Origin of the sequence: Roseomonas elaeocarpi, from assembly GCF_042433915.1 — a bacterium.
Classification (GTDB): domain Bacteria; phylum Pseudomonadota; class Alphaproteobacteria; order Acetobacterales; family Acetobacteraceae; genus Roseomonas; species Roseomonas elaeocarpi.
Genome location: NZ_JBHLUN010000004.1, coordinates 56,042 through 105,245, shown reverse-complemented (window position 1 = coordinate 105,245; position 49,204 = coordinate 56,042). Strand labels below are relative to the sequence as shown.

Genomic DNA, 49,204 nt, shown 5'->3' with positions numbered 1-49,204 from the left:
AACATGGACAGCCGGCCAGTACGCAACGACAAACACAGCTCGCGCTCGCGCGACACGCCCGCCCAGACCCAACCGGACAGAACAGGGCGAGCCATCCCACACCCGCCCGCACCAACTCTAAGGCTGCGCCAACGCCACAACAGCCCGCATAAGGCATCGCGCTAAGAGCGGCATAAAGCCAAAACGGCTCAGCCCTTGCTCATGACCTCCAGGATCTTGTTCTGCAGGTTCTCTTGCGTGAAGGGCTTGTGCATGATTACGAAGCTCCCAGGCAGTCCGCCGAGCTTCGCGAAACCGGTCATCAGCAGCACCGGCAAGCCTGGCCAGCGCCGACGCACCTCTTCGGCCAGCTCACTGCCCGACATGCTCGGCATCGCGAGATCAACGATGATCAGGTCCAGGCCGGGCCGCTCGCCGATCTGATGGAGCGCGCTGCTGCCATCCTCAACCGCGACGACGCGGTGGCCGAGTTCCCTCAGGAAAGCGACGGTCACCTCACGCACCGCCGCATCGTCGTCCACGACAAGGATGTCGAGGCTGCCGATGGGATTGTCGCCCGCACCCTGTTCCTCGTTTTCCTTCCTGCTGAGCGCCGACGCCCGCGAGGACGGAAGGAACAGCTCCACCGTGGTGCCGACGCCCTCGGTGCTCTGCATGCGCACGGCGCCGCCTGCCTGCCGCATGAAGCCGTAGACCATGGACAGGCCCAGCCCTGTCCCCTTGCCGACATCCTTGGTGGTGAAGAAGGGTTCGAAGGCATGACCGAGCACGTCCGGCGACATGCCTTGTCCTTCATCCTGCACCGTGACCACGACGTAGCGTCCCGCTGACAGGTCGCTCGCCTCTCCCTCGCCCACCAGCAGGCCGCGCGTTTCCACCAGGATCCTGCCGCCGCCCGGCATCGCGTCACGCGCGTTGATGCACAGGTTCAGCAGGGCAAGCTCGAGCTGACCCGGATCGATCCGCGCGAAACCGGCCTCGGCGGCCAGCCGCGTCGTCACGCTCACCAGCCCACCCAGGCTGCGCAGCAGCAGGTCTTCCATTCCCACGATCAGCGCGTTGACGTCGACATCCTGCATGTCGAGGTCCCGCTGCCGGGTGAAGGAAAGAAGGCGCTGGGTCAGCGTCGCACCGCGCTCGGCCGCGCGCGTCGCGTTGTGGATCTGACGCCGGAGACGGCCATCTTCTTCTGGCAGGCGGCGTGAGGCGAGCTGCAGGTTTCCGATCACTGCGGTCAGCAGATTGTTGAAGTCATGTGCGATGCCACCCGCCATGGTGCCGAGCGCCTGCATCTTCTCCGCCTGCCGCACACGGCCCTCGAGCTCCCGCTGCTCGGTGACGTCGTGCTCCACCGTGGCCAGGAACTCCACCTTGCCGTTCTGCAGGATCGGGACGCGCCGGATGGACAGGAAGCGCGCTCCGCCTTCGCCCTCTTCGCTCGCAACCTCCTCCGTCGGGCGGGCGTCCCGGAACACGGCCCGGTCGGCGTCGCGGCGGGTCGTTGCGTCCAGCCCGGCCAGGTCCTCCTCGCGCTTGCCCAGGCTGCTGCGCGGGTCGCTGCCGAGGCTGGCGGCCTTGGCGGCGTTGAGGCGGATGAAGCGCCCCTGCGCGTCCTTGAAGGAGATGCGGTCGGGGGAATGGTCCAGCAGCCCGTGCAGGAGGCTGCGCTCCTTCTCCAGCGCGCGCGCGAGGCGCCAGCGCTCATGCGCGCCGCTCACCATGCCGCGCAGTGCCACGGGGTCCCAGGGCTTGGGCGAGTAGCCCGCGATGCGTCCCTTGTTCAGCGCCGAGACCACGGCGTCCAGGTCCGCGTAGCCGGTCAGCAACAGGGCTTCCGCCCGCGAATGGGCGCGTGCCGCCGCGAGCATCTGGTCGCCGTTCATGCCCGGCATCCGCTGATCCGAAAGGATCACCGCCACGTCCGGATGCCGGTGCAGCAGCGACAGCGCCTCGCTGGGCGAGGTCGTGGACAGGACCTCGTAATCGTCCTCGAACAGGTCATACAGGGCCGTGACGATTTCCGCCTCGTCGTCGACCAGCAGTATCGTGCCGCGCTCCTCGCCGGCCGTCATTCCTTCACTCATCGCCGTTCATCCTGTGGCGGATCGCGTACCAGAATGGGATCGGATGGGCCAGTGACCGGGATCGTGGTGGTGAAGCGCGCCCCGCCCGCGGGACCGTTGTCCACCGTGATGGTGCCCTTATGCGCCTGAACGACGTTGTAGGCTATGGCGAGGCCGAGGCCGGTGCCGGAACCGGTCGGCTTGGTGGTGAAGAAGGGCTCGAAGATGCGCTCGCGCAGCTCTTCCGACACGCCAGGGCCGGTGTCGCTGACCTCGATGACGTAGTCTCCGCCGTCCTGCCGCGTCCTGATCGTGATGCTGCCGATGCCCTCGATCGCGTCGGCCGCGTTGCTCACGATGTTCATCACCACCTGGTTCAGCAATGCCGGCGAGCAGAAGAGGGTGCGGGGTGCCTCGAGCTCCAGCACCACGGAGATACGGCCCGACAGCTTGTGGGTCAGCAGCGTCACCACGGTGCCGATCGCTTCCGGCACGTCGACCTGCTGGAAGCCGCTGTCTTCCAGGCGCGAGAACTTGCGCAGGTTGAGCACCAGCTCGCGGATCCGCTCCAGCCCCAGGGTCATCGACTCTGCGCGCCGTCGCCCTTTTTCCAGCAGCGCCAAGCCGGCGGCGTTGCTTTCCAGCATCGGGCCGAGCTGCAGCAGGACGCGGTTCACCGTTCCCTGGTGCGCCAGGATAAAGGCCAGAGGATTGTTGATCTCGTGCGCGATCCCCGCCACCAGCTCGCCCAGCGAGGCCATCTTGGCGGCCTGCACCAGCTTCGCCTGGGTGTCGCGCAGCTTCTGGTTGGCGGCTTCCAACTCCGTGCTGGCGCGCGCCAGGGCTTCCGCGATGGCAGCGCGGCTCTCGGCCGCCGCGGCCTCGGCCTGGGCGCGCACCACGGCGAGTTCCCGCGCCCGTAGCTCCCCGCCGATGCGCCGGTTCTCGTCCTGCAGCAGCTTGCGGCGTACCACCGCGCGTACGCGCAGCCGCAGCGCATCCGCGCCCGAGGTGGCCGGCAGGAGGTCGTCCGCCCCGGCCTCGAAGGCGGAGGCCAGCAGCGTGCCGCCGCTCATCGCCTCACCGCTCAGCCCGATGATCTGGAACGGCGAAGCGGCGGCGAGGTCGCCGCGCCGGGCGTCGAGCTCCCGGCACAGCGCCATGCCGTCGAAGTCGAGCCCCGTCATGTTCAGCACCACGCAGTCCCAGCCCGGCCCGTCTGAGCCTTCGCGTAGCCTGTCCAGCGCCGCCTCGGGCGAGGCCACAGCCTCCACGGTGTAGCCGTCCTGGCGCAGCAGCTGGGTCAGCCAAAGGCGGCGGGTCGCGCCGGCCTCCACCAGCAGGATCGCCGCCCGCCGGAACGAGGTGCCCATGACGTCGCCGCCGAGATCCGCCTTGACGCCGCTGCGCAGCAGGGCCCGGACCCGCAACTGGATGACATCCCGCCCAGCCGACTTGGACACGTAGGCATCGGCGCCGCTTTCCAGCCCCTGGCGTTCGAGGTCCTGTTCCTGCGCGTCGGTCAGCATCAGGACCGGCAGGGCCCGGGTCCGGACGTTCATCCGCAGGCGGCGCGACAGCTCGTCGCCGTTCATGCCGGGCAGGTGGTAGTCGGCGATCACCAGGTCCGGCAGGGTGCCGTTCAGGTGCTCCAGCGCTTCCTCGGCGGTGCCGGCGCGCTGCACCGAGAAGCCTTCCGCTTCCAGCAGCCGGCGCAGCTGCAGGGCCTGGGTCTCGGAATCCTCCACCAGCAGGATGCTGGCCGGACAGGGGAGGTGCGCCTCGCTCATGGCCGCAGCTCCCGCACGGCGCCGGCCGGCACGAGGCGCAGGAGGCGCGAGGCCACCATCTCCAGCGGCAGGCTGACGGAGACGCCACCCATCCGCACCGCCGCCGCCGGCATGCCGTAGACCACCGCCGTGCTCTCGTGCTCCGCCACCGTGAAGCCGCCGGCGCGGCGAAGCTCCGTCAGCCCCTGGGCGCCATCCTCCCCCATGCCGGTCAGCAGCACGCCCGCGGCGGCGGGGCCCGCGACGCGGGCCAGCGATTGGAACAGGAGGTTGGCGGAGGGCCGCTGCCCGCCCACCGGCGCCTCGTCCAGCAGCCGCAGCGTTCCGGCGGGCGAGAGCACCAGGTGGCGGTCTCCCGGTGCCACGTAGACGTGGCCGGGCAGGGGGCGCTCACCCTCCGGAGCGATGCGCACCGTCATGGGCACGATCCCGTCGAGCCAGCTGGCGAAGCCTTCCATGAACGGTGCGCCCATGTGCTGCACCAGCAGCACCGGCACGGGGAAGTCGGCGGGCAGGCTGCCCAGGATGCGCGCCAGCGCGGGCGGTCCGCCGGTCGAGGCGGCCATGCCCAGGATGGAAGGGTGGCGCTGGGGCATCGCCGCCGACTCGGTCACCGGGCGCGCCGCCGGCTCCGCCTGCCCGATCGGGCGGCGCCGGATCACGGGCACCTGGCTCATGATAAAGAGCTGCGTGCAGATCGTCTCGGCCACCGCGGCGTAGTTGCGGCTGGAAAAGCCGATGGGCTTTTCCACCACCGACAGGGCGCCAACGCGCAGCGCGTTCATGGAGATGCGCAGCGAGCTGTCCGCCACCGCGTCCGACACCACCACGATCGGGGTCGGCTGTTCCGCCATGATCCGCCGCGTGGCCTCGAGCCCGTCCATGCCCGGCAGGCGGATGTCCATGGAAATGACGTCGGGGCGGATGCGGCGCAGATCCCGCAGGGCTTCCTCGGCCGAGGCCACGGCGCCGGCCAGTGCGAGGCGCGGGTCCTGCGCGACGATATGGGCCAGCAACTGCCGCACCACCGTCGAATCCTCGACGATCAGGACGCGCACCGGGTCACGCGTGCGGCCGCCCACGGGGCCACCCATGGGGCCACCCAGGGGCGCCTGCGAGCCGCGGCCGCTCATAGCAACTGCCCGATGGTGGCCAGCAGCTCCCGCTGGTCGAAGCGCTGCTTGGTCAGGTAGGCGCCGGCGCCGAGCTCCAGCCCGCGCCGCACGTCCTCGGGATCGGCGCGCGAAGTCATCAGGATCACCGGCAGGCTGGCCAGCAACGCGTCCGCCTTGATGGCCTGCAGCAGGGCGAAGCCGTCCATGCGCGGCATCTCCACGTCCGCCAGCACGAGGTCCACCACCGCCTCGCCGCCCCGCAGGAGGTTGAGCGCTTCCAGCCCGTCCACGGCCAGCGCGACGCGGTAGCCCTGCGCTTCCAGGATGCTGCGCTCCAGCGTCCGGGTGGTGATGCTGTCGTCCACCACCAGCACCGTGGTCTGCCGCGACACCGCCCGGGGCGAGGCCTCGGCGGGGCTTGCGGCGAGCCCGAGCTCCGCCGCCGCGCCATGCGCTTCCAGCCGCGTCCAGCGCTCCACCAGGCCCTCGGGCCGCAGCAGCGGTGCCGCCGTCATGTCGTCGAGCATCACCACGCCTGCAAACAATTCCGGATCCACCCCTGGCGCGTCGAGCGGTCCGACCAACAGGGTTCTCACATCGCGCAGGCTATCAACCGCCAGCAGGCACCGGCGGTTGCCGCGCCTCAGCAGCACCGCCTGGATGACACCCACCCCCACGAGGTCCGCGGGGGGCAGCCCCAGGAGCGCCGTGAGCGCGACGAGCGGCACCACGACCTCCTGCCCATCCAGGGTGAGCCGCGCGACGCGGTGGGGACCGGAAACCTCGACCGCCGCGACCGACAGGTGGAGCAGCCGCTCCGCGCCGTAGCTCGGCAGCGCAAAGGTGCTGCCGCCCGCCTGGAACAGCAGCACCGGCTGCCGCGCGGCGGAAAAGGGCACCGCGATCACCACCTCCGTGCCGCCCCGCACCCCAGCCTGTACCCCGCGCCGGGGGCGCAGCTGGACGTTGCCGCGCAGGGCGCGCACCGCCTCGGCCACCACCGACAGGCCCATGCCGCGGCCGGACAGGCGGTCCACCTCGCCCGCGGTGGAGAAGCCGGGCTCGAACACCAGTTCCAGCAGCCGGTCCTCGGGCGGGGGCGGCGCGTCATTGGCGCGATGGGGCAGAAGGCCCTGCCGCACCGCGGTTTCCTCGATGCGGAGGAGGTCCGGGCCGGCGCCGTCGTCCCAGACTCGCAGCACCAGCTGCCCGCCGCGCGAGGCGACGTGCAACCCGACCTCGCCGCGCTCGGGCTTGCCGGCCGCGCGCCGCGCCTCGGGGCTTTCGCGCCCGTGGCCCACGGCGTTGCGCAGCAGGTGCAGCAGCGGGTCCTTCAGGCTTTGCAGCACGGCGCGGTCGGCCTGCTGGTCCAGCCCTTCGAGCCGCACCGCGACCTCCCGTCCTTCCGAGCGCGCGAGGTCGCGCACCGTCCGGGCCAGCGAGCCGAGCACCGCTTCCGCCGGCACCAGCGACAGTTGCTCGACCGCCGTGCGGAGGCGGCGGGCGGACTGGTGCAGCGCCCAGCCGATGCCGCTGCCATCACGCGTGAGCGCGGCGAAGTGCCGCGACAGGGCGGCGAACCGCGCGTCGAAGCGCCCCGCCGGCGTGGCGGCGGAGGCGGCGCGATCCGCGGCCGCGGCAGGGTCGCGCAGCTGCGGCTGGACCTCGCCCCATTGCCGCCGCAGCGCCCGCAGCTCCTGGCCGAAGCGCAGGATCGCGGCGTTCATCGCTTCCTGCCGCTGCAGCATCGCCGAAAGCTCGTGCATGGCGCCCGACAAGGCATCCACCTGCGCCGCGCCGATGCGGAGGTACTCGCCCGGCCCGGCGTGGCCAAGGGCGGGCGCCTCGGTCGCCGGACCCGCGGCCGGTGCTTCGGCGGGTGGCTGCGCGGTGTCGGTAGCCGTGGCCGGTGCGGCAGGGGCTGGCGGCCTGCCCGATGAGGAGCTGCCCGATGAGGAGCTGCCCGATGAGGAGCTGCCCGATGAGGAGCTGCCCTGTGTGGCATCACCCCGTGTGGGAAAGCCCTGTGGGGAACTGGCCGGCGGGGGACTGCCGGGTGGAGGACTGCCAGCCGGCGGATCGCCCGCCCGGCCGGCGCCGCCGTCCAGCAGCCCGTCGAGCGCCTCGGTCAGCCCCACCGGAAGCGCCGCCCCGGCCCCGCCTTCGGAAAGCGCCGACACGTGGCCTTCGATGGCGTCCAGCGCTGCCGAGACCACCGCCGCGGCCCCGCCCCCCAGCACCGCACTGCCGTCGAGCAGCCGCGCGAAGAAGGCCTCGAGCCGGTGCGCCACCTCCTCCACCACCGGCAGGTCCACGGCGCGCGCCGCGCCCTTGAGGCTGTGCACGCGGCGGAAGCCGTCGCGCAGGTCGAGCGGCTGGCCGGCCTCGGCCGCGTCCAGCAGCCGGCGGATGACCTCCAGGTGTTCCCGGTACTCGACCGCGAAGGCGGCCAGCAGCTCCGCGCGGAAATCCTCCACCCGCCCGCTCCGTCAGCGGCCGGGCGAGGGGATGGCGCGGGCCGCGCGTCGGCCGGCCAGGGGACGCAGCGCGGCCATCAAAGGCGGTAGCGCTCGGCCAGGGTGAGCAGCTGCTGCGACAGGTGGCTCAGGTTGGCCGCCGCGCTGTCGAGCTGGCGCGTTCCCGCAGCGGTCTGCTGGCTGGCCTGCCGGATGTTCCCCAGCGCCCCCATCACCTGCTCGATGCCCAGCTGCTGCTGGTTGGTGGAGGCCACGATCTGCTGGAAGGTGTGCACGCTTTCCTGGATCGACCCGGTGATCTCACGGATCGTGTCCTGCGTGGTGTCGGTGCGCCGCTTGCCGGCGGCCACGCGCTTCACCGCCTCCTCGGTCAGCATCACCGAGGAATTGATGCCGCGCTGGATGTCGCCCAGGATCGAGCGGACCTGCGCCGTCGCCTCCTTGGCCTGATCCGCCAGGCTCTTCATCTCGGAGGCCACCACCGCGAAGGAACGGCCCTGCTCACCCGCCGCCGCGGCCTCGATCGCGGCGTTCAGCGCCAGCAGGTGCGAGCGCTCGGAGATGTCGTTGACGGTGGTGATGATCTCGCTGATCGCCTGCGTCTTCTCGCTCAGCGCCACGATGTTGCCGGCCACCGCCTCGGCCTGCTCGCGGATCGCATCCATCGCCACGATCGTCTGGTCCACCGCGCGCAGGCCCGCCGCGCTGGTCTGCGCCGCCGCCTGGGCGGAGGCGATCACCTCCTGCGCCCGCTTGCCGATCTGCGTGCCCGAATGAGTGATCTCGTCCGCCGTGGCGGCGGTTTCCTGCACCGCCGCCAGCTGTTCCTCGACGCCCGCCGCCTGTTCCTGGGTGGAGGCGCGGATCTCGGCCGCCGCGGCGTTGAGGTTCTCGGTGGCCTCGCGGCTCTGCCGCGAGAGTTCCCGCAACCCATCGACCATGCTGTTCAGGGTCACGCCCAGCCGGCCGATCTCGTCCGTGCCGGTCTTGGCGGGCGCGCCGGACAGGTCACCATGGCCGACACGCTCCACGAAGGACATGAAGGCGCCGAGCGGCGCCACGATGGAGCGCCGGGTGGCGGCCGCCAGCAGGAGGCCGAGCACGACCGCCACCGCCAGCACCGCCATGACCGAAACGCGGCTGTCCTCGTAAACGGTGCCGACGCCGCGCTGCCCGGTGTCCAGGGCCTCGTCGAGGGCCGTGTCGCCCCGCTCCAGCGCGGCGTCGAGTGCGGCGGAGGTTGCGGTGATCGGCTGCGAGGCGGCGAGGACGCGGTCGAGGTCGTTGTCGCGGATGGCGCGGAACTGCACCCCGGTCTGCGTGCGCAGCTGCACCAGCAGGTCGCTCGCCTGCGCCAGGGCCTGGGTCAGCTGCACCCAGGACTGCGAGCGCGCTTCCGAGACGGACTGCGTGCTGAAGCGCTGCGCCTGGTTGCGCGCGGTGGCCAGCGCGGCCTCGGTGCGCGCGGCCGCCTCGGACCAGGCCTGGGTCGGGTCCTCGCCGCCGGGCTGGCGGTTGAGCGAGCGGAGCAGGAACTGGTTGACCGCGCTGGAGCGCGCGTCACGCAGGCCCATGCGCTGCTCGCGGATGTTGTCGAGCTGCCGCATCATCGCGACGTCGCGGGTCACGATCGTCTGCGTCGTGTCGCGCACCGTGGCGAGCTGGCTGAGGCCGTAGCCGCCCAGCCCCGCCATCAGGACGATCAGGACGGCGAAGCCGAGAAGGATGCGATTGGCGATCGACACGCGGATCAGGCTCCAGGCAGCGAAGAGGCGTGGGGGAAATCAAGCAGGCGCGCGTCATCCAGCACCGACACGAGCGCCGGGGGAAGCCCGGCCGCGTCCGGCACCGTGCCGCGGAAGCGCAGCGGCGCTTCGAGGGGGGCGGCATCCGCCAGCGGCACGACCCGCTCCACCCGCAGGGCGCGCGTGACGCGCAGCGCCAGGCGCCGCTCCTGGCTGCCCTCGACGCGGCGGAGCATCAGCAGGTGCCCGCCGGCCTCGGCGGTGAGCCCGGCGGGCGGCTGCCGCAGCAGCGCCACGCCGAGGTCCACCACGCAGAAGAAATGGCCCATTCGCCCGATCAGACCGAGGACAGCGGGCGGCGTTCCGGGCAGCGGCGTGATCGTGGCGGGGGGCAGCACCTCGGCCACGCGGTTCAGGGCAAGCCCGAACAGCTCGCCGCCCACGTCGCACAGCAGGACCGGCAGGCCCGCGGGCTCCGCCGCCACGCCGTCGCGGCGCCGGGCGAGCTTCGCCGCGCGCTCGTCGAGCAGGCGCTCGCGGCGCAGTGCCTCGGCCGCAGGGTCGGCCGCGGGAAGGAAACGAAGCGGCATCTCAGCGCCTCCGCATGCCGGCGGCCGCGGCCGTGCCGGACTGGCCGCCGGATTGGCCAAGGTGGAGCTGCGCGGTGGCGTAGAGCCCCGCCGCCGTCATGCCGTCCGCTTCCGCGAGCGCACCTTGCGCCGGCAGCGCCCGCGCGATCCGCGCCGCGCCGGCGATCCTGCGCCGCCCGGCCTCAGTCCTGCCGCAGGTCAGCAGCAGCAGCCCCAGCTGGTAGTGCGCCATGACGAAGCCCGGATCGAGGTAGAGGGCCCGCCGGAACGCGGTCTCGGCATGGGTCTCCTCGCCTTGTCCCCAGGCGGTCATGGCGTCGTAGTAGTGCAGCGCTGCACAGTCGGGGTGCCTCGCCAGCCCCTCCCGACAGGCGGTCCGCGCCGCGTCCAGCGTGCCGTCGTCGGCCAGCGCCCGCACCGCGCGCACCATCTCCTCCGCGCTTTCCGGCATGGTCGCGGACGCGTCCGCCGGCGCCAGCTCCGGCGAAGCCGCATCGCGCTGCTCGTCGTGCCCTTCTGCAACAGGCGCCGCGACGACGACAGGTTGGCGGGGCGACAGCGGCAGCGCCGGCAGGGGCGGCGTCGCTGCGGGCGGAAACTCCGGCGCGTCGGGGGGCGCGACCGTTGAGGCAGCGCCGCCCGGCCGGTAGGCCACGGTGCCGGGCAGTGCCTCGACCTTCAGGAAGGCGGCGAAGGCCAGGTTCGGCTCCGCGTGGCCGAGCAGCATCCATCCTTCCGACGAGAGCCTTTCGCCCAGCGCGCGCACGATCCGGGTGACCACTTCGTGCTGGAAGTAGATCAGCACGTTGCGGCACAGGATCAGGTCGAACTCGCTGAACTGCAGCGGCATCGAGGGGCCGAGCAGGTCGAGGAGGTTGGCGCGCTCGAAGCGCACCATGCCGCGGAACTGCGGGCGCAGCTGCCAGGACCGGCGGTCCGCCGAGGCGATGAAGTCGCGCTCCCGCTCCTCGAGCGACATCGTGCGCAGCGCCCAGTCGCCGAAGCGGGCCTCGCGCGCGGTGCGGAGGAACTCCTCGTTGATGTCGGTGCCCAGGATGGAGCAGCGCCACTCCGCGAGCCTGTCCCCGAGGAGCTGGTGCAGCAGGATCGCCACGGAATAAGGCTCCGCCCCCGTGGCGCAGCCGGCGCTCCAGATCCGCAGGCGGCGGGTCGCGGCGTTGCGGGCCAGGATGTCGGGCAGGATGGTGTCGCGCAGGGCGGCGAACTGCTCAGCGTAGCGGAAGAAGAAGGTTTCGCCGATGGTGATGGTGGCTTCCAGCGCCCGCCATTCCGCCGGCCCGTCCCGCTCATCCTCGAGCCGGCGGAGGTAGCTCTCGCTGTTCGCGGCGCCGGTGGCGCGCATCCGCCGCAGCACGCGCTCCCACAGCAGCGAGTCCTTGTCCTCGTAGTAGTGGTGCCCGGTGCGGGCGATGATCCGGCGCTTGAGCGCCGCGAACCCGGCGTCGGGCGGCGGCAGGCGCGCGGCGGCGGAGACCGCGGGCAGTCCGGCGGCGCGTTCAGCCATGCCGATCCGCCGTCCAGGCGCCCAGCCGGCGCTGCGCGTCCTGCTCCAGGGCCAGCAGCGTCCTCCGCTCGCGCGCCAGCAGCAGGCGCTCGGCGGACAGGAGATGCGTCAGCGTGGCGCCGTCCTCGACCACCGCCACCACGCAGCCGTTCAGGCTGTCGCCTTCGGGCACGGGGCGCAGCGCCGTGGCCGGCACAGCACGGACATCCAGCACGCGGTCCACCAGCAGGGCCAGCCCGTTGGGGGCGCCGGCGGCGGGCACGGTCAGCAGGATGTGCCGGTACAGCTCCGCCGCTTCATTCCTGGGGCTTCCGGCCGGAAGCTCACCGCGTCGCGCATTCCCGTCCGGCCCGTCGGCGCCAGGAGCCGCGTCATCCGGTTCCAGGAGCGGCCCCAGCCGCAGCACCGCCTGCGCCGCGCCGCCCAGGTCGAAGAAGCCCGCCACGAAGCGCGGCATGCCCGGGGGTTGCGAAAGCCGGGGCAGCGGCAGGAGTTCCCGCACCTCCGCCCGCCGCAGCGCGCAGCGCCGAGGGCCCAGCCGGAAGAACACCAGGATTTCGCCGGTGTCGGGCGCTGCGGGGGAGGGGAGCGGCAAGGGGATCGTCCAGGGGCGGCGGGGGCAGCGCCCGCTCCGAGGCGCTTCTCAAGGAAGCGGACATCCTAGCAAGGATGCTGTCGGGCAGCCAGGAGACCTCCTGGCTGATCCGCGCCCAGGGCCGCGTCCAGAGCCCTGCCCGGCCACGCCGGTGCCGCGCCTCCCGACGCCCGCCACGGTGCGTCGCGGGCGCGACCGGCCGGCCAACGGTTCACCGGACGGGGGCACCGATGCCGGCGCGGGCCGTTCCGTCGGCGGGTGAGGGTGGGACGGTCCGGCGGCCGGGGCGCGGGTGCCGCTACTCGCGCCACGGTTTGCGGGCCCAGAGGGCGCGCAGCCGCGCATCCTCGCTCAGGAACAGGGCTTCCTGGTCCGCCGCCGTCATTGCCCGGCGCGGCAGGTTGATCCGGTCCGCCTCGGCGATCCAGGCCGGGTCGGCGTTCGCGGCGGCGACGGCCTGCCGCAGCCGGTCCAGCATCTCCGCCGGGATGGCCCGCGGCGCCACCAGCCCGCGCGTCGATCCGGCGACGAGGTCGACGCGCTGCTCCCGCAGCGTGGGCACGGTGTCGGTGGCCTGCCAGCGCTCGGGCCCGCCCTGCGCCAGCGCCCGCAGCGTGCCGTCGCGCAGCAGCGACAGCCCTTCGCTCATGTTGAAGGAGCCGACGTCGATGTTGCGCGACAGGAGGCCGGTAACGATCGGCGGCGTGCCGTTGAAGGGGATGTGCGAGAACGCCGTTGCCGTCGCTTCCTGCAGCGACAGCAGCAGCAGGTGGTCGTCGGTGCCCACGCCCGCCGTTCCCACGGTCAATTGCCCCGGCCGGGCCTTCGCCACCGCCACGAGGTCGGCCATGGAGCGAAGGGGGCTGTCGTTGCGCACCCACAAGCCGCAGGGGTCCTCGATCACGTTGCCCAGAAAGGCGAAGTCCGCCACGCGGTAGCGGACCTGCCGCTCGATCGGCAGGGTGATGGAGTTCGGGGCCTGGGCCGCGCCGATCGTGAAGCCGTCCGGCGCCGCGGTGGCCGTGCCCTCGAAGGCCTGCTGGCCGCCGGCGGGGGCGCGGTTCTGGATCACGAACACGGCGCCGGGCAGGTGGCGCTGCACGGCGGGCAGGAAGGTGCGCGCCAGGATGTCCATGCCGCCGCCGGCCGGGCCCGGCACGAAGACCTGGATCGGGTGATCCGCCGGCCAGGCCGCGTGCGCGATGCCGGGCGCCACGGCCCCCGCCGCGACCGCCGCGAGAAGGTGCCTACGCTTCATCCCGTTTCTCCCTGCTTCGTTGTTCCGGGGCGGTTCTCCGCCCCGGTTCATCCCATCGGCGCCGTGCCCGGCGTGCCGCTAGCGGAAGCTGAAGGCGACGTCCCCCAGCCCGGCGATCCCGGCCTCCGCCTGCTTCGCGGCGCCGCAGGGCCAGGGCCCCAGCCGCGCGCCGGTGATCACCACCTCACCCTGCCGGAGCCCGCCGGTCCGTTCCGCCGCGTGGTTCGCGAGCCAGCTCAGTGCGGAGAGCATCGCCTCGACGCTGCCCTGCCCCTCGGCCGTCGCGGCCTCCGCCCCGTCCAGCCGCAGGGAGGCCCCGGCCGCTTCGGGCGCGAAGCCCTGCCAGTCGGCCATGCCCTCGCCCAGCACCACCGCGCCGCAGCTCTGCGCATCGGCGATCGCGGTGAGCCGGGACACCGCCTGGCGTCGGACGAAGCGGGAGCTGACGATCTCGATCGCCGGGTGCAGCGCGGCGACCGCCCGCCGCAGGTCCTCCGGTCCGTAGCCCTCCGGCCGCGGCGGCAGGTCGTGCGCGAGCGTCACGGCGACCTCGACCTCGATCTCCGCATCCGGCACCTCCGCCATGTCGAGCCGTGCGGGCGAGCGGTGGATCTGCGCCGCGCCGATGCGCGCGCAGTTGAACGGCGCTCCGTCACGACCCGGGCCGACCTTCCAGCCGCCAGCGGGACCGAGCCGCCGCAGCACGGCGTCTTGGATCGCGTAGGCCTGGGCAAGGTCCGACGGGCGCAGTTCCTCCGGCAGGTCGGCCAGCCTGTTGCCGCCACGCCGCGCCTCGAACAGCAGCACCGCGGCCCGTTCCGCATTCTCGGGCATGATCTCTTTTTCCTTCGTGTCGCCTGTGCCGCCGCGTTCCTTCCCGCGACGCTAGGGCGAGGGGGAAAGCACGCACCACTACAGAGTTCCGATCATCCCATAACGAAACCCTGTGGGTGCCGACCAGGGGGCGGAGGGGCCCGCGTCCGGCCCTCGCCCTCCACCATGGCAGCGCCGCTTCGCCGCCCTGCAGCCTTGCCAAACGGCGCCGCAGCGTTTCCCCTGCCGCCCGGATCACCCACCTCGGAACAAGGACGCGCGGCGCATGACCTATCGCAGCATCGAGGACGCCGCCGCGGCGCTCCAGCGGGGCGAAACCACCGCGCTGGCCCTGACCGACGCCGCCCTGGCGCGCATCGACGACCCGGCCGGCGAGGGCGCCCGCGCCTTCGTGGCCGTGCAGCACGAGGCCGCCCGCGCCGCCGCCCGGTCGATGGACGCGCTGCGCCAGGCCGGCCGCGCGCCGTCGCGCTGGGCCGGCATCCCGATCAGCATCAAGGACCTGTACGACCAGGCCGGCGTCACCTCGCGCGCGGGCTCCGTGGCGCTCGACGGCGCGCCCGCCGCCACCGCGACCGCCACCTCCGTGGCGCGGCTGGAGCGTCAGGGCTTCGTGGTGCTGGGCCGCACCAACATGGTGGAGTTCGCCTTCTCGGGCCTGGGCGTGAACCCGCATTACGGCACGCCGCGCTCGCCCTGGGGGCGCGACGGCGGCGATCCGGCGGCGGGCCACCTGCCGGGCGGATCGTCGTCCGGCGCGGCGGTGGCGGTGGCGGACGGGATGGGCTTCGCAGGCCTCGGCTCCGACACCGGTGGCTCCTGCCGCGTGCCGGCGGCGATGTGCGGCATCGTGGGCTGGAAGCCGACCGCCGAGCGCGTGACGCTGGCGGGCACCGTGCCGCTGAGCCACACGCTCGACAGCCTGGGTCCGCTCGCCCGCACCGTGCGCTGCTGCGCCATCGTCGACGCCGCCATGGCCGGCGCGGAAGTGGTTGAAGCGCCCGACGCCCTGCCGCTGGGGGGCGCCCGCTTCGCCGTGCCGCGCGAAAGCTTCCTGTTCGACGGCATGGAGCCCGCCGTGCTCGCCGCCTTCGAGCGCGCGGTGGCCCGCCTGCGTGAGGCCGGCGCCACGGTGGAGGAGATCGACTTCCCGGAGTTGGCCGAGATCCCGGGCGCCAACGCCCGCGGCGGCTTCGCGGCGGCCGAGGCCTGGGCCTGGCACCAGCCGCTGCTGGAGCGCGCCGGCGACCGTTACGACCCCCGGATCCGCGCCCGCATCGAGGGCGGCGGGCGGATGAGCGCGGCGGACTACCTCAACCTCCAGGGCGCGCGCGCCGCGATCGCCGCGCGGGCGGAGCGCCGCACCGCGGGCTTCGACGCCTTCCTGGCGCCGACCTGCCCGCTGACCCCGCCCACGATCGCCTCGGTGGAGGCGGTGGAGGACTACAACCGCATCAACCTCCTGCTGCTGCGCAACACCGCCACCGGCAACTTCCTCGACCGCTGCTCCGTCAGCCTGCCCTGCCACGCCCCTGGGGAGGCACCGGTCGGGCTGATGCTGACCGGTGCCCACGGCACCGACCGGCACCTGCTGGCGGTGGCGCAGTCTGTCGAGGCGGTGCTCGCGGCCTGAGGGTGCGGTGAGCCGCGGCGACTCGGGCGAGGCGGCGGGGCCCCGCTTCGGCCGGATCGGCGATCAGCCGCTGCCCGAGGCTGCCGGGGAGCGGTTCGAAACCCTGCTCGCCGGCGGCGGCGCGCGGGTGGTCGCCATCGCTTCCCGCGACCACGCCGACCCGCCCGGCCGCTGGTACGAGCAGCATGAGGCGGAGTTCGTGCTCGTCGTCTCGGGCGAGGCGCGGCTGCGCTTCGCGGATGGCGCGGTGAAGGATCTGACGGCCGGCGACTGGGTGGTGCTGCCGCCCCGTTGCCGGCACCGGGTGGAGCGGACCGGCGCCGCGACGCGCTGGCTCGCCGTTCATCTTCCGGTTTCTCCGGAGCCGGAGCGCGCGGCCGACCCCGCTCCGTGTTGACCTGGGCGTCGGGCCCGCGCCGTGACGGCCGAGGCCGAGGCCGAGGCCGAGGCCGGTAGCCGTCCGGCACGGCGTGGAACGGGCCTCCGGCGGGCGGCGGCCACGGAGGCGAAGGCCGGATGGGCACGAGGCCGTGGCCCCGCGCCGTTCAGCCCGGCGTGTCGCGCAGCTGCTGTTCCAGCCCGGCGCGCCAGGGCGCATCGGCGGGGGCCGCGCTCAGCATCGCCTGCCAGATCGCCTTGCCGGCCGCGTTCCGCCCGGCCCTGATCTCGGCCGCCCCCGCGAGGTAGCGCAGGCGGAGGTCGTCGGCCGTGGCGGCGCCGGCGCCCTTCAGCGTGGCGGCGGCGGCGTCCACCTGGTTGCCTTCCAGCTGTAGCTCCGCGATGTCGCCGGCCAGCACCGGATCGAAGCGCACGGCCTGCGCCTTTTCCCAGGCCTCCACCGCCGCGGCGAGGTTGCCGCGGGAGCGTTCGGCATTGCCCAGCAGCAGCCAGCCCTGCCGTGCCTGTGCGCTCTTGGGATCGAGCGACTCGATTCGGGCACGCAGGTCGCCCAGCAGAGCTTCCGCCCGCGCCGCGTCGGCCGTGCGCTCGGCAAAGGTGGCGGAGGGCAGGCCGGGCTTGCCGTGCCACAGGTAGAGCCCGAGACCCAGCGCGATCAGCAGCGGCAGCGAAAGGAGCACCACCGTGCCGCCGCGGCCTTCCCGCCAGCCGCGATCGCGCGGCGCCGACAGGATGCGGTGCTGCACTTCCAGCAGGGCCGAGGCGTGGCTGCCCTGGTCGAGCCGGCCTTCCGCCAGCTGCCCGTCCAGTTCCGCGCGCTGCGCCTGGTACAGCGCGAGGTCGGCCTCCTGCCGTCCGCGCGGCCGGGCCGGGCGCAGGAGGGTGAGCGCCAGCGGCACGAGGCAGACCACGGCCAGCAGCAAGGGCAGGAGCCAGCTCATCGCAGCGCCCCCCCGGCGTTTCCGGCCGGGTCGTCGAGGCGGGCCAGCCTTTCACGCTCCGCCTCGGTCAGGGGCGGCAAGGATTCGGCGGGGCGGCGGCGCATCAGCACCACGGCCACGAGCCCCCCCAGCAGCGCCAGCGCCGGCGTGGCCCAGAGCAGCAGCGTCGCGGCGTTGAAGGGCGGGCGCAGCAGCACGAAGTCGCCGTAGCGGTCGTGCATGAAGCGCACCACCTCGTCGTTGCTCCGCCCGGCGGTGATCTGTTCGCGCACCAGCTTGCGCAGCTGGTGCGCGAGGTCGGCGTCGCTGTCCTCGATCGACTGGTTCTGGCAGACCATGCAGCGGAGCTCTCGCCCGACCTCGCGGGCGCGTTCCTCCAGCACCGGGTCGGCGAGGATCTCGTCGGGGCGGCTTTCCGCCCAGGCCACGCCGGCGATCCAGGCCGCAGGGCCGGGGAGGATGGGCGCCAGGAGGATGGGCGCGGCCAGAACGAGGGCTTGAAGGGCTTGCCGCATCACGCGTAGCGCCGCAGCAGGGGCGCGAGCTGGTCGCGGATGGTTTCCGGCATCACCGGCCCCGCCCAGCGCCAGCGGATCGTGCCGCTGCGGTCGATCAGGTAGGTTTCCGGCACGCCGTAGACGCCCCACTCGATGCCGATCCGCCCGCTCTCGTCGCCGCCCAGCCGCGCGAAGGGGTTGCCGCGCTTGGCCAGGAAGCCCTGGGCGTCATCGGGCTTGTCCTTGTAGCTGACGCCGTAGAGCGGCACGCCTTCCCGCGCGAGCTGCATCAGCTGCGGGTGCTCGATGGTGCAGGGGACGCACCAGGAGGCCCAGAAGTTCACCAGCACCGGCCGCTCCGGCGCCCGCAGCGCTTCGAGGGGTAGGGGCGGGGTGTCGACCGTGGCCAGGGTGCCGAAGGGCATCGCCGGCACCGGCTTGCCCACCAGGGCCGAAGGCACGCCGGTCGGGTCGTAGCTGCCGTCGCGCAGGCCGCGCAGCATGGCCCAGAAGCCGACGCCCGCCGCCGCGGTCAGGCCGAGCGGGATGGCGAGCATGGCCCGCCGGGGAAGCGCGCGGCTCATGCCGTGGCCCCCGCCTCGGGCTGCGTCGCGCCGGGTGGGAGCGTGCCAGGTGGGAGCGTACCAGGTGGGAGCGTACCGGGCGGGACCGTTCCGGGCCGGGCCGGTTTGCGGGCGGGGGCGGCCACGCGGGCGCGGCGGTCGGTCAGCGACAGGGCACCGCCCGCCGCCATCACCAGCCCGCCAAACCAGATCCAGGGCGCCAGCGGGTTGTTGTGGAAGCGCAAGACGGTGCGTCCCTGTCCTTCCTCGCCCAGCACGGCGTAAAGGTCACCGAAGCCGTTGGTGTGGATCGCGGCCTCGCCGGTGGTGGTCTGCGCCAGCGGAAAGAAGCGGCGCTGCGGATCGAGCGTGGTCACCAGTTGGCCGTCGCGCAGCACCTCCACCGTGGCGGCACGGGCGGTCCAGTTCGGCCCCGTGACGTCGCGCACGCCGTCGAGGCGCCATTCGTAGCCGGCGAAACTGGTGCTGTTGCCCGGCGTCAGGACCACCAGCTTGTCGGTCGCCATCGCCATGCCCGACAGCCCGGCCAGCGTGATCCCCAGCCCGGCATGGGCGATCGCGGCACCCCAGGCGGCGCGCGGCAGGTGGATGGCGCGGCCCAGCGCGGCCCGAGGGCGCGAGAACAGGGCGATGCGCCCGGCGAGGTCGGCCGCCGCGCCGAGGATCAGCCAGGCAGCGCCGCCGAAGCCCACCACCGGCGCGATGCGCTCCCCGGTGAAGGCCAGCGCCACCAGCATGGCCAGCAGCGCGATCACCGCCGCCCACCACAGGCGCTGCACCACGGGCCAGGCGCGCGCCCGCTTCCAGGCCAGCGCCGGCCCGGCCGCGGTGGCCGCCACCAGCGGCACGGCGAGCGGCATGAGGGCCGTGTTGAAGAAGGGCGGCCCCACCGAGATCTTGGTCTTGAGCACGAGGTCGGCGAACATCGGATACAGCGTGCCCACCAGCACCACCGCCGCCACCGAGCAGAGCAGCAGGTTGTTGAGCACCAGCGCCCCTTCGCGCGAAATCGGCGCGAAGCGGCCGGCCGGGGCCATCACCGGCGCGCGCCAGGCGAACAGCGCCAGCGCGCCGCCGAGATAGACCGCCAGTAGCACCAGGATGAAGACGCCGCGCGCCGGATCGTTGGCGAAGGCATGGACGGAGTTCAGCACGCCCGAGCGCACCAGGAAGGTGCCCAGCAGCGACATGCCGAAGGCCAGGATCGCCAGCAGAACGGCCCAAACCTTCAGCGCCTCGCGCTTTTCCACCACCACGGCCGTGTGCAGCAGCGCCGTGCCAGCCAGCCAGGGCATCAGCGAGGCGTTTTCCACCGGGTCCCAGAACCAGTAGCCGCCCCAGCCCAGCGTATAATAGGCCCACCAAGAGCCCATCGCGATGCCCACCGTCAGGAAGCACCACGCGCCCAGCGCCCAGGGGCGTACCCAGCGGCCCCAGGCGGCATCGACGCGGCCCTCGATCAGGGCGGCGATGGCGAAGGCGAAGGTGACCGCGAAGCCGACATAGCCGGCGTAGAGCACCGGCGGGTGGAAGGCGAGGCCCGGGTCCTGCAGCACCGGGTTCAACCCTTGCCCGTCGGCGGGCGCCGGCCAGACGCGCGTGAAGGGGTTCGAGGTCGCCAGGATGAACACCAGGAATCCGAAGCTGATCCAGCCCAGCACCGCGATCACCCGTGCTCGCAGCGCGCCCGGCAGGTCGCGCCCGAACACCGCCACCGCGCCGGAACACAGCGCCAGGATCATCACCCACAGGACCATGGAGCCCTCGTGGTTCCCCCAGGAGCCGGCGATCTTGTAGATCAGCGGCTTGGCGGAATGGCTGTTTTCCACCACCGCCAGCACCGAGGTGTCGTTACTGACGTAGCACCAGATCAACGCCAGGAAGGCCGCCCCCACGGCCAGCACCCCCGAGAGCGCGAGGCCCGGGGCGGCGGCGATCAGCCGCGGCTCGCCGCGGTGGGCGCCCCAGAGGGGCAGCAGCGACTGCGCGAAGGCGATGGCGCAGGCCAGGGCCAGCGCGAAATGTCCCAACTCAGGGATCATGGGTCCGGGCTCCGTCAGCTGCCCGAGGGCGGCTTCTCGTTGGCCGAGAGGGTGTTCCAGGTCGCGGGCGCGGGGGGCTCGCCGCGCGACGGTTCCCAGTGGCCGGAACGCTTCAGCGCGTCGGCCACCTCGGGCGGCATGTAATTCTCGTCGTGCTTAGCCAGCACCTCGCTGGCGCGGAAGGTGCCGTCGGGACCCAGCTTGCCCAGCGTCACCACGCCCTGACCCTCGCGGAACAGGTCGGGCAGCACGCCCACGAAGGTGACCGGCACGGTGTGCTGGCCGTCGGTGACGCGGAAGGTGGCCTTGGGTTCCCCGTCCGAAGCGGCGCCGCGCTGGACGCTGCCGCCCTCCACCAGCCCGCCGAGGCGGAAGGTGCGGTCGGGAGGCACGTGTTGCGTGAACACGTCGCTGGGCGAGCGGAAGAACACGAGGTTGTCGCCGAAGGCCGTCAGCGTCAGCGCCGTGGCGCTGCCGATGCCGAGGGCGCACAGGCCGATGATCCAGAGGCGGCGGCTCTTGCGGGACAGGCTCACGCGGCGGTTCCCGGCTCGGGCTGCTGTTCCAGCAGGCGCAGCTGGCGCCGCGCCGCCGACTGCCGGTGGAGGGCGCTGAGCGCGACGGCGCCCAGCACGACCGCGGCGGCCGCCCAGGACCAGGTGACGTGCCACCAGTGAAGGCTCACGCGGTTTCTCCATCGAGCCGGCGGGCGCGGGCGAGGCTCAGCGCGCGCAGGCGGCGTTCCATGATGGCCGCCCGCGTCCGCGTCAGGACGATGGCGGCGAAGAGCAGGGTGAAGCCCAGGGCGTTCACCAGCAGCGGGTAAAGCAGGTCCACGTGCATCCCCGGCGCGCCGAGACGGGCCACCGAGGCCGGCTGGTGCAGCGTGTTCCACCAGTCCACCGAATATTTCACGATCGGCAGGTTCACCGCACCGGCCAGCGCCAGGATGGCGCCCATGCGCGCCCCGCGCTCCTCGTCCTCGAAGGCGCGGATCAGCGCGGCGTGGCCCACCCAGAAGAAGAACAGCACCAGCACCGAGGTCAGCCGCGCGTCCCAGACCCACCAGGTGCCCCACATCGGCCGCCCCCAGAGCGAGCCGGTCAGCAGGCACAGCGCGGTGACGGCGGCGCCCACGGGCGAGATTTCCCGCGCCACGAGGTCGGCCAGCGGGTGCCGCCAGACCAGCGCGAAGAAGGAGGCCACCGCGAGGCTGGCGTAGCCGCTCATGGACAGCCAGGCCATCGGCACGTGGACGTACATGATCCGCACCGTTTCGCCCTGCTGCCAGTCGGGCGGCGACCAGACCAACGCCCAGGGGACGCCCACCGCCAGCACCAGCACCGCCAGGGCCCAGAGTGCGGGCGTCAGCCGCTGGGTCAGGCGCAGGAAGCGGCCCGGGTTGGCGAAGCGGTGCCAGCCTGGACCACGCCGGAGAGGAAGGGTGGAAGCGCTCACCGGGACCTCTTAGCGCCGCCGGGCGCCGGATTGAAGCGCTGCTTGATCCGGGCTTGAGTGCGCCGCCCGCAGGATAATGTAAGGAATCCTCTCATGCTCTTCGCCATCCAGTGCCAGGACAAGCCGAACTCGCTCGAACTCCGCATGTCCACCCGGCCGGCGCACCTGAATTGGCTGGAAAGCCACCAGAAGGACCTGGTGATGGTGGGCCCCGTGCTGGACGACGAGGGCAAGCCCTGCGGCAGCCTCCTGATCGTGGAGATGCCGGACCAGCAGACGGCCGAAACCTTTGCCGCGGCCGACCCCTACGCCTATGCGGGGCTGTTCGCCAGCAGCTCGGTCCGGCCGTTCCGGATGGTGTTCCGCGACGGCGAACAGGTCGCCTGAACGCTGTGGCCAACTGGCTGGTGAAGAGCGAGCCCGACGCCTTTTCCTGGGACCAGCAGGTCGCGAATGGCGTCGAGCCCTGGACCGGGGTGCGCAACGCCCTGGCGGCGAAGCACCTGCGGAGCATGGCGCTGGGCGACCGGGCCTTCTTCTACCATTCCAACATCGGCAAGCAGATCGTGGGCGTGGTGGAGGTGGCCCGCACCGCCTATCCCGACCCCACCGACGAGACTGGCCGCTGGGTCTGCGTGGACATGCGCGCCGTGGCCCCCCTGCCGCGTCCCGTGACGCTGGCCGCGATCAAGGCGGAACCCCGGCTGGAAGGCATCGCGCTGGTGCGGCAGTCGCGCCTGTCGGTGATGCCGGTCGAGGAGGGCCACTGGCAGGTGCTGGCCGAGATGTCGGGCCTGGCTCCCGCGGCGTGAGGGTGGCGCCGTGACCCCCGCGGCGCCACTGCCCGCGCAGCGCGTGCTGTGCCGGCTGGCCGACATCCCCGATGGCGAGGCGCGGGGCTTCGACCCGCCGCCCGGCAGCTTCATCGGGGTCTTCGCGGTGCGCCGGGGGGAAGGGGTCTTCGTGTTCCTCAACAGCTGCCCGCATATCGGCGTGCCGCTGGAGGTCCTGCCGCACCGCTTCCTCGACGGCCGGCGGGAGCGCGTGGTCTGCGCCGTCCATGGCGCGCGCTTCCGGGTGGAGGACGGGCTGTGCCTGTCCGGTCCCTGCATGGGCGACCGGCTCGAAATCGTGCCGGCCGAGATCCGCGACGGTCTGGTGCTGATCCCCGAGGACACCGGGCGCTGAGCCCGGCGCCCGGCCCAAGGGGCAGCGCATCGTTCAGCGGGGAAGGGGCGTCTCATCGGGTGGCCTGAGGTCCGCCCGGCGCGCGGCCACCCCGCCGGCACGGCACCGGCGAGCAGGCAGGCGGGCGCCGGAACCCGCCATGGTCGGCGTCAGAGCTTGTCCTGCACGCGATCCATGGTGCGGTCGAGGTGGCGCGCCAGCACCTCGGCCAGAGCCTCGCCGTCGCGCCGGCGCAGGGCTTCCACCATCTCCTCGTGCTCGCCGACGGCGCCGGCCCACTTCTCCGGCCCCTCGTTGCCGATGAAGCGGATGCGCTTCATGCGCGCCTGGATCGCCTCGTGCGCCCATCGCAGGGCCGCGTTGCCCGACAGTGTCACGATGGCGGTGTGGATGGCCTGGTTCAGCTTGAAGTAGCTCAGCCGGTCCCGCGCGGCATAGCGCTCCATCATCGCCGCGTGCAGCGCTTCCACCGAGGCGATCTCCTCTGCCGAGGCGTCGCGGCAGGCCAGCCGCCCCGCCAGGGTTTCCAGCGCCTTGAGCACCGCGAGGTTGTCGGCCACGTCCTTGCGGGTGAAGTGGCGCACCACCGCGCCCCGCGCCGGCACCAGTTCCACCAGCCCTTCGCCCGCCAGGGTCTTGATCGCCTCGCGCAGCGGCGTGCGCGACACGCCGAGCTGCAGGCCCAGCGCCACCTCGTTGATGCGGCTGCCACCGGCGAGCCGCCCCTCGGTGATCAGGTCGCGCACCCGTGAGGCGACCTCGTCGTGCAGCGTGCGCCGCACGATCGGCCCGAGCGGCGTCGCCGCCGTGGCCGCTCCGCCGGGCGACGCTTCCGCGCTGTTTCCCCCATTCCCCTCCACCGGCCGATCCCCCAGCGTCTCGATCTGATCCATGCGGAACCGCGATTCCTCAGCGCCTGCCCCATCCTCGGGACGCTTCAGTGTTGCACAAGATAGAAGACCTACCTAGAATAACTGCATACAGTCTGCTGCATAGCATCGCCGCACAGCAATGCGGCGCGAAGGAAGAAGCTGATGCCCGAGGGTATGATCGAGACGCCGCGCCCCCGTATCGCACTCGCCATGGGCGATGCCGCCGGCGTTTCGCCCGAACTGACGGCCAAGGTGCTGGTCGACCCCGAGATCCTGGCCTCCGCCAGCATCCTGGTGATCGGCGACGCCCGCGTCCTGGCCAAGGGCGCCGAAATCGCCGGCGTCCAGCCGGACCTGCGCGTCGTGCATTCGCAGGGTGAGGTCGCGCCCGTGACGGGCGACAGCCGGCCGGTTCTGCTCGACCTCGGCCACTGCGACCCGTCCGACGTGCCGCTGGGCGAGATCTCCGAGGCCGGCGGCGGCTTCGCCACCGAGAACTTCCGCCTGGCCCTGCAGATGGCCGCGCGCGGCGAGGCCGACGCGGTGTGCTTCACGCCCTTCAACAAGGCGGCGATGCGCCTGGTTACCCCGGGCTACGAGGACGAGATCGGCTTCACTGCCGAAACGATCGGCTTCCACGGCGTCGCCAAGGAGTTCAACGTCCTGGAGAAGCTGTGGAACGCCCGCGTCACCTCGCACGTGCCGCTCAAGGACGTGTCGGGCCTGCTGACGCGCGACGGCATCCTCGACAACCTCAAGCTGACCAACGACGCGCTGAAGGCATCCGGCCTGGAGCGTCCGCGCATCGCCGTGGCCGGGCTCAACCCCCATGCCGGCGACCACGGCAACTTCGGCACCGAGGAGATCGACATCATCGGCCCGGCGGTGGAGGCCGGCAAGCAGGCGCAGATCAACTGCGAAGGGCCGTTCCCGGCGGACACCGTGTTCGTGCGCGCCCATCGCGGCGACTTCGACGCGGTGCTGACGATGTACCACGACCAGGGGCAGATCGCGATGAAGCTGATCGGCTTCGACGCCGGCGTGACGCTGATGGGCGGCTTCCCCTTCCCGATCTGCACCGCCGCGCACGGCACCGCCTACGACATCGCCGGCAAGGGCATCGCCAACCCCGGCGCCATGCGCAACGCGCTGCTTCTCGCCGCCCGCATGGCGAGCCGCGCCGCCGCCTGACACGCGGGCCGTTCCGGCACCGCGCGGAAGGCCCGCGCGGTGGATGTTCCGCCCCGGTCGGTGGCGGCGGAACATCCGCCGCCAACGGGGCCGGTCACCCACGATAGCACAAGAGCCGCCAGCAAGACCCAGAACGGGCCGGTGGCGATCCAACACAGGGAGAGTTCGGGAATGAAGGGATACAAGCTCACGGCGCCGACGGCGCTGCTCGGTGCGATGATCGGCGCGGTGGCCTGGGCCGGCCCCGCGGCGGCGCAGGCCGACTGGAAGCCGAATCGCCCGGTCGAGTTCGTGGTGACCTCGGGCGCCGGCGGCGGCACCGACATCTTCGCGCGCACCATCCAGGCGGCGATCCAGAAGCACGACCTGCTCAGCGTGCCGGTGGTGGTGTCCAACAAGGGCGGCGGCTCGGGCGCCGAGGGCTTCGTGTACGGCCGCGCCTCGCAGGGCGATCCGCTGAAGGTCATCTTCGGCACCAACAACGAGTGGCTGCTGCCGCTCGTCGCCAAGGTGGCCTGGAAGCCAGCCGAGCTGGTGCCCGTCTCCACCATGGCCTTCGACGAGTTCATGCTCTGGGTGAAGGCGGACGCCCCCTACAAGACGGCGGCCGAATACATCGCCGCGGTGCGCGAGAAGCCGGGCGCCCTGAAGATGGGCGGCAGCCAGACCAAGGACACCGACCAGATCCTGACGCTGCTGATGCAGCGCGCCGCCAACCTGCGCTTCACCTACATCCCCTTCCGCAGCGGCGGCGAGGCCGGCGTCCAGCTCGCGGGCGGGCACGTGGACAGCGACGTCAACAACCCCTCCGAGAGCGTCGGCGGCTGGCGCGGCAACCAGGTGCGCCCGCTCTGCGTGTTCCGGCGTGAGCCGCTGCCCAACACCGAGAAGGTGACCGAAACGCAGAGCTGGGCCGATATCCCGACCTGCGCCAGCCAGGGCATCCCGGTGGACCAGTACCGCATGCCGCGCACCGTGTTCCTGCCGCCGGGCGTGACGCCGCAGCAGCAGGCCTTCTGGACCGAGGTGATGCGCAAGGTCACCGAAACGCCGGAATGGAAGGACTACATCAGCCGCACGACGCAATCCGCGCAGTTCATGACGCCCGCCGAGATGCAGCCGCTGATGGCGTCCGAGCAGGCCTCGTCGCGCGAGCTGTTCGGCAGCGAAGGCTGGCTGGTCAACTGAACGGCTGAAGGGGAGGCAAGGCGATGCTGTCGCGTTTCCGTCTCGAGCTGGCAACCGCCGGCGTCGTCTTCCTCCTCGGCGCCCTGGCCGTGTACGGCGCCCTCGAATACGAGGTGGGCTGGACCGATGACGGTCCGCAGGCCGGCTACTTCCCGTTCCGCGTCGGGATCATCATCATGGTGGTCTCGGTGCTGGTGATGGTGCAGGCCTTTCGCAACGCCGGGGCGCTGCGCAGCGATGTCATCATCACGCGTGAGGGCGGGCTTCGCGTCCTGCGCTTCGGCCTGCCAATCGTGGCGCTGGTGATCGTGTCGCTGCTGCTCGGCATGTACGTGGGGATGCTGCTCTACCTCGCGGTGATGATGCGCTGGCAGGGCCGTCATTCCTGGTTCGCCACCATTCTCGTGCCGGTGCTCTACACCCTGGCGACCTGGGTGGTGTTCGAGAACTGGTTCCTGGTCCCGCTGCTCAAGGGACCGATCGAAGTCTGGCTCGGCCTGGCCTGAGGACCATCCCGTGATCGACAACATCGAATCCCTGATGCACGGCTTCACCGTCGTGCTCACCTGGCACCACGTCGCCATCATCATGGGCGGCGTGCTGCTGGGCATCCTGGTCGGCGTGCTGCCGGGCCTGGGCGCGCCCAACGGCGTGACGCTGCTGCTGCCGCTGACCTTCTCGATGGACCCGGTCTCGGCCATCATCCTGCTCACCAGCCTTTACTGGGGGGCGCTGTTCGGCGGCTCCACCACCTCGATCCTGTTCAACATCCCGGGCGAGCCATCCTCGGTCGCCACGACCTTCGACGGCTACCCGATGGCGCGGCAGGGCAGGGCGACCGAGGCGCTGACCTACGCCTTCGTGTCGGCGGGCTTCGGCGCGCTGGTGGGCGTGGTGGTGATCACGCTGCTGTCGGGCTTCGTCACCTCCTTCGCGCTGCGTTTCGGCCCGCCGGAATACTTCGCGGTCTACTTCCTGGCCTTCGCGTCCTTCATCGCCTTCGGCGGCGGCGCGCCGCTCAAGACGATCCTGTCGATCTGCTTGGGGTTCGGCTTCGGCATGGTGGGCATGGATACCGTGTCGGGCTCGATGCGCCTGACCTTCGACATTGCCGACCTGATCAAGGGCATCTCCTTCCTGGTGGTCGTGATCGGCCTGTTCGGCATCGGCGAGCTGCTGCTGACCATGGAGGAAGGCCTCGAGTTCAAGAGCGTCGCCACGCGGCTGAGCCCGGTCGAGATCCTGCGCGCCGCGGGCCGCATGCCGCGCTACGCCTGGGCGATGCTGCGCGGCAGCCTGGTGGGCGTGTGGATGGGCATCACCCCAGGCGGGCCCACCGCCGCCTCGTTCATGAGCTACGGCATCGCGCGCCGGACCTCGCGCCGCCGCACGAATTTCGGCAAGGGCGAGCCGGAAGGCGTGATCGCGCCCGAAACTGCGGACCATTCCGCCGGCACCGCCGCGATGCTGCCGATGCTGGCGCTGGGCATCCCGGGCTCGGCCACCTCGGCGGTGATGCTGGGCGGGCTGATGATCTGGGGCCTCAACCCGGGGCCGATGCTCTTTATCGAGCAGAAGGATTTCGTGTGGGGCATGATCGCCTCCATGTACCTGGGCAACGTCATCGGCGTGGTGCTGGTGCTGGCCACCGTGCCGATCTTCGCCGCGCTGCTCACGGTGCCCTTCACCATCATCGGGCCGATCATCGTCACGGTCTGCCTGGCCGGCGCCTACACGGTCGCGAACTCGCCCTTCGACCTGTGGATCATGGTGGCGTTCGGCCTCGCCGGCTACGTGATGAAGAAGCTCGACTACCCCATCGCGCCGCTGGTGCTGGCCATGGTGATCGGCGACAAGGCCGAGGATGCCTTCCGGCAGTCCATGCTGATCAGCAACGGCTCCGTCGGCGTGCTGTGGTCGAACCCGCTGGTGGGCACGTTGTCGACCCTGGCGATCCTGTTTCTCCTGTGGCCGCTGCTGTCGACGCTGCTGGGCCGCCGGGCCGCGCCGGTGGTGAACGACGCGCACTCGCGCGAAGCCGTGGAGCCCCGTTCGCCATGAGGATTGCCTTCCTGGGCCTGGGCCTGATGGGCGGGCCGATGGCGCGCCACGTCCTGGCGGGCGGCCACGCGCTGACGGTGTGGAACCGCTCCGCCGCCAAGTCCGCCCCCTTCGCCGAGCGCGGCGCCACCGTGGCCGCCAGCCCCGCCGAGGCGGTGCGCGAGGCGGAACTGGTGATCCTGATGCTGGAGAATGGCCCCATCGTGGAGGCGGTGCTGTTCGGCAGCGGCGCCGATGCCGCCATCCCGCCCGGCGCGGTGGTGGTGGACATGTCCTCCATCAAGCCGGCCGAAGCGCAGGACCACGCTGCCCGCCTCGGGCAGCGCGGCGTCCGGCACGTCGACGCCCCCGTGTCCGGCGGCACCACCGCCGCGGAAGGCGGCACGCTGGCGATCATGGCGGGCGGCGAGGCGGAGGCCTTCGCCCTGGCTGAGCCGGTGCTGCGCCTCATGGGCCGCGCGGTGCTGGTGGGGCCGCACGGCGCGGGCCAGCTGGCGAAGCTCGCCAACCAGCTGATCGTGGGCGCCACCATCGGCGCGGTGGCGGAAGCCCTGCTGATGGCCGAGCGCGGCGGTGCCGACCCGGCCAAGGTGCGCGAGGCGCTGCGCGGCGGCTTCGCCGAGAGCCGCATCCTGGACCTGCACGCGCAGCGGATGATCGACCGGGACTTCGCGACGCGCGGCCGCTGCGTGACGCACCTGAAGGACCTGGACAACGCCCTGGACGCCGCCGGCCGGATGGGCATGGCCGCGTTGCCCTACACCGCCCTGACCGCCGACCTGTATCGCGGCCTGATCGCCGCGGATGGCGACCCGGACCATTCGGGGCTGCTGCTGGAACTGGAGCGCCGCAACCCGCGCTGAGGCGGGGCGCCGCGCTGGCGGCATCGGCAGCGCGGCGTCAGCGAAGTGTCGCGGCTTCGTCCCCGCGCTGTCATGCTGCCGTGGGAGGCTGCCGGGATGCGCTCCCTTTTCCGATCCCTCCTTCTCGGTTGCGCGGCTCTCGCCGCCTCCGGTGTTGCCGCTCGGGCTGAGGACGACCTGTCCGCGCCCTTCCTGAAGCTGACCCGCGCCGCTGCCTGGCGCCCGGTCGCCACGATCCCGCTGGACTTCCCGACCTTCCATCCGCAGGGGCTGGCGCGCGTGGGCGACCGCTTCCTGCTGTCCTCGGTCGATATCCAGGAACGGCCGCAATCCTTCGGCGCCCTGCGTGACGGCATGGACCGGAGCGCCGGGCGGGGGCAGGGCCACGTCTTCGAGGTGGACGGGCAGGGACACCTCCTGCGCGACCTCAAGCTGGGCGAGGGCGACATCTACCATCCCGGCGGCATGGATTTCGACGGCACCTTCTTGTGGGTTCCGGTGGCGGAATACCGGCCCAACAGTCACTCCATCATCTACCGCGTGGATCCACGGAGCATGCAGGCGGAGGAGATGTTCCGGGTGCCCGACCACGTCGGTGGGCTGGTGATGGACCGCGCTTCCGGCACGCTGCACGGCGTGTCCTGGGGCTCACGCCGCTTCTACAGCTGGAAGCTCGACGCCGCCGGCCACCCCGCCGGCGCGGCGGAGCCGCCGCGCGAGAACCCGTCCTTCTACGTGGACTATCAGGACTGCCACGCGGCCGCGGCGGGGCGGATGCTGTGCGGCGGGCTGAACGTGTACCGGCCGGCGGGGCAGAATGGCCCGGCCCTGGCGCTGGGCGGGCTCGACCTCGTGGACCTCGCGCGCGGGACGCCGCTGCGCCAGTTGCCGGTGGAGCTCTGGACCGAGAGCGGGCTGCCGATGACGCAGAACCCCTTCGCCGCGGCGCCGGAGGGGAACGGCATGCGCTTCTGGTTCGCGCCCGAGGATGACCGGACGCGGATCTACGTCTTCGACGCCGTGCCGCGCTGATCGCGAAGGGCGCCGGGGCGGATCGCCGCCCCGTGCTCCTCAGCCGAGCCGCTCGATGATCCGGTCACCCATGCGCAGGGCATTGGCGATGATGGTCAGGGTCGGGTTCACCGCGCCGATCGACACGAAGAAGCTGGCATCGGCGACGTAAAGATTGTCCACCTCGTGCGCCCGGCAGTCGAGGTCGAGCACCGAGCTCTGCGGGTCGGTGCCGAAGCGCATGGTGCCGGCCTGGTGCGCCGTGCCGCCAATCGGGATGTTCTTGCCGAGGTAGAGCTCGCGGCTGAGCAGCGTCGGATGCGCGTCGAGGGCCTTGAGCATGCCTTCCAGCTTGGTTTTCAGGCGCCGGTGCGCTTCGAGGTTGCTTTCTTCCAGCGCCAGGGTGACGCGCCCGTCCTTGCCCAGGGTGATGCGGTTCTCAGGCCTGGGCAGGTCTTCCGAGGTCAGCCAGAAATCCACCGAGTGCCTGGCCAGCATGTCGAAGGGCAGTTCCGGGAACCAGTTGAGGAACTTCGGCAACTCCTCGCCGCGCACCTGCTCGCCGTGCGACTTGCCCAGCATCTGGATATGGCCGAGCGGGAAATCCCAGTCCGGCGCGCCGAAGTAGAAGTCGTTCACCCCCAGCGTCTTCTGGAACACCGTGTCGTTGCGCCGGCGCGACACCGCCATGAAGGCGGAATTGTTGTGGCGCATGTAGTTCCGCCCGACCAGGCCCGAGCCGTTGGCGAGCCCTTCGGGATGCGCGTCCGAGGCGGAGCGGAACATCAGCAGCGCCGAGGACAGCGCCCCGCAGGCGGACACCACGATGTCGGCCGAATACTGCTCCGCCTGGCCGTTGCGCGTGACGTGGACGGCACGGATGCTGCGGCCCGCCGGATCGGTTTCCAGCCGCTCGACATAGGCGCCGGTCAGCAGCGTCAGGTTCGGATGCGCGCGCAGCGCCGGATCGACGCAGACGACCTGCGAATCGGCCTTGCCGTTGGTCAGGCAGGGAAAGCCGTCGAAGGCGTCGCAGCGGACGCAGGCGCTGTGCGGGGTGGGCTTGCCGTCGCGCTCGTCCAGCAGCACGCCGAGCGGCAGGTGGAAGGGGTGGTAGCCGTCCTTCAGCAGTTCGTCCGACAGTTCCTGGATGCGCGGCTCGTGCGACACGGGGGGATGGGGATAGGGCGTCGTCGCGCGCGGCTCCGTCGGGTCCTCGCCACGCTGGCCATGAACGTGGAACAGCCGCTCCGCCTCTCCGTAGTAAGGCTCGAAGGCGTCGTAGCCGATCGGCCACGCCGGGGAGACGCCGTCCTGGTGAACGAGCTCCCCGAAGTCTTGTTCCCGTAGGCGGAACAGTGCCGCGCCGTAGACCTTGGTGTTGCCGCCGACGAAGTAGTGCAACCCGGGATGGAACTCGCTGCCGTCGGCGCCGTACCAGGTTTCCGGTGCCTGGTAGCGGCCATCCACGAACACGGCCTTCGGGTCCCAGTTCTCGCGCTCGCGCTTCAGGTACTCGCCGCGCTCGAGGAGCAGGATGCGCTTGCCGGTGGGGGCCAGCTTCCAGGCCAGCGCACCACCGCCGGCGCCGCTGCCGATGATGATGACGTCGTAGTGCGCGTCCGACATCCCGCGATCCTTCAATGGCCTGCCGCAAACGTCCGGATGGCGGAAGCGTCACGCAACCCGAGACGGGTGGGCGAGATTTAATCACCGATCCCGGCACCGCGCTGATGAAAGCATGATCCAGACCCGATGAACGCAGCGGACCTCCTGATCCCTTTCCTCGCACGGTTGCTGATCGTGGTGCTGTTCCCGTTCAGCGCGCTGGAAAAAATCATCTTCTGGCGCAGCGCCATGGCGCAGACCGCCACTGGGCTGTTGCCGGTGGGCCCCGCGCTCGGGCGGCCGCTGATGCTGGCGGCCATCGCCGTGGAGCTGGTGACGCCAGTCTGCATCGTGCTGGGCTGGCACGACCGGCCAGCCGCCGCAGTGCTGGCGATCTTCTGCCTCGTCACGGGCGTGCTCTACCATCCGTTCTGGCGGTGCGGCGACTTCTGGGCCCCGGACAAGAGCGAGGGGCGGACGCATTTCTGGGACTTCCTGAAGAACCTGGCCATCGTCGGCGCGCTGCTGCTGATGGCGGTGGCGCAGCCGCTACCCTGGTCCACGGTGATGCAGGCGCCCTGGGGTTCCGCACCCTACACGGCGCCGGCGCCGTGACCGCCTCGTATCGCGGCGCAACCCGGCGGAGCGATCCCCCACGGCGGCAGGCCCGGAGCGGCAAGAACTGCCCGCCCCGCGGCATCCTCGGAACCGGGGCGATCCGCCCCCTCGCGAAAGCTGCAGCATGGCCGTGACCGCCCTCGACCGCGTGGTGCTGGTGACGCCGTCGCTCGACGCGGCGGTCGCCTTTTATCGCGACGCCCTGGGCTTCCACCCCGAGGCGCCACCCGGTCCCGCCCCGGCGGAGCTGCTGCTGGGGCTGGAGGGCACGCGGGCCCGCAGCTGCTGCCTGCGCATAGGCGCTCAGGCGGTGGAGCTGGTGCAGTACGAGCCGGCGGGCGCCCGCTATCCCGGCGCGGTGGGCGGCAACGACGGACGTTTCCAGCATTTCGCCATGGCGGTGCGTGACATGGAGGCCGCCATGGCGCGGCTGCGGCGCGTCGCGGGCTGGGAAGCGATCACGCGCGGCGACCCGCAGCAGCTGCCGCCGGAGAATGGCGGCGTCGTCGCCTTCAAGTTCCGCGATCCGGACGGCCATCCGCTGGAGTTCCTCCAGTTCCCGCGCGGCAGCACGGGCTGGGACGATGTCGGCGGCGACGGTTCCGTGCCGGGGCCCGTGCTGGGCATCGACCACACCGCGATCAGCGTGTCGGACGTGGCGCGCAGCACGCGCTTCCTGGTTGACGGGCTGGGTTTGCACCTGGGCTCGCGCTCGCTGAACCAGGGTGCCGCGCAGGAACGGCTGGATGGCCTGCCGTCACCGCGACTGGACGTTCTGGGCCTGAACCCGGCGGAACAGGACACACCACATCTGGAACTGCTTGGTTACCACTCTCCCGCGCCACGGGCGGCATCCGCGCCGGGTCTCGCGGATGTGGTGGCGACGCGAACCGTGCTGCGCAGCAGCAATCCCGGCGCGTTGAGCGGGGAACTACGAGGGCGGGATGATCGGATCGAGATCGTTGCGACCGACGCTGCCGGCAACGTGGCGCTGATCCGCGACCCCGACGGACATCTCCTGCTGCTATTGCAGCCGGCCTTCCCGTCTTCGTGATAACAACGGAACTGTGGTCTGCAACAAACTTGACGGTCTATTCTCGACCTGACACGAATCCCCTTGTATCGCAGGTTACATCGCGAAGAGCCTGCCAAGATCATTCGGGGAGCGGAAACAGTGGCCCAAAGACTCGGCGTTGCAACCTGTGCGCTGGGCCTGCTGGCCGGCGGCATCCTCGTGGCGCAGCCCGCATCGGCGCAGACCACGCTGACCATCGCGACCGTCAACAACGGCGACATGGTGGTGATGCAGCGCCTGTCCGCGCGCTTCGAACAGCAGCATCCCGACATCAAGCTGCGCTGGGTGGTGCTGGAAGAGAACGTCTTGCGCCAGCGCGTGACCACCGACATCGCCACCAAGGCCGGCCAGTTCGACATCATGACGATCGGCAACTACGAGGTGCCGATCTGGGCCAAGCAGGGCTGGCTCTCGCCGATGGAGAACCTGCCGGCCTCCTACGACGTCAACGACCTGCTCAAGCCGGTGCGTGACGGGCTGATCTACGAGAACAAGCTCTATGGTCTGCCCTTCTACGCCGAGAGCGGCATGACCTATTACCGCACGGACCTGTTTCAGAAGGCCGGCATCCAGATGCCGGAAAAGCCGACCTACGAGCAGATCCGCGGCTTCGCCGACAAGATCACCGACAAACCGAACCAGACCTATGGCATGTGCCTACGCGGTAAGCCGGGCTGGGGCGAGAACATGGCCTACGTCACCTCGCTGGTGAACACCTTCGGCGGCCAGTGGTTCGACGCGAAGTGGCAGACGCGCATCGACACGCCCGCCTGGAACCAGGCCATCACCTATTACAGCTCCATCCTGCGCGAGGACGGCCCTCCGGGTGCAACCTCCAACGGCTTCAACGAGAACCTGGCGCTCTTCGCCAGCGGCCGCTGCGGCATGTGGATCGACAGCACCGTGGCCGCGGGCCTGCTGTATGACCCGAAGCAGTCGCAAGTGTCGGACAAGGTCGGCTTCGCGCCAATGCCGGTGGGCTCCTACGCCGAAGGGCCGACCTGGCTCTGGAGCTGGAACCTGGGCATCCCGGTGTCCTCGAAGCAGCAGGACGCGGCGAAGACCTTCGTGACCTGGGCGACGTCGAAGGAATACATCCAGCTGGTGGCGCAGGAGAACGGCTGGGTTTCGGTGCCGCCCGGCACGCGCCAGTCCACCTATGACAGCCCGGACTACAAGAAGGCCGCGCCCTTCGCCGACTTCGTGCTGCGTGCGATCATGAGCGCCAACCCGAGCGGCAGCACGCGTGAGCCGCGCCCCTACAGCGGTGCGCAGTTCGTGACGATCCCCGAGTTCCAGGGCATCGGCACGCAGGTCGGCCAGACCATCGCCGGCACGCTGACGGGGCAGACCAGCGTGGACCAGGCGCTCAAGAGCGCGCAGTCGGCGACCGAGCGCACCATGCGTCAGGCCGGCTACGGCCGCTGAGGCCGGGTCCGGTGAACCGGGGCGGGGGGACTTAGCTCCCGCCCTTCACGCTTCCAGCGCACGAGGGGTCCGCAGCATGTCCACCACCAGCGCCGCCCCACCGCTGCCGGGTGCCGCCGCCGCCCCGGCCGAGGCCCGCCGCCGCCGCGGTCCCGCCGGGCTGCTGCTGGCGCCCTCGGTGCTCGTCCTGCTGGCCTGGATGATCGTGCCGCTGGTGATCACGGTTTGGTTCTCGTTCCAGCGCTACAACCTGCTGGACCCGAGCAGCTACGGCTTCAGCGGCCTCGACAACTACGACTTCCTGGTCACCGACCCGGATTTCTGGGACTCGCTGATCAACACGCTGGTGCTGCTGGGCTCGGTGCTCCTGATCACCGTGGTGGCGGGAACGCTGCTGGCGGTGCTCTACGACCAGAGCTTTCCCGGCCGCGGCGTGGCGCGGCTGCTGGCCATCGCGCCCTTCTTCGTCATGCCCACCGTCGCGGCGCTGGTGTGGAAGAACCTGATGATGCACCCGATCTACGGCGTGCTGGGTGCGGTGTGGCGCTTCTTCGGGCTGACCCCGGTGGACTGGTTCGCCCAGTACCCGATGCTGTCGGTGATCATCATCGTGTCCTGGGAATGGACGCCCTTCGCGCTGCTGATCCTGCTGACCGCGGTGCAGTCCCTCGACCATGAGCAGCGCGAGGCCGCGCGCATGGACGGGGCGGGGGCCATCGCGCAGTTCTTCTTCATCACCCTGCCGCACCTGCGCCGCGCCATCAGCGTGGTGGTGATGATCGAGACGATCTTCCTGCTGACCGTCTTCGCCGAGATCTTCGTGACCACCTCGGGCGGGCCGGGCAACGCCACCACCAACCTCGCCTTCCTGATCTACGCCCGCGCGCTGTTGCAGTTCGACGTGGGCGGCGCCTCGGCCGGCGGCGTGGTGGCGATCATCCTGGCGAACATCGTCGCCTTCTTCCTGGTGCGCTCCATCGCGCGCCGCCTGGAGGTCTGATCCCATGGGCGACACGACTGGCAAGCGCATCGCGGTGGCGGTGGTCGGATGGGCGGTGGCGCTGCTGCTGTTCTTTCCGATCTTCTGGATGGTGCTGACCAGCTTCAAGACCGAAACGGCCGCCATCTCCACGCCGCCGCAACTCGTCTTCACGCCGACGGTCGAGAGCTACGGGGAGGTCCAGGCGCGCGCCGACTACCTCCACTTCGCGATCAACAGCGTGGTGATCTCGCTCGGCGGCACGCTGCTGGCGCTGCTCTTCGCGGTGCCGGCCGCTTATTCCATGGCCTTCCACCCGACCAAGCGCACGCGCGGCACGCTGCTGTGGATGCTGTCCACCAAGATGCTGCCCCCCGTCGGCGTGCTGGTGCCGATCTACCTGATGTTCCGCACGCTGGGCCTGCTGGACACGCGGATCGGGCTGATCGCCATCTACGCGCTGATGAACCTGCCGATCATCGTCTGGATGCTGTTCACCTTCTTCAAGGAGGTTCCGAACGAGATCCTGGAGGCCGGCCGCATGGACGGGGCGCGCACGGGGGCGGAGTTCTGGTACCTGCTGCTGCCGCTGACCCTACCGGGCATCGCGTCCACGGGCCTGCTGTCGCTGATCCTGTGCTGGAACGAGGCTTTCTGGAGCCTCAATCTCACCTCCTCCGAAGCGGCGCCGCTGACGACCTTTATCGCCTCGTTCTCCTCGCCGCAGGGGTTGTTCTTCGCCAAGCTTTCGGCCGCCTCCACGATCGCCGTGGCGCCCATCCTGGTGTTCGGATGGCTCAGCCAGCGTCAGCTCGTGCGCGGCCTCACCTTCGGCGCCGTGAAGTAGGACAAAGCCATGGCCACCCTTACGCTACGCGACATCCGCAAGAGCTACGGCGGCGCCGCGATCGAGACCATCAAGGGCGTCAACCTCGAGGTTCTCGACCGCGAGTTCGTGGTCTTCGTCGGCCCTTCGGGCTGCGGCAAGTCCACGCTGCTGCGCATGATCGCGGGGCTGGAGGAGATCACCTCCGGCGACCTCATGATCGACGGCCGGCGCGTCAACGACCTCGGTCCCGCCGACCGCGGCCTGGCGATGGTGTTCCAGAGCTACGCGCTCTATCCGCACATGACGGTGCGCGACAACATGGGCTTCGCGCTGCGCATGGCGCGCGTGCCCAAGGCCGAGCGCGACCGCAAGGTGGCCGAGGCCGCGCGCATCCTGCAGCTCGACCCCTATCTCGACCGCACGCCCAAGGCGCTGTCGGGCGGCCAGCGGCAGCGCGTGGCGATCGGCCGCGCCATCGTGCGCAACCCCAAGATCTTTCTGTTCGACGAGCCGCTGAGCAACCTCGACGCCGCGCTGCGCGGCCAGATGCGCATCGAGCTCGCGCGCCTGCACGAGGAGCTGCGGGCCACCATGATCTACGTGACCCACGACCAGATCGAGGCCATGACCATGGCCGACAAGATCGTGGTGCTGCAGGCCGGCGTGGTGGAGCAGGTGGGATCGCCGCTGGAACTCTACCATCGCCCCAACAACCTGTTCGTGGCGGGCTTCATCGGCTCGCCCCGCATGAACTTTCTCCAGGGCAGCGTGATGGGTGCCGACAGCAGCGGCGTCGCCGTGGACCTCGCCTGCGGCGGCCGCATCGCCGTGCCGGTCGAGGTCGGCAACCTGTCGCCCGGCGCCCCCGTGACGCTGGGGCTGCGGCCCGAGGCGCTGCGCCTTGACCCCGCCGGCCCCCTGGCCGGCGAGGTGCTGCTGGCCGAGCGCCTGGGCGGGCTGACGCTGCTCCATGTCCGGTTGTCGCCCACCGAAACGGTGATCGTGCAGCTCGACGGCAACGACATGACCCGCCCGCACGAGGCGGTGCGCCTGGGCGTCGACCCGGCCGGCTGCCACGTCTTCGGCAAGGACGGGCAGGCGCACGCGCACCTGCGGCAGCACCTGCTGGTGGCCTGACGCCCCGTGGCCGGGGATCAACCGGTCCGCACCGTGCCCGGCCGTTCCGGCGGCCTCCCACCTGCCGCGAACCGCGCGCCGCCACGCCGCGCGGAATCGCCATTGCCGAGCCTCCGCGCTTGCGCGAAGGAGGGCACGACCCGCCCTCCGCTGCCCGCGCGGGACCGCTGACCGAAAGAGGATTCACGATGTTTCTCGGGCTGGATTTCGGGACGTCCTCGGTCAAGGCCTTGCTGATCGACGAGGCGCAGCGCCTCGTGGCCACGGCCTCGGTGTCGCTGCCGATCTCCCGCCCCGCGCCGGGTCATAGCGAGCAGGCGCCGGAAGACTGGTGGCAGGCGATGCTGGACGCCGTGGATGCCATTCGCGCCGAGCAGCCGGCGGCGCTCGCCGCCCTGCGCGGCATCGGCCTGAGCGGTCAGATGCACGGCGCGGTGCTGCTCGACGCGGCGGGCGAGGTGCTGCGCCCCGCGATCCTGTGGAACGACACCCGCTCCGTCGCCGAGTGCCGCGAGCTGGAAGCGGCCTTCCCGGCGATTCACCAGGTCACCGGCAACCTCGCCATGCCGGGTTTCACCGCGCCCAAGCTCCTCTGGGTCCGCCGGCACGAGCCCGAAATCTTCCGGCGCACCGCCACCGTGCTGCTGCCCAAGGCCTGGATCCGCTTCCGCCTGACCGGGGAGCGCATCGAGGACATGTCGGACGCTTCCGGCACGCTCTGGCTCGACGTGGGGCGGCGCGACTGGTCGGACGAAGCCCTGGCTGCCACCGGCCTTTCCCGCGCCCAGATGCCCGCCCTGGTGGAAGGCAGCGCTCCGGGCGGCATGCTGCGCCGCGAATGGGCGGAGCGCTGGGGCGTCACCAACCCCGTGGTGGTGGCGGGCAGCGCCGGCGACAACGCGGCCGGCGCGGTGGGCCTGGGCGCGATCCGCCCGGGCGGCGCCTTCGTGTCGCTGGGCACCTCCGGCGTGGTCTGGGCCACCACCGACCGCTTCGTGCCCTATCCGGAGCGCGCGGTGCACAGCTTCTGCCACGCCCTGCCGGACACCTGGCACCAGATGAGCGTGACGCTCTCGGCCGCCTCCTCGCTCAGCTGGTGGGCCGGGGTGACGGGGCTGCACGAGGCGGTGCTGATCGAGGAACTCGCCCCCGTCACCACGCCCGGCGAGGTGGTGTTCCTGCCCTACCTCGCGGGCGAGCGCACGCCGCACAACGACGGCGCGGTGCGCGGCGCCTTCGGCAATCTCAGCGCCGACACCACGCGCGCGGCGATGACCCAGGCGGTGCTGGAAGGCGTGGCCTTTTCGCTGCGCGACGGCCTGGACGCGCTGACGGCCTCGGGCACCACCATCCGCGAGGCGGACGTGATCGGCGGCGGCTCGCGCTCCCGCCGATGGTTGGAAATCCTGGCCGCGGTGCTGGGCATCCCGCTGCACCTACTGGCCGAGGGCGAGTACGGCGGGGCCTTCGGCGCCGCCCGCCTCGCGCGGCTGGCCGCCACGGGCGAGGCGCCGGCGGTTGTCTGTACCCCGCCCGCCCGGCTGGACACCATCCACCCCGACCCGGTGCTGGTGGAGCGCTACGCCGCGGCGCTGGGCCGCTACCGCGCCTTCTACCCGGCCGTGACGAACGCGCTCCACCGTCCCCAGCACGGCTGACCGGGCGCGCGCCGCCCGGCCGCCGACAACCGCAACGGCCCAGCAGAACTCCTTCCGAGAGCCTCGAACCCGATGACCGCCATCCCGCTCAACCGCCGCAACCTCGCGCAGCTCCGGCCGCCGATCCAGGTGCCGCGCTTCGACCCCGCCGCGGTGCGGCCGGGCATCGTTCACCTGGGCTTGGGCGGTTTCCACCGCGCGCACATGGCCCGCTACACGCACGAGCTGATGGAGAAGGACGCCGACACGCTGCGCTTCGGCATCGTCGGCGCCGGCATCCTCGCGGCCGATGAGCGGATGCGCGACAGCCTCGTGCCGCAGGACAACCTTTACACCCTGGTGGAGCGCGAGGGCGAGGAGGAGCACGTCACGGTGATCGGCTCGCTCGCCGGCGTGCTCTACGCCGGTGCCTCTTCCGCCGAGGTGCTGACGCAGATCGCCGATCCCGCCATCAAGATCGTTAGCCTGACGGTGACCGAGAACGGCTACTGCCTCAACCGCGCCACCAAGCAGCTCGACTTCGAGCACGCGCTGATCCAGCGCGACCTCGCCAACCCGGAGGCGCCCAGCAGCGCCATCGGCATCATCACCGAAGGCTACCGCCGCCGCATGGAGACCGGGCTGCCGGCCTTCACGGCGCTGAGCTGCGACAACATCCAGCACAACGGCAACGTGCTGCGCCGCGCCGTGCTGGCGCTGGCCGAGCGGCGCGACCCGAAGCTCGCGCGCTGGATCGGCGACAACGCCAGCTTCCCCAACACCATGGTGGACCGCATCACGCCGCTGACAGCCGAGGCCGAGGTCGCGGCGCTGCGCGAGAAGCACGGGATCGACGACAACTGGCCGGTCTTCTCGGAGACCTTCACCCAGTGGGTGATCGAGGACCGCTTCCCCGAAGGCCGCCCGGCCTGGGAAAAGGTCGGCGCGCAGTTCGTCACCGACGTCACGCCCTACGAGTTCATGAAGCTGCGCCTGCTCAATGCCAGCCACCTCGCGATGTCGGGCATGGGGCGCCTCGTGGGCTACACCTACATCGACGAAACGCTCGCCGATCCGCTGTTCCGCCGCTACATGGCAGCACTCATGGACCGCGAGACGGAGCCCACGCTGGAGCCGGTGCCGGGCATCGACCTCAACGACTACAAGGCGACGCTGATCCGCCGCTTCGCCAACACCGCGATCAAGGACACGGTGGATCGCGTCAACAAGGACGCGCCGCTCAACGTGCTGGTGGACCCGATCCGCGACCGCCTCAAGACCGGCGGCAGCGTGGAGCTGCTGGGCCTGGCGCTGGCCGCGTGGCTGCGGCGCCAGACCGGCGAGGACGAGCAGGGCCACCCGATCGAGAACCATCACCCCATGGCGGCGACCCTGCGCGAGAAGGCGCTCGAAGGCGGCGTCGACCCGCGCCCGATCCTGTCGATCGAGCCGCTCTTCGGTGAGCTCGGCCGCAACGAGCAACTGATCACCACCGTGGGGAACTGGCTGCGCTCGCTCCATGAGAAGGGCGCCAAGCGCACGCTGGAGGACGCGGCCCAGCGCCTGGGCTTCTGAGGCGCCGGTGGCCGGCGGCTCCCGCTACGGCGTCGAAATCCGCGCCGCCAATGCGGGGGACGCGGCCGACATCGCCGCGCTGCTGAGCGCCGCCTCGTCGCCGCCCACGGCGCGCGAGGTCGCGGAGCGCCTGGAGGCCGCCGCGGCTGGCGGCGCCGTGCTGGTGGCCGAAAATTGGGGGCCGCTCGCCGGCGTGGTCGCGTTGCGTTGGGTCACCACGCTGCAGCAGGCCCGGCCCACCGCCGTAATCACCGCCCTGTCTGTCGGTGAGGACGACCGCCGCCGCGGCATCGGCCGGCTGCTGCTCAAGGCCGGGGCGCAGGCCGCACGCTCCGCCGGCTGCGACCTGCTGGAGATCGCGGCCGCTTCCCCGGACCTCCGCGGCTTCTGTGAAAGCAACGGCTTCACCCCGGCGGGCGAGCGCTTCACCCGCGCCCTGCGCAAGCGCCGCGGCGGCGAGGACGACGGTTGAGGTGCGCCGGTGGAGCGGGTGATCGGACGTTGCCGGGGGAGAGAAGGAATTCTCTCCCCCGAGCCCCCACTCATCTTTTTCTGAGACGCTGCCGCGCGATGAAGTCAGGTCGGCCGCGACACGGTGGCCGCAAGCCTTGCTGAAAATGAAAGCTTCCTGTCAGCGCGGGCTGTGACGTTTCTCGCTCCGGCTCATTGAGCCGGAGCGCACAACTTCGGCCACGTTCCCGCGGCAGCGTCCCGAAAAAAGATGAGGGCGGAGGGGTCCGGGGAAGGGGAGAATACCTTCCCCCTCTCCCTGGCCACGGCACACCATCGGACCTTTCAGGCCTGCTTCATCTCGATCAGCGAGCGGCGCACCTTCCGCCCGCGGCTGATGCGGTCCTCGATGAATTCCGCCTCGCCCCAGCGCACGGCGCGGCCCAGCGCCTGCGCGTCCTCGGTGAAGCGCGCCAGCATTTCCAGCAGCGCTTCTCGGTTGTTGAGGAAGATGTCGCGCCACATCGCCACGTCGCTCGCCGCGATGCGCGTGAAGTCGCGGAAGCCCGAGGCCGCGAAGCGCAGCACGTTATCACGCGTTTCCTGCGCCAGGTCGTCGGCCGTCGAGCAGATGGTGAAGGCGATCATGTGCGGCAGGTGCGACACGATGGCCACCACCTTGTCGTGCGCCGCCGCGTCCATGACTTCCAGCGTCGCGCCGGCGCGGCGCCACATCTCCGAGATGCGTTCCACCGCCGCGGCGTCGGTGCCCGGCGGCGGCGTCAGGATCACCCAGCGCTCGCGGAACAGCGCGGCGAAGCCCGCGTCGGGGCCGGAGAACTCCGTGCCGGCCATCGGGTGCCCGGGCACGAGGTGCACGCCCTCGGGCAGCAGCGGCACGAGGTCGCGCAGCACGCTGCTCTTGGTGCTGCCAACATCGCTCAAGACGCAGCCGGGCAGGAGGTGCGCCGCGATCACCGACATGGTGGCGTGATAGGCGCCCACCGGCACGCACAGGATCACGCCGTCGCAGTGCTCCACGGCGCGCACCGGGTTGGGCTCCACCACGTCGCCGAGGTTGAGCTCGCGCGCGCGCTCCATCACATCGGCGCTGCGGTCGTGCAGCACCAGCGTCGCGGCGATGTCGCCGCGCTCGCGCACCAGGCGCGCGAGCGAGGAGCCGATCAGCCCGATGCCGATGATGCACAGCCGCCGGAACAGCGGTGCCGCGGGGGCGTCCTCAGCCATCGGTGCGCACGAAATCGGTGAGGGCCTCGATCACCATCTCGCATTCCTCGGCATTGCCGATGGTGACGCGCAGGTATCGCGGCAGGCCGTAGCCCTTCATGCCGCGCACGATCAGCCCGCGGGAACGCAGGTGCGCGTCGGCACGCGCCGCGCGGTCGCCGTCGCGGAAGTCCACCAGCACGAAGTTGCCCTCGCTCGGCCGCACCGGCAGGCCGATGGCGCCCAGCGCCTCGGTCATGCGGCGGCGCCACTCGGTGTTGTGCGCCACGCTGCGCTCCACCCAGCCGGGCTCGGCCAGCGCCGCGATGCCGGCGGCGGCGGCGGCGGCGTTGACGTTGAACGGCCCGCGCACCCGGCCCAGAACGTCGACGATGGCGGGCGAGGCATAGGCCCAGCCCAGCCGCATCCCACCCAGCCCGTAGATCTTGCTGAAGGTGCGCAGCATCACCGTGTTGTCGGTGGCGTCCACGATGGTGGCGCCGGCGTCGTAGCCCGGATCGGTGACGTACTCGGCATAGGCGGAGTCGATCGCCAGGAGGATGTCGTCGCGCAGGCCCGCGCGCAGCCGCGCCACCTCGCTCTGCGGCAGCAGCGTGCCGGTCGGGTTGTTGGGGTTGGTCAGGAAGACGAGCTTGGTGCGCGGCCCCACCGCCGCCAGCATGGCGTCCACGTCGGCGGTCAGGTCGCGCTCGGGCACCTTGATGACGCGGCAGCCGGCCCAGAGCCCGGTCAGCTCGTACATCTGGAAGCCGTAAGCCGACATGATCAGCTCGGTGCCCTCGCCGCCATAGGCCATGATCAGCAGCGCGATCAGCTCGTCCGAACCGTTGCCGCAGACGATGCGCGCCGGGTCGAGGCCGTGGCGCGCCCCGATCGCCTCGCGCAGCGCGGTGGCGCCGCCGTCGGGGTAGCGGTGCGCCTCGGTGGCAACCTTCGTGATCGCGGCCACGGCGCCCGGCGGCGGCCCGAAGGCGCCCTCGTTGGAGCTGAGCTTCACGATGCGGTTCACGCCCGGGAGCTTGGATTCGCCGCCGACATAGGGTTCGACGGCGAGGATGGAAGGGCGGGGGGCCACGGTCATGCGGGGGTCTCCGGCCCGGCGGAGCGCCCGGGCGGCACGGCGTTGCGAAGCGGGCGGCCAGCCCCGGCGCGGACCGGCAACCGCCCGGCCGCTGTCACCCGCGCGGGGAGACGGGGCGTCGGGCGAGGGCTGCGCAGGGGCCAGGTCGTGGCGCCTGCACCGGCTCGGTTCGGAGGATAGGGCTGGAGCACCATCGAGCCCGACCCTTAGAACCGCCCGCGCCCTTCGCCAAGCGGCGCGTCAGCTCCCCCTGTCACTCGCGCCGCGGCGACGGCGCAGCAGCAGGTGCACCGCCCCGGTATTGGCCGGGCCCGAATGCGCCGCCCCCAGCAGCAGCGGCCGCAGCGCCGGCAGGTTCAGCCAGTGCGGCAGCTCCCGCCGCAGCACGCCGCCCTCGCCCGAACCCTTGCCGGTCACGATCGCCACGCAGCGCAGGCCATCGGCATGCGCTTCCGCCAGGAAGTGCAGCACCGCGCCGTGCGCGTCCTGGGCCCGGCGGCCATGGAGGTCGAGCGTGCGCTCCGGCCGCAGCTTGCCGCGCCGCAGGTCCCGCCAGCGGCGCGCGTCCAGCCCGGGCCCCGGCGTCCCGACCGAGATCGGCGGGGGCGGCAGGCGCAGCGCGGGCGCGGCGGGGCGGGCCACCACCGCGGTGGCCGGGGCGGGGGCGGGTTCCGGCTTCGGGGCGGGCGGCGTCTCGGCGGGCTTGTCGGGCGGGGCGCGCGTCAGCGACACCACGCGGTTCACCCGGGCCCAGGCCTGCCACAGGGCGCGTTCACTCTCGCTCAGCGTCCTGGGGCGCCGCGCCATGGGGTTCCTCGAAACAGGAGGGGCGGGAAGTGACCGCGGGATGCGCGGCCGGATCCTGCCCGGACTAACGGAAACGCCGCGCGAATGCACGCGGCGGCACGGTTTTCGGCCTGCGCTGCGCGGAAGCGCGGGGTGTTCAGTTGCCGCCCATCGCCACCGCCGCCTGGCGGGGCACCAGCACCCACATCCGGATCGCCTCGTGCGTCGTGCCGGCCTTGGCCCCGGCGGCATCGCCCCAGCCGCGGAACAGGTCGCCGCGCCCCGGCCCGCGGATCGCGCCGCCGGTGTCCTGCGCGGCCAGCAGACGGCGGGTGTTGGGCCCCGCCACGAAGACCGGCGCGCCCAGCGGCACCACCGAGGGGTCCACCGCCACGGAGCGTTCCGGGGTCAGCGGAATGCCCATGGCGCCGATCGGGCCCTGGTTGTCGCGCAGCTCTGGGCGCGGCTGGAAGAAGATGTAGGACGGGTTCTCCGCCATCAACGCCTCGGTCTTCTCAGGGCCCGCATCGCGCATCCAGTCGCGGATCGCCTGGGCCGACATGCCCGCCCGCGTCAGCGCCCCGCTCTCGATCAGGGACCGGCCGACGGCGCGATAGGGCTGGCCGTTCTGGCCGGCGAAGCCCAGCCGCAGCACCTTGCCGTCCGGCAGCGCGATGCGGCCCGAGCCCTGGATCTGCAGGAAGAAGGCGTCCACCGGGTCATCCACCCAGGCGAGCTCCAGCCCGCGGCCTTCCAGCGCCCCGTCCTGGATCGCCGCGCGGTCGGGCAGGGGCACCAGCTTGCCGTCCACCACCTGCCCGTGCACCGGCCGCTCGCTGCCCGGCTGGTCGCGCTGAACATGTTCCGCCGGCGGGGCGTAGAGCGGCGTCTGGAACGGCCCGCCCCGCGTCAGCGAGCCGCGCAGCACTGGCTCGTAATACCCGGTCAGGATGCTTTCGCCGACGAGGTTGGGGGTGAAGCTCGCCTCGATGGCGGCGCGCAGACGCGCGTCACGTCCTTGCGCGCTGCCGCCCGCAGCTCTGGAAAGTTCGGCGCAGGCGGCACGCCAGTCGTCGGCCGTGGTGGCCAGCGCCACCGCCCCGCCCATCGCACGCTCCCGCGACATCGCGCCGATGGAGCGGCAGGAGGCCAGGAGCGCCGGAAGCGCCTCGCTCACCCGGTCGCTATCCCAGCCCGGCAGGTCCCGCCAGGAGGCCGCCTGCACCAGCACCGGGGCGCTCGGCGCCGCGCCGCCACCGCCGCCGAGGCCCGCGATCGCGGGAAGGGGCGCCACCTTCACGCCGCGGGCGATGGCTTCGCGCCGGGCCAGCTGCCGCTGCATCATCAGCCGGCGCTGCACCATGTTGCGTGGCCCGGCGACCGCGGAACCGCGCGTGACGCGGACCTCGCGCGCCTGCGCCGTCCCGCCATCCGGCAGGCCCCGCATCCCCGTTAGCGTCAGGGCGAGCAGGGTGATCGCGCCCCGGAGGAGCGGAGAAGCGCCCCGCCGAAGCGCCCGCATCACGCCGAGCGGGTGTCCACCAGCTTCCAGGTCGGGTCGCTGCCGCGCAGGTCACGCTGGAAGGTCCAAAGGTCGGTCAGCTCCGCCACCGCGTCGGCGCCGGCGACCGGCTTGTTGTCGGCGCCGAGCGTGACGTTCACCTGGTCCGACACGAAGCGCACGGTGATGTCGGCCACGGTGCCGCGCAGGTCGGCCGCCTCGATGCTGACGTTCTGCATGGAACGGATCTCGGTGCGCTGGGACTCGCCCGCCGCCTCGCGCGCCTGAATCGCGCCCTCGAAGCCCGCGAAGGTGTCCGGGCCCAGCAGGTCGCGCAGCGTGCCACGATCGCCGCGGGCGAAGGCGTTCACGATCATCCCGAAGGCCGCCTCGGCACCACCCAGGAAGTGGCGCGGATCGAAGGACGGATCGACGCCACGGATACGGGCGATGGCCTGCCCCGCCGGGCTGCGCGCGTCGGGCACCACGACGTGCTCGGGCGTGCGCGGCTGCGCCGGAGGCACCTCGGTGGCCTCGCCCTCGACGGTGCGGGGACGGAAGCCGTTGGTGGCCGGGCGTGCCTCGGGCGGGCGTTCGAAGCCGGTGCGGCGGCCCAGCACGGATCGCAGGCGCAGCACCAGGAAGGCCGCGACCATCGCGAACAGGATCAGGTCGATGGGGAAGCCGCCTTGCATCTTGAACTCCTTCTCGGGGCCGAAGGTGGTGATGAACGCCACGTAACACAACGCCCGGAGCGTCCCGAAGCCGACAGGGCAACGTTATGAAACCGAACTCGTCACCGTTCGGTGGATCAATCCGGCGAACATCCCACGCGATCCCGGCGGCGCCGCCACGGTGGACAACCGCACGATGGCCGCCCATTGCCCGATCCCGGTGCCGCCGCCAAGTTGCACGGCATGATCCTGCTGCGTCACGGCCAAAGCGAGTTCAACCTCCACTTCACCGCCACCAAGGTGGACCCGGGCATCGAGGACCCGCGCCTGACCCCGCTGGGCGAGGAACAGGCCCGCCGCGCCGCCGACGAGCTGGCGGGCGAGGACATCCGCCGCATCGTCGCCAGCCCTTATACCCGCGCGCTGCAAACCGCGGCGCCGCTGGCCGAAAGGCTGGGCCTGCCGGTGCTGATCGCGCCCGTGGTGCGGGAACGCTACGCGCTGAGCTGCGACGTGGGCTCCCCCATCAGCCGCCTCGCGGCCGACTGGCCGAGCCACGACTTCACCGCGGTGGAGGAGGTCTGGTGGCCGCAGCGAGAGGAGCCGGCGGAGGACGTGATCGCTCGCGCCAACGGCTTCCGCCAGGAGATGGCCCTGCGCGAGGACTGGGCCCACACCGTGGTGGTCAGCCACTGGGGCTTCATCCTGGCCATGACCGGACAATCCGTCGGCAACTGCCAGTGGCTGCGCTGCGACCCCAACACCCCGCCGCCGGCCGAGGTGGTCTGGCGCCACGGCTGAGGCCGCGGCTCAGGCGTGGCGTGGTCCCGGGGGAGAGAAGGAATTCTCTCCCCCGGACCCCCACTCATCTTCTTCTGAGAGTGCTGCTGCGCGGCGGGGGTGAGTCGATCGCGGTATGGCGGCGGCCAGTGCGGCTGAAACGAATGAAACTGCTGTTCAGCACTGGCTGACATGTCCCTCGCTCCGGCTCACCGAGCCGGAGCGCACATCGTTGGCCACGCTCCCGCGGCAGCGTCCTGAAAAAAGATGAGGGGCGAGGGGTCCGGGGATGGGGGGAACTCCTTCTCCCCCTCCCCGGGACAGGGCAACCCCTCACATCCCGCCGATGTAGTTCGGCCCACCGCCGCCTTCGGGCGTGGTCCAGCGGATGTTCTGGGTGGGGTCCTTGATGTCGCAGGTTTTGCAGTGGACGCAGTTCTGCGCGTTGATCACCAGCCGCGCTCCGCTATCACCTGCTTCCACCTCGGCGCTCGCACCGCCGGGCGCTTCCAGGGCCTGCGGGTCGGGCTCGCCACGCAGCTCGCGCTCCGCGTCCGGTCCCACCGCCTCGTACACCGCGGCCGGGCAGTAGCGGCTTTCGGGCGACCGGAAGCGATCCCAGTTCACCACCTTCCAACGCGACGGGTCTTCCAGCCGCAGGTGGACCGGCTGGTCTTCCTCGTGGTTGGTGTTGCTCAGGAACACGCTGCTCAGCCGGTCGAAGGTCAGCACGCCGTCGGGCTTGGGGTAGTGGATGCGCGGGCTCTTCGCCGCGTCGCGCAGCGTCTCGTGGTCGGCATGGTGCCGCATGGTCCAGGGCGCGCGGCCCTTGAGCACGTAGGTGTCGAGCGCCGCGTTGGCCATGCCGCCCCAGAAGCCGAGCCTGGCGAAGCCCGGGCGGATGTTGCGCACGCCCTGCAGTTCGCCTGCGATCCAGGAGGTCTTGACCGCCCGCGGGTAGGCGTCGAGCACCGAGCGCCGGTCGCCCGCCAGCGCCTCCGCCACGGCTTCCGCCGCCAGCATGCCGCTCTTCATGGCCAGGTGCGTGCCCTTGATCTTGGGCACGTTGAGGAAGCCCGCGCCATCCCCGATCAGCGCGCCGCCGGGAAAGGCCAGGCGCGGCACCGCCTGCCAGCCGCCCTCGTTCAGCGCCCGCGCGCCGTAGGCGATGCGCTTGCCGCCCTCCAGCATCTTGCGCACCTCCGGGTGGGTCTTGAAGCGCTGGAACTCCTCGAAGGGCGCGAGCCACGGGTTGGGGTAGTCCAGCCCCACCACGAAGCCGACGGACACGAGGTTCTCGCCCAGCATGTAGAGCCAGGAGCCGCCGTAGGTGGTGTCGCGGGGCAGCGGCCAGCCCACCGAGTGCCACACCAGCCCGGGCGTGTGCCGCTCCTTGGGGATCTCCCACAGCTCCTTGATGCCCAGCGCGTAGGTCTGCGGCGCTGCCTCGGCCCGCAGGTCGAACTCCTCTTCCAGCCGGCGCGTCAGCGAGCCGCGGCAGCCCTCGCCGAACAGCGTGTAGGTGGCGCGCAGCTCCATGCCCGGCTGGTAGTTCGGCCCCGGCTCGCCGTCGCGGGTGAGGCCCATCACGCCCGCCACCACGCCCTGAACCCGCCGCCCCGCGGGGCCGTCCTCGATGATCGTCTCGGAGGCGGCGAAGCCCGGGTAGATCTCCACCCCCAGCGCCTCGGCCTGCGCGCCCAGCCAGCGGCACAGATTACCCAGGGACACCACGTAGTTGCCCGCGTTGTGCATCTGCGGCGGGGTCGGCAGCCGGAAGGCGCGCCGCTCGGTGAGCAGCATGAAGCGGTCCTCGGTGGCCGGCGTGGTGAGCGCCGGCATGTCGTCGCGCCACTCAGGCAGCAGCTCGTCCAGCGC

Annotated in this window: 45 protein-coding genes and 1 pseudogene (1 of these 46 only partly in view); 21 read left to right on the top strand and 25 right to left on the bottom strand. The window is 71.6% G+C overall.

All coding sequences use genetic code 11. The annotated features are described in order from the left end of the window. Positions 1-188: 188 nt before the first annotated feature. The 10 genes from ACFFGY_RS05540 to ACFFGY_RS05495 form a co-directional block, all read right to left on the bottom strand. The gene (locus ACFFGY_RS05540) at positions 189-2,084 is read right to left on the bottom strand and encodes a response regulator (RefSeq protein ID WP_377043422.1); all 1,896 of its coding nucleotides are present in this window, start codon (positions 2,082-2,084) and stop codon (positions 189-191) included. Then, the gene (locus tag ACFFGY_RS05535) at positions 2,081-3,853 is read right to left on the bottom strand and encodes a response regulator (protein ID WP_377043421.1); all 1,773 of its coding nucleotides are present in this window, start codon (positions 3,851-3,853) and stop codon (positions 2,081-2,083) included. The genes ACFFGY_RS05540 and ACFFGY_RS05535 overlap by 4 nt, the downstream gene beginning before the upstream one ends. Beyond that, entirely contained in the window at positions 3,850-4,986 is a 1,137-nt protein-coding gene (gene cheB, locus ACFFGY_RS05530; RefSeq protein WP_456316148.1) for a chemotaxis-specific protein-glutamate methyltransferase CheB, read from the bottom strand. Before cheB ends, ACFFGY_RS05535 begins: the two co-directional genes overlap by 4 nt. Next, a complete protein-coding gene (locus ACFFGY_RS05525; RefSeq protein ID WP_377043420.1) occupies positions 4,983-7,445 on the bottom strand; it encodes a hybrid sensor histidine kinase/response regulator in 2,463 nt (820 codons plus the stop codon). Before ACFFGY_RS05525 ends, cheB begins: the two co-directional genes overlap by 4 nt. Before the next feature lie 77 nt (positions 7,446-7,522). Continuing rightward, a complete protein-coding gene (locus tag ACFFGY_RS05520) occupies positions 7,523-9,190 on the bottom strand; it encodes a methyl-accepting chemotaxis protein (protein ID WP_377043419.1) in 1,668 nt (555 codons plus the stop codon). A gap of 5 nt (positions 9,191-9,195) precedes the next feature. After that, complete coding sequence (locus ACFFGY_RS05515) at positions 9,196-9,780, bottom strand: chemotaxis protein CheW (RefSeq protein ID WP_377043418.1); 585 nt, start codon at positions 9,778-9,780, stop codon at positions 9,196-9,198. Between the two features lies 1 nt (position 9,781). Beyond that, entirely contained in the window at positions 9,782-11,305 is a 1,524-nt protein-coding gene (locus ACFFGY_RS05510) for a CheR family methyltransferase (RefSeq protein WP_377043417.1), read from the bottom strand. Continuing rightward, positions 11,298-11,900: a chemotaxis protein CheW gene (locus ACFFGY_RS05505; protein WP_377043416.1), complete on the bottom strand. Its 603-nt coding sequence runs from the start codon at positions 11,898-11,900 to the stop codon at positions 11,298-11,300. The genes ACFFGY_RS05510 and ACFFGY_RS05505 overlap by 8 nt, the downstream gene beginning before the upstream one ends. Before the next feature lie 298 nt (positions 11,901-12,198). Beyond that, positions 12,199-13,158 (bottom strand): tripartite tricarboxylate transporter substrate binding protein, encoded by a 960-nt coding sequence (locus ACFFGY_RS05500; RefSeq protein WP_377043415.1) that lies wholly within the window; start codon positions 13,156-13,158, stop codon positions 12,199-12,201. A 78-nt stretch (positions 13,159-13,236) separates the two neighbouring features. After that, the gene (locus ACFFGY_RS05495; RefSeq protein ID WP_377043414.1) at positions 13,237-13,992 is read right to left on the bottom strand and encodes a 2-keto-4-pentenoate hydratase; all 756 of its coding nucleotides are present in this window, start codon (positions 13,990-13,992) and stop codon (positions 13,237-13,239) included. A 265-nt stretch (positions 13,993-14,257) separates the two neighbouring features. Between ACFFGY_RS05495 and ACFFGY_RS05490 the strand changes: the two genes are divergently transcribed. Next, positions 14,258-15,625, top strand: a complete 1,368-nt coding sequence (locus tag ACFFGY_RS05490) for an amidase (protein ID WP_377043413.1) — start codon at positions 14,258-14,260, stop codon at positions 15,623-15,625. 7 nt (positions 15,626-15,632) lie between these two features. Beyond that, on the top strand, positions 15,633-16,022 hold the full coding sequence (locus ACFFGY_RS05485; RefSeq protein ID WP_377043412.1) for a cupin domain-containing protein: 390 nt from the start codon (positions 15,633-15,635) through the stop codon (positions 16,020-16,022). Positions 16,023-16,170: 148 nt separating this feature from the next. Here ACFFGY_RS05485 and ccmI read toward each other — a convergent pair whose 3' ends face one another. The 7 genes and pseudogenes from ccmI to ACFFGY_RS05450 form a co-directional block, all read right to left on the bottom strand. Further along, positions 16,171-16,965 carry a c-type cytochrome biogenesis protein CcmI gene (gene ccmI / locus ACFFGY_RS05480; RefSeq protein ID WP_377043411.1) on the bottom strand — a complete coding sequence of 265 codons (795 nt, stop codon included), beginning with the start codon at positions 16,963-16,965 and terminating at the stop codon, positions 16,171-16,173. Further along, positions 16,962-17,480 carry a cytochrome c-type biogenesis protein gene (locus ACFFGY_RS05475; RefSeq protein ID WP_377043410.1) on the bottom strand — a complete coding sequence of 173 codons (519 nt, stop codon included), beginning with the start codon at positions 17,478-17,480 and terminating at the stop codon, positions 16,962-16,964. Before ACFFGY_RS05475 ends, ccmI begins: the two co-directional genes overlap by 4 nt. Then, positions 17,480-18,046 carry a DsbE family thiol:disulfide interchange protein gene (locus ACFFGY_RS05470; protein WP_377043408.1) on the bottom strand — a complete coding sequence of 189 codons (567 nt, stop codon included), beginning with the start codon at positions 18,044-18,046 and terminating at the stop codon, positions 17,480-17,482. The genes ACFFGY_RS05475 and ACFFGY_RS05470 overlap by 1 nt, the downstream gene beginning before the upstream one ends. A 98-nt stretch (positions 18,047-18,144) precedes the next feature. After that, positions 18,145-20,088, bottom strand: a pseudogene (locus tag ACFFGY_RS05465) (heme lyase CcmF/NrfE family subunit); the annotation flags it as partial. Positions 20,089-20,102: 14 nt separating this feature from the next. Then, on the bottom strand, positions 20,103-20,618 hold the full coding sequence (gene ccmE, locus ACFFGY_RS05460) for a cytochrome c maturation protein CcmE (RefSeq protein WP_377043426.1): 516 nt from the start codon (positions 20,616-20,618) through the stop codon (positions 20,103-20,105). A 2-nt stretch (positions 20,619-20,620) separates the two neighbouring features. Then, positions 20,621-20,773, bottom strand: coding sequence for a hypothetical protein (locus tag ACFFGY_RS05455; RefSeq protein WP_377043406.1), 153 nt, complete (start codon positions 20,771-20,773; stop codon positions 20,621-20,623). Further along, positions 20,770-21,546, bottom strand: a complete 777-nt coding sequence (locus ACFFGY_RS05450; RefSeq protein WP_377043405.1) for a heme ABC transporter permease — start codon at positions 21,544-21,546, stop codon at positions 20,770-20,772. Before ACFFGY_RS05450 ends, ACFFGY_RS05455 begins: the two co-directional genes overlap by 4 nt. 93 nt (positions 21,547-21,639) lie before the next feature. Between ACFFGY_RS05450 and ACFFGY_RS05445 the strand changes: the two genes are divergently transcribed. From ACFFGY_RS05445 to ACFFGY_RS05435, 3 genes are read left to right on the top strand one after another with little or no spacing between them, the layout of a single operon-like run. Continuing rightward, a complete protein-coding gene (locus ACFFGY_RS05445) occupies positions 21,640-21,933 on the top strand; it encodes a YciI family protein (protein ID WP_377043404.1) in 294 nt (97 codons plus the stop codon). Between the two features lie 5 nt (positions 21,934-21,938). Beyond that, on the top strand, positions 21,939-22,358 hold the full coding sequence (locus ACFFGY_RS05440; protein WP_377043403.1) for an EVE domain-containing protein: 420 nt from the start codon (positions 21,939-21,941) through the stop codon (positions 22,356-22,358). Between the two features lie 10 nt (positions 22,359-22,368). Next, positions 22,369-22,734, top strand: a complete 366-nt coding sequence (locus ACFFGY_RS05435; protein ID WP_377043402.1) for a Rieske (2Fe-2S) protein — start codon at positions 22,369-22,371, stop codon at positions 22,732-22,734. A gap of 149 nt (positions 22,735-22,883) precedes the next feature. Here ACFFGY_RS05435 and ACFFGY_RS05430 read toward each other — a convergent pair whose 3' ends face one another. Next, positions 22,884-23,627 carry a GntR family transcriptional regulator gene (locus ACFFGY_RS05430; RefSeq protein ID WP_377043401.1) on the bottom strand — a complete coding sequence of 248 codons (744 nt, stop codon included), beginning with the start codon at positions 23,625-23,627 and terminating at the stop codon, positions 22,884-22,886. 141 nt (positions 23,628-23,768) lie between these two features. On the opposite strand from ACFFGY_RS05430, the gene ACFFGY_RS05425 reads away from it, so the two are divergent. The 6 genes from ACFFGY_RS05425 (at position 23,769) to ACFFGY_RS05400 (ending at position 29,941) form a co-directional block, all read left to right on the top strand. Then, complete coding sequence (locus ACFFGY_RS05425; protein WP_377043400.1) at positions 23,769-24,797, top strand: 4-hydroxythreonine-4-phosphate dehydrogenase PdxA; 1,029 nt, start codon at positions 23,769-23,771, stop codon at positions 24,795-24,797. A 171-nt stretch (positions 24,798-24,968) separates the two neighbouring features. Next, a complete protein-coding gene (locus ACFFGY_RS05420) occupies positions 24,969-25,985 on the top strand; it encodes a Bug family tripartite tricarboxylate transporter substrate binding protein (protein ID WP_377043399.1) in 1,017 nt (338 codons plus the stop codon). Positions 25,986-26,008: 23 nt separating this feature from the next. Next, the gene (locus ACFFGY_RS05415; RefSeq protein WP_377043398.1) at positions 26,009-26,491 is read left to right on the top strand and encodes a tripartite tricarboxylate transporter TctB family protein; all 483 of its coding nucleotides are present in this window, start codon (positions 26,009-26,011) and stop codon (positions 26,489-26,491) included. A 10-nt stretch (positions 26,492-26,501) separates the two neighbouring features. Beyond that, positions 26,502-28,046: a tripartite tricarboxylate transporter permease gene (locus ACFFGY_RS05410; protein WP_377043397.1), complete on the top strand. Its 1,545-nt coding sequence runs from the start codon at positions 26,502-26,504 to the stop codon at positions 28,044-28,046. Further along, entirely contained in the window at positions 28,043-28,909 is an 867-nt protein-coding gene (locus ACFFGY_RS05405) for an NAD(P)-dependent oxidoreductase (RefSeq protein WP_377043396.1), read from the top strand. The genes ACFFGY_RS05410 and ACFFGY_RS05405 overlap by 4 nt, the downstream gene beginning before the upstream one ends. 96 nt (positions 28,910-29,005) lie before the next feature. After that, positions 29,006-29,941 (top strand): DUF6454 family protein, encoded by a 936-nt coding sequence (locus ACFFGY_RS05400; RefSeq protein ID WP_377043395.1) that lies wholly within the window; start codon positions 29,006-29,008, stop codon positions 29,939-29,941. A gap of 39 nt (positions 29,942-29,980) precedes the next feature. Here ACFFGY_RS05400 and ACFFGY_RS05395 read toward each other — a convergent pair whose 3' ends face one another. Then, positions 29,981-31,549, bottom strand: coding sequence for a GMC oxidoreductase (locus ACFFGY_RS05395; protein ID WP_377043394.1), 1,569 nt, complete (start codon positions 31,547-31,549; stop codon positions 29,981-29,983). Between the two features lie 126 nt (positions 31,550-31,675). Between ACFFGY_RS05395 and ACFFGY_RS05390 the strand changes: the two genes are divergently transcribed. From ACFFGY_RS05390 to ACFFGY_RS05350, 9 genes are all read left to right on the top strand, one after another. Continuing rightward, a complete protein-coding gene (locus ACFFGY_RS05390) occupies positions 31,676-32,143 on the top strand; it encodes a DoxX family protein (protein ID WP_377043393.1) in 468 nt (155 codons plus the stop codon). Between the two features lie 127 nt (positions 32,144-32,270). Continuing rightward, the gene (locus tag ACFFGY_RS05385) at positions 32,271-33,200 is read left to right on the top strand and encodes a VOC family protein (RefSeq protein ID WP_377043392.1); all 930 of its coding nucleotides are present in this window, start codon (positions 32,271-32,273) and stop codon (positions 33,198-33,200) included. 120 nt (positions 33,201-33,320) lie between these two features. After that, entirely contained in the window at positions 33,321-34,649 is a 1,329-nt protein-coding gene (locus ACFFGY_RS05380) for an ABC transporter substrate-binding protein (protein ID WP_377043391.1), read from the top strand. Positions 34,650-34,725: 76 nt separating this feature from the next. Next, complete coding sequence (locus ACFFGY_RS05375) at positions 34,726-35,649, top strand: carbohydrate ABC transporter permease (RefSeq protein ID WP_377043390.1); 924 nt, start codon at positions 34,726-34,728, stop codon at positions 35,647-35,649. Positions 35,650-35,653: 4 nt separating this feature from the next. Beyond that, on the top strand, positions 35,654-36,475 hold the full coding sequence (locus tag ACFFGY_RS05370) for a carbohydrate ABC transporter permease (protein ID WP_377043389.1): 822 nt from the start codon (positions 35,654-35,656) through the stop codon (positions 36,473-36,475). 9 nt (positions 36,476-36,484) lie between these two features. Beyond that, a complete protein-coding gene (locus ACFFGY_RS05365; RefSeq protein ID WP_377043388.1) occupies positions 36,485-37,594 on the top strand; it encodes an ABC transporter ATP-binding protein in 1,110 nt (369 codons plus the stop codon). A 188-nt stretch (positions 37,595-37,782) separates the two neighbouring features. Continuing rightward, positions 37,783-39,252: a xylulokinase gene (xylB, locus tag ACFFGY_RS05360; protein ID WP_377043387.1), complete on the top strand. Its 1,470-nt coding sequence runs from the start codon at positions 37,783-37,785 to the stop codon at positions 39,250-39,252. A gap of 72 nt (positions 39,253-39,324) precedes the next feature. Further along, complete coding sequence (locus ACFFGY_RS05355) at positions 39,325-40,806, top strand: mannitol dehydrogenase family protein (RefSeq protein ID WP_377043386.1); 1,482 nt, start codon at positions 39,325-39,327, stop codon at positions 40,804-40,806. A 7-nt stretch (positions 40,807-40,813) separates the two neighbouring features. Continuing rightward, complete coding sequence (locus tag ACFFGY_RS05350; RefSeq protein WP_377043385.1) at positions 40,814-41,278, top strand: GNAT family N-acetyltransferase; 465 nt, start codon at positions 40,814-40,816, stop codon at positions 41,276-41,278. Positions 41,279-41,601: 323 nt separating this feature from the next. On the opposite strand, the gene ACFFGY_RS05345 is transcribed toward ACFFGY_RS05350, so the two are convergent. The 5 genes from ACFFGY_RS05345 to ACFFGY_RS05325 all read right to left on the bottom strand — a co-directional run bounded on the left by ACFFGY_RS05345 (position 41,602) and on the right by ACFFGY_RS05325 (position 46,609). Then, positions 41,602-42,504 carry a prephenate/arogenate dehydrogenase family protein gene (locus ACFFGY_RS05345; protein ID WP_377043384.1) on the bottom strand — a complete coding sequence of 301 codons (903 nt, stop codon included), beginning with the start codon at positions 42,502-42,504 and terminating at the stop codon, positions 41,602-41,604. Further along, positions 42,497-43,585, bottom strand: coding sequence for a histidinol-phosphate transaminase (gene hisC, locus ACFFGY_RS05340; RefSeq protein WP_377043383.1), 1,089 nt, complete (start codon positions 43,583-43,585; stop codon positions 42,497-42,499). The genes ACFFGY_RS05345 and hisC overlap by 8 nt, the downstream gene beginning before the upstream one ends. Before the next feature lie 240 nt (positions 43,586-43,825). Next, positions 43,826-44,392: a Smr/MutS family protein gene (locus tag ACFFGY_RS05335; RefSeq protein ID WP_377043382.1), complete on the bottom strand. Its 567-nt coding sequence runs from the start codon at positions 44,390-44,392 to the stop codon at positions 43,826-43,828. 136 nt (positions 44,393-44,528) lie between these two features. After that, positions 44,529-45,818, bottom strand: a complete 1,290-nt coding sequence (gene mltA / locus ACFFGY_RS05330) for a murein transglycosylase A (RefSeq protein WP_377043381.1) — start codon at positions 45,816-45,818, stop codon at positions 44,529-44,531. Positions 45,819-45,892: 74 nt separating this feature from the next. Further along, positions 45,893-46,609 (bottom strand): Tim44/TimA family putative adaptor protein, encoded by a 717-nt coding sequence (locus tag ACFFGY_RS05325; protein WP_377043380.1) that lies wholly within the window; start codon positions 46,607-46,609, stop codon positions 45,893-45,895. A gap of 180 nt (positions 46,610-46,789) precedes the next feature. On the opposite strand from ACFFGY_RS05325, the gene ACFFGY_RS05320 reads away from it, so the two are divergent. Continuing rightward, positions 46,790-47,347, top strand: coding sequence for a histidine phosphatase family protein (locus ACFFGY_RS05320; protein ID WP_377043425.1), 558 nt, complete (start codon positions 46,790-46,792; stop codon positions 47,345-47,347). Positions 47,348-47,659: 312 nt separating this feature from the next. Here ACFFGY_RS05320 and ACFFGY_RS05315 read toward each other — a convergent pair whose 3' ends face one another. Next, positions 47,660-49,204 carry the 3' portion of an electron transfer flavoprotein-ubiquinone oxidoreductase gene (locus tag ACFFGY_RS05315; protein WP_377043379.1) on the bottom strand. It continues 174 nt past the right edge of the window, so only the last 1,545 of its 1,719 coding nucleotides appear in the window; its start codon lies beyond the right edge, outside the window; it ends in the stop codon at positions 47,660-47,662.

Excerpts from the sequence above, each read along its gene's own strand:
- ACFFGY_RS05540 (WP_377043422.1), bottom strand. The coding sequence starts at position 2,084 with ATGAGTGAAGGAATGACGGCCGGCGAGGAGCGCGGCACGATACTGCTG.
- ACFFGY_RS05535 (WP_377043421.1), bottom strand. The coding sequence starts at position 3,853 with ATGAGCGAGGCGCACCTCCCCTGTCCGGCCAGCATCCTGCTGGTGGAG.
- cheB (WP_456316148.1), bottom strand. The coding sequence starts at position 4,986 with ATGAGCGGCCGCGGCTCGCAGGCGCCCCTGGGTGGCCCCATGGGTGGC.
- ACFFGY_RS05515 (WP_377043418.1), bottom strand. The coding sequence starts at position 9,780 with ATGCCGCTTCGTTTCCTTCCCGCGGCCGACCCTGCGGCCGAGGCACTG.
- ACFFGY_RS05510 (WP_377043417.1), bottom strand. The coding sequence starts at position 11,305 with ATGGCTGAACGCGCCGCCGGACTGCCCGCGGTCTCCGCCGCCGCGCGC.
- ACFFGY_RS05500 (WP_377043415.1), bottom strand. The coding sequence starts at position 13,158 with ATGAAGCGTAGGCACCTTCTCGCGGCGGTCGCGGCGGGGGCCGTGGCG.
- ACFFGY_RS05495 (WP_377043414.1), bottom strand. The coding sequence starts at position 13,992 with ATGCCCGAGAATGCGGAACGGGCCGCGGTGCTGCTGTTCGAGGCGCGG.
- ACFFGY_RS05490 (WP_377043413.1), top strand. The coding sequence starts at position 14,258 with ATGACCTATCGCAGCATCGAGGACGCCGCCGCGGCGCTCCAGCGGGGC.
- ccmI (WP_377043411.1), bottom strand. The coding sequence starts at position 16,965 with ATGAGCTGGCTCCTGCCCTTGCTGCTGGCCGTGGTCTGCCTCGTGCCG.
- ACFFGY_RS05475 (WP_377043410.1), bottom strand. The coding sequence starts at position 17,480 with ATGCGGCAAGCCCTTCAAGCCCTCGTTCTGGCCGCGCCCATCCTCCTG.
- ACFFGY_RS05470 (WP_377043408.1), bottom strand. The coding sequence starts at position 18,046 with ATGAGCCGCGCGCTTCCCCGGCGGGCCATGCTCGCCATCCCGCTCGGC.
- ACFFGY_RS05445 (WP_377043404.1), top strand. The coding sequence starts at position 21,640 with ATGCTCTTCGCCATCCAGTGCCAGGACAAGCCGAACTCGCTCGAACTC.
- ACFFGY_RS05430 (WP_377043401.1), bottom strand. The coding sequence starts at position 23,627 with ATGGATCAGATCGAGACGCTGGGGGATCGGCCGGTGGAGGGGAATGGG.
- ACFFGY_RS05425 (WP_377043400.1), top strand. The coding sequence starts at position 23,769 with ATGCCCGAGGGTATGATCGAGACGCCGCGCCCCCGTATCGCACTCGCC.
- ACFFGY_RS05420 (WP_377043399.1), top strand. The coding sequence starts at position 24,969 with ATGAAGGGATACAAGCTCACGGCGCCGACGGCGCTGCTCGGTGCGATG.
- ACFFGY_RS05415 (WP_377043398.1), top strand. The coding sequence starts at position 26,009 with ATGCTGTCGCGTTTCCGTCTCGAGCTGGCAACCGCCGGCGTCGTCTTC.
- ACFFGY_RS05405 (WP_377043396.1), top strand. The coding sequence starts at position 28,043 with ATGAGGATTGCCTTCCTGGGCCTGGGCCTGATGGGCGGGCCGATGGCG.
- ACFFGY_RS05400 (WP_377043395.1), top strand. The coding sequence starts at position 29,006 with ATGCGCTCCCTTTTCCGATCCCTCCTTCTCGGTTGCGCGGCTCTCGCC.
- ACFFGY_RS05395 (WP_377043394.1), bottom strand. The coding sequence starts at position 31,549 with ATGTCGGACGCGCACTACGACGTCATCATCATCGGCAGCGGCGCCGGC.
- ACFFGY_RS05390 (WP_377043393.1), top strand. The coding sequence starts at position 31,676 with ATGAACGCAGCGGACCTCCTGATCCCTTTCCTCGCACGGTTGCTGATC.
- ACFFGY_RS05385 (WP_377043392.1), top strand. The coding sequence starts at position 32,271 with ATGGCCGTGACCGCCCTCGACCGCGTGGTGCTGGTGACGCCGTCGCTC.
- ACFFGY_RS05375 (WP_377043390.1), top strand. The coding sequence starts at position 34,726 with ATGTCCACCACCAGCGCCGCCCCACCGCTGCCGGGTGCCGCCGCCGCC.
- ACFFGY_RS05370 (WP_377043389.1), top strand. The coding sequence starts at position 35,654 with ATGGGCGACACGACTGGCAAGCGCATCGCGGTGGCGGTGGTCGGATGG.
- ACFFGY_RS05365 (WP_377043388.1), top strand. The coding sequence starts at position 36,485 with ATGGCCACCCTTACGCTACGCGACATCCGCAAGAGCTACGGCGGCGCC.
- xylB (WP_377043387.1), top strand. The coding sequence starts at position 37,783 with ATGTTTCTCGGGCTGGATTTCGGGACGTCCTCGGTCAAGGCCTTGCTG.
- ACFFGY_RS05355 (WP_377043386.1), top strand. The coding sequence starts at position 39,325 with ATGACCGCCATCCCGCTCAACCGCCGCAACCTCGCGCAGCTCCGGCCG.
- ACFFGY_RS05345 (WP_377043384.1), bottom strand. The coding sequence starts at position 42,504 with ATGGCTGAGGACGCCCCCGCGGCACCGCTGTTCCGGCGGCTGTGCATC.
- hisC (WP_377043383.1), bottom strand. The coding sequence starts at position 43,585 with ATGACCGTGGCCCCCCGCCCTTCCATCCTCGCCGTCGAACCCTATGTC.
- ACFFGY_RS05335 (WP_377043382.1), bottom strand. The coding sequence starts at position 44,392 with ATGGCGCGGCGCCCCAGGACGCTGAGCGAGAGTGAACGCGCCCTGTGG.
- mltA (WP_377043381.1), bottom strand. The coding sequence starts at position 45,818 with ATGCGGGGCCTGCCGGATGGCGGGACGGCGCAGGCGCGCGAGGTCCGC.
- ACFFGY_RS05320 (WP_377043425.1), top strand. The coding sequence starts at position 46,790 with ATGATCCTGCTGCGTCACGGCCAAAGCGAGTTCAACCTCCACTTCACC.